The 57,671-nt window shown below is 61.5% G+C and carries 46 protein-coding genes (2 of these 46 cut by a window edge); 12 read left to right on the top strand and 34 right to left on the bottom strand.

Features of this window, described 5'->3' with window-relative positions:
• On the top strand, positions 1–686 hold the 3' portion of the coding sequence (locus Q1A44_RS11195; RefSeq protein WP_299624555.1) for an N-acyl homoserine lactonase family protein. Its footprint begins 112 nt before the window's first position; 686 of the gene's 798 nt are visible here — the last part of the coding sequence; its start codon lies beyond the left edge, outside the window; its stop codon occupies positions 684–686.
• A gap of 145 nt (positions 687–831) precedes the next feature.
• Positions 832–1,926 carry a patatin-like phospholipase family protein gene (locus tag Q1A44_RS11190; RefSeq protein ID WP_299624552.1) on the top strand — a complete coding sequence of 365 codons (1,095 nt, stop codon included), beginning with the start codon at positions 832–834 and terminating at the stop codon, positions 1,924–1,926.
• Between the two features lie 3 nt (positions 1,927–1,929).
• On the opposite strand, the gene Q1A44_RS11185 is transcribed toward Q1A44_RS11190, so the two are convergent.
• The 9 genes from Q1A44_RS11185 to Q1A44_RS11145 form a co-directional block, all read right to left on the bottom strand.
• Entirely contained in the window at positions 1,930–2,892 is a 963-nt protein-coding gene (locus Q1A44_RS11185; protein ID WP_299624549.1) for an oligopeptide/dipeptide ABC transporter ATP-binding protein, read from the bottom strand.
• Positions 2,892–3,872, bottom strand: a complete 981-nt coding sequence (locus tag Q1A44_RS11180; RefSeq protein WP_299624546.1) for an ABC transporter ATP-binding protein — start codon at positions 3,870–3,872, stop codon at positions 2,892–2,894. Before Q1A44_RS11180 ends, Q1A44_RS11185 begins: the two co-directional genes overlap by 1 nt.
• Positions 3,869–4,615: a hypothetical protein gene (locus Q1A44_RS11175; RefSeq protein WP_299624543.1), complete on the bottom strand. Its 747-nt coding sequence runs from the start codon at positions 4,613–4,615 to the stop codon at positions 3,869–3,871. The genes Q1A44_RS11180 and Q1A44_RS11175 overlap by 4 nt, the downstream gene beginning before the upstream one ends.
• On the bottom strand, positions 4,615–5,568 hold the full coding sequence (locus Q1A44_RS11170; protein WP_299624540.1) for an ABC transporter permease: 954 nt from the start codon (positions 5,566–5,568) through the stop codon (positions 4,615–4,617). Before Q1A44_RS11170 ends, Q1A44_RS11175 begins: the two co-directional genes overlap by 1 nt.
• A gap of 1 nt (position 5,569) precedes the next feature.
• Positions 5,570–6,550 (bottom strand): ABC transporter permease, encoded by a 981-nt coding sequence (locus Q1A44_RS11165; RefSeq protein ID WP_299624537.1) that lies wholly within the window; start codon positions 6,548–6,550, stop codon positions 5,570–5,572.
• A 1,075-nt stretch (positions 6,551–7,625) separates the two neighbouring features.
• Entirely contained in the window at positions 7,626–9,185 is a 1,560-nt protein-coding gene (locus tag Q1A44_RS11160) for an ABC transporter substrate-binding protein (protein ID WP_299624534.1), read from the bottom strand.
• A 102-nt stretch (positions 9,186–9,287) separates the two neighbouring features.
• On the bottom strand, positions 9,288–10,865 hold the full coding sequence (locus Q1A44_RS11155; protein WP_299624531.1) for an ABC transporter substrate-binding protein: 1,578 nt from the start codon (positions 10,863–10,865) through the stop codon (positions 9,288–9,290).
• A 130-nt stretch (positions 10,866–10,995) separates the two neighbouring features.
• On the bottom strand, positions 10,996–14,139 hold the full coding sequence (locus Q1A44_RS11150) for an efflux RND transporter permease subunit (protein ID WP_299624528.1): 3,144 nt from the start codon (positions 14,137–14,139) through the stop codon (positions 10,996–10,998).
• A complete protein-coding gene (locus Q1A44_RS11145) occupies positions 14,139–15,305 on the bottom strand; it encodes an efflux RND transporter periplasmic adaptor subunit (protein ID WP_299624525.1) in 1,167 nt (388 codons plus the stop codon). The genes Q1A44_RS11150 and Q1A44_RS11145 overlap by 1 nt, the downstream gene beginning before the upstream one ends.
• A 109-nt stretch (positions 15,306–15,414) precedes the next feature.
• Here Q1A44_RS11145 and Q1A44_RS11140 point away from each other — a divergent pair, with 109 nt between their 5' ends.
• Positions 15,415–16,023 (top strand): TetR/AcrR family transcriptional regulator, encoded by a 609-nt coding sequence (locus Q1A44_RS11140; protein ID WP_299624522.1) that lies wholly within the window; start codon positions 15,415–15,417, stop codon positions 16,021–16,023.
• On the opposite strand, the gene Q1A44_RS11135 is transcribed toward Q1A44_RS11140, so the two are convergent.
• The 5 genes from Q1A44_RS11135 to Q1A44_RS11115 all read right to left on the bottom strand — a co-directional run bounded on the left by Q1A44_RS11135 (position 16,020) and on the right by Q1A44_RS11115 (position 26,410).
• Positions 16,020–17,036, bottom strand: a complete 1,017-nt coding sequence (locus Q1A44_RS11135; protein WP_299624519.1) for an AbrB family transcriptional regulator — start codon at positions 17,034–17,036, stop codon at positions 16,020–16,022. The two genes, Q1A44_RS11140 and Q1A44_RS11135, sit on opposite strands and share 4 nt — an antisense overlap.
• Positions 17,033–17,668, bottom strand: coding sequence for a GntR family transcriptional regulator (locus tag Q1A44_RS11130; RefSeq protein WP_299624516.1), 636 nt, complete (start codon positions 17,666–17,668; stop codon positions 17,033–17,035). Before Q1A44_RS11130 ends, Q1A44_RS11135 begins: the two co-directional genes overlap by 4 nt.
• A gap of 94 nt (positions 17,669–17,762) precedes the next feature.
• A complete protein-coding gene (locus tag Q1A44_RS11125) occupies positions 17,763–21,521 on the bottom strand; it encodes a translocation/assembly module TamB domain-containing protein (protein WP_299624513.1) in 3,759 nt (1,252 codons plus the stop codon).
• Entirely contained in the window at positions 21,518–23,314 is a 1,797-nt protein-coding gene (locus Q1A44_RS11120) for a BamA/TamA family outer membrane protein (RefSeq protein ID WP_299624510.1), read from the bottom strand. Before Q1A44_RS11120 ends, Q1A44_RS11125 begins: the two co-directional genes overlap by 4 nt.
• A 147-nt stretch (positions 23,315–23,461) precedes the next feature.
• Entirely contained in the window at positions 23,462–26,410 is a 2,949-nt protein-coding gene (locus Q1A44_RS11115) for an ABC transporter transmembrane domain-containing protein (protein WP_299624507.1), read from the bottom strand.
• A gap of 200 nt (positions 26,411–26,610) precedes the next feature.
• Here Q1A44_RS11115 and Q1A44_RS11110 point away from each other — a divergent pair, with 200 nt between their 5' ends.
• Entirely contained in the window at positions 26,611–26,991 is a 381-nt protein-coding gene (locus Q1A44_RS11110; RefSeq protein ID WP_299624504.1) for a DUF3307 domain-containing protein, read from the top strand.
• Between the two features lie 3 nt (positions 26,992–26,994).
• Here Q1A44_RS11110 and Q1A44_RS11105 read toward each other — a convergent pair whose 3' ends face one another.
• From Q1A44_RS11105 to Q1A44_RS11090, 4 genes are all read right to left on the bottom strand, one after another.
• On the bottom strand, positions 26,995–28,713 hold the full coding sequence (locus tag Q1A44_RS11105; RefSeq protein ID WP_299624501.1) for an adenylate/guanylate cyclase domain-containing protein: 1,719 nt from the start codon (positions 28,711–28,713) through the stop codon (positions 26,995–26,997).
• Positions 28,714–28,764: 51 nt separating this feature from the next.
• Positions 28,765–33,618 (bottom strand): PKD domain-containing protein, encoded by a 4,854-nt coding sequence (locus Q1A44_RS11100; RefSeq protein WP_299624498.1) that lies wholly within the window; start codon positions 33,616–33,618, stop codon positions 28,765–28,767.
• Between the two features lie 46 nt (positions 33,619–33,664).
• A complete protein-coding gene (locus tag Q1A44_RS11095) occupies positions 33,665–35,947 on the bottom strand; it encodes a FecR domain-containing protein (protein ID WP_299624495.1) in 2,283 nt (760 codons plus the stop codon).
• A gap of 109 nt (positions 35,948–36,056) precedes the next feature.
• Entirely contained in the window at positions 36,057–36,200 is a 144-nt protein-coding gene (locus Q1A44_RS11090; RefSeq protein ID WP_299624492.1) for a hypothetical protein, read from the bottom strand.
• Positions 36,201–36,386: 186 nt separating this feature from the next.
• On the opposite strand from Q1A44_RS11090, the gene Q1A44_RS11085 reads away from it, so the two are divergent.
• The 7 genes from Q1A44_RS11085 to Q1A44_RS11055 all read left to right on the top strand — a co-directional run bounded on the left by Q1A44_RS11085 (position 36,387) and on the right by Q1A44_RS11055 (position 44,917).
• The gene (locus Q1A44_RS11085; protein WP_299625210.1) at positions 36,387–37,499 is read left to right on the top strand and encodes an S-(hydroxymethyl)glutathione dehydrogenase/class III alcohol dehydrogenase; all 1,113 of its coding nucleotides are present in this window, start codon (positions 36,387–36,389) and stop codon (positions 37,497–37,499) included.
• A 171-nt stretch (positions 37,500–37,670) separates the two neighbouring features.
• On the top strand, positions 37,671–38,129 hold the full coding sequence (locus tag Q1A44_RS11080; RefSeq protein ID WP_299624489.1) for a (2Fe-2S)-binding protein: 459 nt from the start codon (positions 37,671–37,673) through the stop codon (positions 38,127–38,129).
• A gap of 1 nt (position 38,130) precedes the next feature.
• Positions 38,131–40,371 carry a molybdopterin cofactor-binding domain-containing protein gene (locus Q1A44_RS11075; RefSeq protein WP_299624486.1) on the top strand — a complete coding sequence of 747 codons (2,241 nt, stop codon included), beginning with the start codon at positions 38,131–38,133 and terminating at the stop codon, positions 40,369–40,371.
• Positions 40,372–40,473: 102 nt separating this feature from the next.
• On the top strand, positions 40,474–41,160 hold the full coding sequence (locus Q1A44_RS11070) for a GntR family transcriptional regulator (protein WP_299624483.1): 687 nt from the start codon (positions 40,474–40,476) through the stop codon (positions 41,158–41,160).
• Between the two features lie 23 nt (positions 41,161–41,183).
• A complete protein-coding gene (locus Q1A44_RS11065; protein ID WP_299625208.1) occupies positions 41,184–42,089 on the top strand; it encodes a dihydrodipicolinate synthase family protein in 906 nt (301 codons plus the stop codon).
• Between the two features lie 3 nt (positions 42,090–42,092).
• Complete coding sequence (locus Q1A44_RS11060) at positions 42,093–43,586, top strand: aldehyde dehydrogenase (protein WP_299624480.1); 1,494 nt, start codon at positions 42,093–42,095, stop codon at positions 43,584–43,586.
• Positions 43,583–44,917 (top strand): FAD-binding oxidoreductase, encoded by a 1,335-nt coding sequence (locus tag Q1A44_RS11055; protein WP_299624477.1) that lies wholly within the window; start codon positions 43,583–43,585, stop codon positions 44,915–44,917. The genes Q1A44_RS11060 and Q1A44_RS11055 overlap by 4 nt, the downstream gene beginning before the upstream one ends.
• Before the next feature lie 113 nt (positions 44,918–45,030).
• On the opposite strand, the gene Q1A44_RS11050 is transcribed toward Q1A44_RS11055, so the two are convergent.
• From Q1A44_RS11050 to Q1A44_RS11030, 5 genes are all read right to left on the bottom strand, one after another.
• Positions 45,031–46,575 carry a trimethylamine methyltransferase family protein gene (locus Q1A44_RS11050; protein ID WP_299624474.1) on the bottom strand — a complete coding sequence of 515 codons (1,545 nt, stop codon included), beginning with the start codon at positions 46,573–46,575 and terminating at the stop codon, positions 45,031–45,033.
• 116 nt (positions 46,576–46,691) lie between these two features.
• Positions 46,692–47,330 carry an urease accessory protein UreG gene (ureG, locus tag Q1A44_RS11045; RefSeq protein WP_299624471.1) on the bottom strand — a complete coding sequence of 213 codons (639 nt, stop codon included), beginning with the start codon at positions 47,328–47,330 and terminating at the stop codon, positions 46,692–46,694.
• The gene (locus tag Q1A44_RS11040) at positions 47,327–47,956 is read right to left on the bottom strand and encodes an urease accessory protein UreF (RefSeq protein WP_299624468.1); all 630 of its coding nucleotides are present in this window, start codon (positions 47,954–47,956) and stop codon (positions 47,327–47,329) included. The genes ureG and Q1A44_RS11040 overlap by 4 nt, the downstream gene beginning before the upstream one ends.
• Complete coding sequence (locus Q1A44_RS11035) at positions 47,953–48,408, bottom strand: urease accessory protein UreE (RefSeq protein ID WP_299624465.1); 456 nt, start codon at positions 48,406–48,408, stop codon at positions 47,953–47,955. Before Q1A44_RS11035 ends, Q1A44_RS11040 begins: the two co-directional genes overlap by 4 nt.
• 16 nt (positions 48,409–48,424) lie before the next feature.
• Positions 48,425–48,595 carry a hypothetical protein gene (locus Q1A44_RS11030; RefSeq protein WP_299624462.1) on the bottom strand — a complete coding sequence of 57 codons (171 nt, stop codon included), beginning with the start codon at positions 48,593–48,595 and terminating at the stop codon, positions 48,425–48,427.
• Between the two features lie 141 nt (positions 48,596–48,736).
• Here Q1A44_RS11030 and Q1A44_RS11025 point away from each other — a divergent pair, with 141 nt between their 5' ends.
• Positions 48,737–49,057 (top strand): hypothetical protein, encoded by a 321-nt coding sequence (locus Q1A44_RS11025; protein ID WP_299624459.1) that lies wholly within the window; start codon positions 48,737–48,739, stop codon positions 49,055–49,057.
• A gap of 12 nt (positions 49,058–49,069) precedes the next feature.
• Here Q1A44_RS11025 and ureC read toward each other — a convergent pair whose 3' ends face one another.
• The 11 genes from ureC to cobM all read right to left on the bottom strand — a co-directional run.
• Entirely contained in the window at positions 49,070–50,830 is a 1,761-nt protein-coding gene (gene ureC / locus Q1A44_RS11020) for an urease subunit alpha (RefSeq protein WP_299624456.1), read from the bottom strand.
• 1 nt (position 50,831) lies between these two features.
• Positions 50,832–51,233 carry a hypothetical protein gene (locus Q1A44_RS11015; protein ID WP_299624453.1) on the bottom strand — a complete coding sequence of 134 codons (402 nt, stop codon included), beginning with the start codon at positions 51,231–51,233 and terminating at the stop codon, positions 50,832–50,834.
• Positions 51,233–51,628 (bottom strand): carboxymuconolactone decarboxylase family protein, encoded by a 396-nt coding sequence (locus Q1A44_RS11010; RefSeq protein WP_299624450.1) that lies wholly within the window; start codon positions 51,626–51,628, stop codon positions 51,233–51,235. The genes Q1A44_RS11015 and Q1A44_RS11010 overlap by 1 nt, the downstream gene beginning before the upstream one ends.
• Positions 51,628–52,452, bottom strand: a complete 825-nt coding sequence (locus Q1A44_RS11005) for a cyclase family protein (protein WP_299624447.1) — start codon at positions 52,450–52,452, stop codon at positions 51,628–51,630. The genes Q1A44_RS11010 and Q1A44_RS11005 overlap by 1 nt, the downstream gene beginning before the upstream one ends.
• A 31-nt stretch (positions 52,453–52,483) precedes the next feature.
• Positions 52,484–52,789 (bottom strand): urease subunit beta, encoded by a 306-nt coding sequence (locus Q1A44_RS11000; RefSeq protein WP_299624444.1) that lies wholly within the window; start codon positions 52,787–52,789, stop codon positions 52,484–52,486.
• Between the two features lie 54 nt (positions 52,790–52,843).
• Positions 52,844–53,146 carry an urease subunit gamma gene (locus Q1A44_RS10995; RefSeq protein ID WP_299624442.1) on the bottom strand — a complete coding sequence of 101 codons (303 nt, stop codon included), beginning with the start codon at positions 53,144–53,146 and terminating at the stop codon, positions 52,844–52,846.
• Between the two features lie 3 nt (positions 53,147–53,149).
• On the bottom strand, positions 53,150–53,980 hold the full coding sequence (locus tag Q1A44_RS10990) for an urease accessory protein UreD (RefSeq protein WP_299624439.1): 831 nt from the start codon (positions 53,978–53,980) through the stop codon (positions 53,150–53,152).
• A gap of 119 nt (positions 53,981–54,099) precedes the next feature.
• Positions 54,100–54,840 (bottom strand): precorrin-6A synthase (deacetylating), encoded by a 741-nt coding sequence (gene cobF, locus Q1A44_RS10985; protein WP_299624436.1) that lies wholly within the window; start codon positions 54,838–54,840, stop codon positions 54,100–54,102.
• 117 nt (positions 54,841–54,957) lie between these two features.
• Positions 54,958–55,677 carry a uroporphyrinogen-III C-methyltransferase gene (gene cobA, locus Q1A44_RS10980; protein ID WP_299624433.1) on the bottom strand — a complete coding sequence of 240 codons (720 nt, stop codon included), beginning with the start codon at positions 55,675–55,677 and terminating at the stop codon, positions 54,958–54,960.
• On the bottom strand, positions 55,674–56,987 hold the full coding sequence (locus Q1A44_RS10975; protein WP_299624430.1) for a cobyrinate a,c-diamide synthase: 1,314 nt from the start codon (positions 56,985–56,987) through the stop codon (positions 55,674–55,676). The genes cobA and Q1A44_RS10975 overlap by 4 nt, the downstream gene beginning before the upstream one ends.
• Positions 56,980–57,671: the 3' portion of a precorrin-4 C(11)-methyltransferase gene (gene cobM, locus Q1A44_RS10970; protein ID WP_299624427.1), read on the bottom strand. The gene runs 103 nt beyond the window's last position; only the last 692 of its 795 coding nucleotides appear in the window; its start codon lies off the right edge, out of view — the gene reads right to left on this strand; the stop codon is at positions 56,980–56,982. Before cobM ends, Q1A44_RS10975 begins: the two co-directional genes overlap by 8 nt.

Below are 57,671 nucleotides of genomic sequence, written 5' to 3'. Positions count from 1 at the left end.
TCATGTGGCTGATCCGCGGGGAGGGTCGTGTGATCCTCGTCGATACCGGCTATGACGGTGTAGAGGCCAGCTCGCGGGGCAGGCCCATTCGGCGTGACCCGGTCGAGGCGCTAAAGCCCTTTGATCTGGCACCCGAGGAGGTGACAGAGATCATTGTGACGCATCTGCACTATGATCACGCGGGCGGTCTGCACCTCTTTCCGAATGCCAAATTACACCTGCAAGCGGCCGAGATGGCCTATGCCACCGGCCCCTGCATGTGCCACGATACGCTGCGGATGCCCTTTACAGCGGGTCATGTCTGCGAAGCGATCAAGCGGCTTTATTCCGGCAAGGTCATTTTCCACGATGGGGATGCCGAGGTTGCCGACGGTGTCACTGTGCATTGCATCGGCGGGCACAGTCGCGGTTTGCAGGCCGTGCGGGTTCGGACACTGGCCGGGTGGATGGTGCTGGCGTCCGACGCGGCGCATTTCTATGAGAACTTCGTCGCGCAAAAGCCCTTTCCCATCGTGGTGGACATGCAAGACATGCTGGACGGTTTTGGCACGCTGCGTCGCCTCGCCAGCTCGCCCAAACTGGTCGTTCCGGGCCATGATCCCTTGGTGCGGCACTATTTCGACAGCACGATGGCCGACCATGTTTTTCGCCTCCACACTGGCCCCGTCCGCGACATCCCGATGTAAGTTCAGTTTTAAGGCAGATGGGTGGCGCCCCGGGCACCAATGTGTTTTGACGGGGCGAAACCGCTTGCCTGCAGGGATGGCACCTTGCACCAAGCGCGATCCGCCCCAACTGTAAATCAGAGCATACCCATGAGGAGGCCGAGACATGTCCAAGGATGAAGGTCGCGCCGCGCGCCATGAAAAGTCTGTGAACCTGGCCCTGCAGGGGGGCGGCTCGCACGGGGCGTTCACTTGGGGTGTATTGGATCGGATGTTCGAGGCGGACAACCTGTGGATCGAGGCAATCAGCGGCACGTCAGCGGGCGCGATGAATGCGGTGGTTGCCGCCCAAGGAATGTATGACGGCGGGGCGGAGGGGGCACGAGACGCGCTTGAAACCTTCTGGCGCGCCGTCAGTCGCGCAGGCCAGGCCAGCCCCATCAAACGCACGCCACTGGATGTGCTCTTTGGCTCCTGGTCGCTGGACAACTCACCGGGCTACGCGATGATGGACCTGATGAGCCGCATGGCCTCGCCCTATGATCTCAACCCGTTGGGGCTCAACCCGCTGCGCGATGTGGTTGAGGAGTATATCGACTTTGCCAAAGTGCAGCATTGCACAGATCTGGGCCTTTATGTTTCTGCCACCAATGTCGAAACCGGCCGTGCCCGGGTGTTTCACCGCGAAGAGATCACGCTTGATGTGGTCATGGCCTCGGCCTGCTTGCCAAGCCTCTTCAAAGCGGTCGAGATTGATGGTGTGCCCTATTGGGATGGCGGATACATGGGCAATCCAGTGCTATTCCCGTTCATCGACCACTCGCCTTCGTCGGATATCGTGATTGTACAGATCAACCCGCTGGAACGGCCCGGCACGCCAAAGACGGCACGCGATATCCAGAACCGGCTGGGCGAGATCACGTTCAACGCGTCGTTGTTCCGCGATTTGCGCACCATTGACCTGATCCACCGTCTGATCGAGGATGGCGCGCTGTCGGATCAGGATTACCGCGTGATGAACATGCACATGATCGACGGCTGCGACGACATGCTGGCGCTGGATGCCTCGTCCAAGGTGAACTCAGAATGGGCATTCTTGGAGCATCTGCGCGATCTTGGGCGCGAACATGCGACCCGCTGGTTGACCGCAAATTTCGACAAGATCGAACAGGAAAGCACTTTGGACCTGCGCGACCTCTTCGGCGAATTTGGCGCGCCGCACCGGACCAATACGGTCGAGCTGAAGTCCCGGAACGGCTAGGCTCTACTCGGCAAAATGGCAGGCCACACGTGCGTCACGCACCTCGCGCAACTCTGGCCGCTCTGTCCGACACAGATCTGTCGCCAGTGGACAGCGCGGATTATAGGCGCAGCCGGGCGGCGGATTGATCGGATCAGGGATCTCGCCGGTGGGGGGCGGCACATCGCGGCCAAAGGCACCCAATTGTGGGGCGGCCGCCAGCAACATCTGAGTATAGGGATGTTTGGGATCGTCAAATAGGGCGTCAGGTGACGCTTCTTCGACCAACCGACCGAGATAGAGCACGCCAATGCGGTCGGCCATGTGCTGCACGACGGTCAGGTCGTGACTGATAAAAAGATAGGTGAGCCCAAACTCATCCTTGAGATCGCTCATCAGGTTCAGAACCTGCGCCTGCACAGACACGTCCAGCGCGCTGGTGGGCTCGTCGCAGACGATCAGCTTGGGCTCGGACGCCAGTGCGCGAGCGATGCAAATCCGCTGACGCTGGCCGCCCGAAAACTCGTGCGGGAATTTGCCGGCATCGCGGGCTGACAGCCCCACCTGCTCCAACAGTTTTTCGGCCAGTCCGCCAGTCTCTCCACCACGTGCCGCGACAGGCTCTGCGATTATATCCCGCACCCGCCAGCGCGGGTTTAGAGAAGCAAAAGGGTCCTGAAAGATCATCTGAATATCGGCACGCACGTCATCGACTTTTTGCGCGTCAGTCTCCCGTGCCAGATCAACACCGCGAATTTCGACAGCACCAGAGGACGGGCCAAGCAAGCCCACCAACATCTTGCCGATGGTCGATTTCCCCGAGCCGGATTCCCCCACGAGGGCATAGACGGTCTTTTCCTCGATCTCGAAACTCACGTCGGACACAGCCGTCAACAGCGCTTTGGGTTTGCGTTCGATCAGCCGGTTCAGCCAGGGCTTGGAGACGTCGAAGATGCGGGTGAGGCTGCGGATGGAAACGAGGCTCATCAGGCGACTTCCTCGCGGGCAAGCGGGAAGAAACAGGCGGCCCGCCCGGCCCCGTCTTCGATCCGGGGCGCGGGGTCATGGCGACACTGGTCCTGCGCCTTGGGGCAACGCGGATGGAACGCGCAACCTTGCGGCAGCGCGTCAAGGCGGGGCATCGCACCCGGGATCTGGTGCAGCCGATCCTTGCCGCGCGAGGCCAGCGGGGTCGAGCCCATCAGCCCGTCCGTATAGGGGTGCAACGGGGTCGTCAGCACATCGCGCACCGGGCCAAGTTCGACCAGCTTGCCCGCATACATGACCGCCACGCGGTCGGCGGCCTCGGCAATCACCCCCATGTCATGGGTGATCAGCATGACGGCGGTACCACGCTCGCGGCAAAGCTTTTTCAGGAGCGCAATGATCTGGGCCTGCACCGACACATCAAGGGCCGTAGTGGGCTCATCGGCAATGACGAGACTGGGTTCGGCGCACAGGGCGAGGGCTATGACGACCCTCTGGCGCATCCCGCCAGAGAATTCGTGGGGATAGCTGTCGACCCGTTCTGCGGCGCCGGGAATGCCAACCTCTTCGAGGGCGGCAATGGCGCGCTTGCGGGCCTCTTGGGCCGTGATGTCGAGATGGGCCAGCATGGTTTCGGTCAATTGGTCGCCGATCTTGAGGAGCGGGTTGAGGGAGGTCAGGGGGTCTTGGAAAACCATCCCGATCTCTTTGCCCCGAAGGCGGCGCATCTGGTCCCTTTGCAGGTGGTCGATGCGCTTGCCGTTCAGGTGGATTTCGCCAGCAGAGATATGCGCAGGCGGGTTCAAAAGGCCAATGACAGCATTGCCCGCCATGGACTTGCCAGCCCCAGATTCCCCAACAACGCCCAGGATTTCGCCCGCCGCGATGTCGTAAGAGACCCCACTGACGGGCCGCAGGATGCCGTGCCGCGTGGGGATGTCGACTGTGAGGTCGCGGATGGAGAGGATGGGAGTGGTCATTTTGGTTGTGTTTCGCGTCGTTTTTTCTGCATTTCGTCGCGCCAGGCATCCAATTCGGCTTTCTTTGTGTCGCGGTCTTGCTGAGAATAAACATCCACATCCAGCCGTCTGTTTCCGCTTGCGACGGGTTTCCAATCATCTCTGATCTTTTTCAGCTCTTCAGCGACCTGGATCAAGGCAGATGGCTTTCCAAGGAAACTGACGCCATCTACGGAGTTCATGTCTAGTTGATAGCTCAGGCTATCGCGGGTGGGCGCGTCAGGTTTGGCCTTCCAAGAGACGTTTACAATGTAGCTTTCATCTTTGAGATTTTGAAAATCGGCAAGGTAGCTTGTGACGTTCTGTCCGGGTCTCAGAAGGCTGATCCTCGAAAAGGGGAAGGGAACTTCTCCCTTTGCTTTGGACAGTTTTGGCGGGTTGGCAAAATCCACCTTGATGTCAAAAGCCGGCGCATTCCCGGTATTTTCCACAACTAAGTCAAAGTGAATGACGGACCACTGGTTCACCTCAATGGATGCGACAACTTGTGGCGAAGAAGAGGCTGCCGCCATATTTGTTGTTGCCTTTGCCAGGAAAAATGTCAGGACGGCGAGTACGGCAGTCGACAAACTCGTCACCCAGGCAACGGTGGTGGACGAGGTGATGGGGGTTTGGTTCTCCTCGAGCCATGTGCCAACACCAAGATGCTCGGCTATAACGATGAGCAGTACAAAAAACCCAAACCCGGCGAGGTATTTTTCCATCACCGCAGCCTCGGGTTTAACGCATCACGCAGCCAGTCGCCCAGCAGGTTCACGCTCAGCGCCAATGCCAGCAGCGTCACGGCGGGGAAAAGCAAAATCCACCATTCGCCGGAGAAGAGGAAGCCTTGGCCGATGCGGATCAGGGTACCGAGGCTTGGTTGCGTTGGGGGGGCGCCGACGCCGAGAAAGCTTAGCGTCGCCTCGGCGATGATGGCCAGCGCCAGCGAAATCGTGGCGATGACCAGCACCGGTGACAGCACATTGGGCAGGATGTGGCGCAGCATGATGGCGGGGCTGGTGCGGCCGATCAGGCGGGCGGCTTGCACGTATTCTTTGTTCTTCTCGACCAACGTGGCCCCACGCACGACCCGTGCAAACTGCACCCAGTCCGAAAGGCCAATGGCGATGATCAGGACCCAGATCGCCATCTGGTCGCGGTATTCGACGGGCGTCACCCCCTTGGCCACGCCAAAAATCAGCATCGCCACCAGGATCGCGGGAAAGGTCAGCTGCACGTCCGCCACGCGCATGATGATCGTCTCGGTCCAGCCGCCGACATAGCCTGCCAGCAGGCCCAGCGTGATGCCGAGGACCATGGCAAAGGCCACGGCGGCAGCGCCTACAAAAAGCGAAATCCGCATGCCGTAAAGGATCGTGGAAAACACGTCGCGGCCTTGATCGTCAGTGCCCAGCCAGAATGTCTCGCCCGTGAAGGCGTTGGGCGTCATGGGGGCGGAAAACCCGTTCATCAGGTTCAGCGAGGCGGGGTCGAACGGATCATAGGGCGCGATGAGCGGGGCAAAGACTGCGCCGAGTACGAGGATCATGGTGACCGCAAAGCTGACCACCGCCACGGGCGAGCGTTTGAACTGGTAGAAGAAGTCGCTTTGCAGAGCGAGCGACAGGCGGGACGGGTCCTTGACCGGAACGTCGTGCAGAGGGGTATCAACCATCTTAGTGCCCTCCGGTCCGGTCCACGCGCAGGCGCGGGTCGATGGCGAAATACAACAGGTCCACGATCAGGTTGATGCCCACAAACATGACCGAGATCAACATGAGGTAGGCGGCCATGACTGGGATGTCCACGAACTGGATCGCGTTGATAAAGAGGAGCCCCACGCCCGGCCATTGAAAGACCGTCTCGGTGATGATGGCAAAGGCGATGATGGAGCCGAGTTGGAGCCCCGTGACCGTGATCACCGGCACCAGCGTGTTTTTCAGCGCATGACGGAAATTGACGGCCCGCTCGCGCAGGCCGCGGGCGCGGGCAAAACGTATATAGTCCTGTCGCAGGACCTCCAGCATCTCCGAGCGAACCAGCCGCATGATCAGCGTCATCTGGTAGAGGCCGAGGGTAATGGATGGCAAGATCAGCGCCTTAAGCCCGGTCTCCGTCAGGAAACCGGTGGACCAGCCGCCAATGTTGACGGTTTCCCCCCTCCCGAAACTGGGCAGCCACCCAAGCTCCACCGAGAAGAGGTATATGAGCAATATCCCGATGAGAAAGGTGGGCAGCGAAACCCCGATGAGGGACACAGACATGATCGCATTAGCGGCAAATCCGTTGCGCCGGATGGCTGTGAATACGCCCAAGCCTATTCCGATGGAAATCGCGAGGAATCCGCTGACGGCGGCCAGTTCCAGCGTGGCGGGTGCCCGCTCCATCAAGATGTCGGAGACGGGACGGCCCTGGCGGTAGCTGACGCCAAAATTGCCTTGGACCGCGCCGTTGAGGAACTTGTAATACTGCACAACAAAGGGCTGATCGAGGCCCAGCACGACGCGCAGCCGCTCAATGTCTGCTTGGGTCCGTTCCTGGCCCAGCATGTTGTCGATGGGGTCACCCACAAAGCGGAACATGGAGAATGCCACAAGCCCCACGACCAACAGGACAAGGGCGGATTGGGCAACGCGTTGAATGATGTATGCCAGCATCACTCGAGCAGATAACGTTGGCCGAGTGGGGTCAAGCGGAAAGCGCGCCTGCGCCCATCATACGCCGCGGGGCGGGCGGCCAAGCCCCTTCCCGCAGCACCGCAGGCGTAACAGTTAGCGGCGCAAAAGACGCAGGATCGACTGCTTGCGCGTGAACTCCTGTTTAACTGCCAAAAGCGGATGCCAACGTTTGTGTGCCACCTGTGCAACCCCTTTAAACCGGCGTTTACACCTTGGTGGCAAATGTGATGCGTAAATCGGGCGTGCGGTGAGGTTTGTTAGGGTAAGGTAAATGTCAGCAGGGCGGAGAGAGCCAACCTTCGAACTGACTCCGCTAAAGGTAGCTTTGCCAATTGGGGTGGAAAGAAAGTAGAGTGTACTAGGTTTACGTCTGGTCCTTGCGCTCGTTGTACCATTTAAAACTGAAGAATAATGCTTGTAGCGGAAAACCTATAAAGCAAATGGCGAGGAATATGGGGCCTCTGCCTCTAGGCCATTGGAGAATGTCATCGTACCAAATCACACACGAACAAATTGCCAAAACGCCTACGACAACCGTCCGCCTCGCTTTCCGCATATTGGACAATCGCTTCCAGCTAGACACTATGTTTGCTCCCTGCCACCGACCCGTTAGGCTGTCACTCTCGGAAGCAGACTTTGGTGCAATGCGCAAAACTTTACAAGAATGGCTCAGGGCTTGCATGCGCCAGCGCGGCGCGCGCGAAACGGCTAATACGGGGTTTTGAATTCTGCTGTCCAGCCTCTAAGGTCAATCGAGCAGAGCGCTGGTCAGCCCGGTCTCATGCCGAAGGCTCTGGGCCATCGCTGGCCCGCCCCTCGGGGTGGCGATGTGGCTGCTGGAGCAAACATCTAAACTGTAAGATGTGTGTGGCTGGCAAAAAGCGCAGCAGAAAGAGTGTCAGTTCGCCTCCTCCCGTTTCAGCGATAGCCCGGCTTGGGTTATTCAGGTGCCAAGATGGGTTCGTGTCAGGCGATCGATCCATCCGGGCTTGTCCCAAAAAACAGGCCAATGCCACGCACTGGCCTGTTCCGTTTCATTCCGCAAGTTGGTCCCTCAGTTGACGGTCACCCAGCGCAGGATAAAGAAGTTGTCTGGCCGTTGCGTCAGCTCGACATTCGCCTTGGCGCCCCAGACCAGCGGCTGGACATAAAGCGGCACATAAGCCACTTCATCTTGCAGGATCTGCGTCACCTCATCGAGCATGGCCTGACGCGTGCTGTCCTCAATCTCGGACTGGATCAACGGTAGCAATTCGTCCACCCGCGCGTTCGAAAATCCGCCAAAATTCCACGAGCCCAGCTTTTTCTCTTCGTTTGGCGTCGATGCGAGGAAGCGGATGGGGTGCTCGGCGTCAAACGTGCCGGGCGACCAGCCCAGAAGGTACATGTCGTAGTTGTCGGCGCGCAGTTCGGGCCAGTAGTTCTGGACCGGCATCGCATCCAGCACTGCCGTGATCCCCACTTGGGCCAACATGCCGGTGACGGCCTGGCACACGGCCTCGTCATTCAGGTAGCGGTCGTTGGGGCACTTGAGGCCAAAGGAAAACCCGTCGGCATAGCCTGCTTCGGCCAAGAGCGCGCGAGCCGCATCGGGGTCAAATGCAGGACGATCGGCAAGCGCCGTAGAATAGCCGCGCATTGCGGGGCTGACCAATTGGCTGGCGGGTTCCGCATTGCCCCGCATAATCGTTTGCAGGATTGCGGGCACGTTGACCGCATGAGCCACGGCCTGACGTACGCGCACATCCGCAAATGGGTTGGCGTCGGTGGTTTCGGCCGAGTATTTCAGCGCGTCCGCCTCATGTGGGAAGCCCAGCATGATAACCCGCGCCTCGATCCCTTGGATCACCTTGACCTCACCGTTGCCGGACAAGCGGGCGGCGTCCTGGATCGGGACGGGGTTGATCAGGTCGACGTCGCCCGACAGCAGCGCCGCCACAGCCGTCGCAGGGTTCTGGATCGGCGTCAGTTCAGCGCTGGTGATGTTATGCTCGGCTGTGTCCCACCAGCCGTCAAAAGGTTCAAGCACGGTGCGCAACCCAGGCTCGCGCGTGGTGACGCGAAACGCGCCTGTGCCATTGGTGTTCAAAGTGGCGTAGTTGCCCGCCTCTTTGTCGGGAAGGGCGGCGCCATTGGCCTCGGCCCAGCCGCTGTCCATCATCATCCAGTTGGCGATGCTGTCGGGAAAGATCGGATTAGGTGCGGTTGTCATGATGTCGACGGTGTAATCGTCCACAACCACCACATCAGAGACGGGTGCAAACCAGCTGCGCGTGTCGGACGCCTCGTCGCTGGCCCGCTGGTAAGAAAAGAGAACATCGGCGGCATCAAAAGCGCTGCCATCATGGAACGTCACGCCCTGGCGAAGTGTGAACCGCCAACCTTCACCGGCGCCGATGGGCTCCCATCCGGTCGCCAGCGCAGGCTCAATCGCCATATCCTTGCCGCGGCGTACCAGCCCCTCGTAGACGTTGTTGAGAAAGCCCAGAACGGGGGCCGAGTTCACCGCATGCGGATCCATCGTCTGAGGGTCGGTTGTTTCCGCCCATTTGAAGGTTTCGGCAAAGGCAGGGGCAGCCAAAACGGTGCTGGCCAGCAGAAAGGCGCGTATCATGAGAGCGGTCCTTGAGCAGTTTCGATATGTGTGAATGGTAAGAAGAACGCCCCGGCGCGCATACGGGGGTAAATGGGGACCGCCGCGCGGCCCCCATCACGTTTAGTTCATTTCAAAGTACTTGATCTTGGGCGAATCCTCGGGCTCGACCACGGTGCCGACCGACGCCTTCATCCCCCAGTTCAGCACCTGGTGGTGCAGCGGGATGTAGATGGCTTCGTCCTGCACCACTTCCCAGATCGCAGCGATATCCGCGTTGCGGGCTTCAAGGTCGGTGTTGGACGCAAGGCTCACGATCTTTTCGTTCAGCGCATCGTTGTTGTAGCGCGTCGCGTTCCACGAGCCGTATTTGTCGTCGCGACCGTGCACGAGGAAGTTAAAGATGTACTCGCTGTCGTAAGTTGGAACGCCCCAGCCCAGCATGTAGAAATCCGTTTCCAGATTGCTGAGCAGTGGGAAGTGCTGTGCCTTGGGCTTGGCATCGAGGTTCACGGTGATCCCGATCTGCGCCAGCATGCCAACGGCTGCCTGGCAGATGCCTTCGTCGTTGATGTAACGGTCGTTGGGGCAATCAAGCTGGATTGCAAAACCGTCGCTGTAACCGGCCTCGGCCATCAGCGCCTTGGCCCCTTCAATGTCAGTCACCGACGAGGCGTCCATGTCCGCATCCCAACCGTTCACGAATGGCGGGGCAATCATGCCCGCCGGATCAGACTGGCCACGCATCACGACCTGTTGGATCGCATCGCGGTTGATCGCCATGGACATCGCCTTGCGCACACGCACATCGGCCAGAGGGTTGGCCCCCTCGACATTGTCATTGGCCAGATCCGAGTCGCCGGCGTTCAGACCGAAGAAAATCACCCGGTTCTGGGCCGTGGTCCGCACGTCCAGACCATCAGTGCCTGCCACACGGGCCAAATCCTGGACCGGCACATCCTGAATAAAGTCCACCTCACCTGAAAGCAGGGCTGCGACCCGCGTTGCGGGGTTCTGGATCGGGGTGTATTCGATGCGGGTTACTTGCAGTGGGAACTCATCCGCACCCCAATAGCCGTCATAGGCCTCAAGCACGGTGCGCACGTCAGGCTCGCGGCTTACAAGGCGGTAAGCACCGGTGCCATTGGCATTCTTGGCCGCAAATGTGTCTTCGCCACCCTCATAGTCCTGCACTTTGACAGCACCATTGGCTTCGGCCCAGTCCTTGTCCATGATGAACATGTTGGTCAGGTTATTGGGCATGATCGGGTTGGGGCCATCGGTCTCGATCTCGATGGTGTAGTCGCCCACAGCACGGACCTCTTTGACCGAGGCCAACAGCTCTTTGTAGTCACTGTCTGGCGTCATCGCACGGTTGAGCGAGAACACCACATCTTCGGCGGTAAAGGCCGCGCCGTCATGATACGTCACGCCTTCGCGCAGTGTGAATGTCCAGATATTCGGGTTGTCCGTCGATGGCGCCCATTCAGTGGCCAACGCAGGCACAATCGCGCCCGAATGGTCACGCATGACCAGCGGTTCCATGATCTGGTGTGCCAGCGTGCTGGTGGGCCCTTCGTTCTGGGCATGTGGGTCAAGCGTGAGCGAGTCGCCCGCGCGCGCCCATTTCAGCGTCTCGGCGCTGACAAGGGCCGTGCTGGACAGCAATACAGCCGCCGACAGGAGTGTCGTGAATTTCATAGGTCGTCTCCCCATTGTTTTTCTGAGGAGAGTGTTGGTCACTCTGCGACGATTGGCAAGCAGGTTGCAGGCTTCGACCTGATACGATTTTGACGGGACGCATCAATTTCGATCAGTTTTGTCTCGGTTTTTACTCTGCCGCTTGTTGGAAAGGGGGGTGCAGCAGGAAGGGCGCGTCAAACTCGTCATCCGTTTCAGGATGTTTCGGGGCCGCTTTGCGCACCCGGTGGATCAGGGCGAACATCGGCGGGGTGAAGTAGAACGACACCACCGTGGACAGCAGCACACCGCCTGCCACCGACATTGCAAAGGGCGGCCAGAATCCGCCGCCTGCAAGGATCAGGGGCAGGAACCCCCCGAAGGTGGTGATCGTGGTTGACACGATATGGCGGCTTGATCCCATGACAACATCGACCATCGCCTGTTTGTCGCCGCTGGCGGCGGCCTCGTCTTCTTGCAGGCCCGACAGGATAATAATGGCGGCATTGATCGACACCCCAATTGATCCGATAACCCCAATGATCGCGTTGATCCCGAACGGATATTGGAAAATGGCCAGCGCCAACATGCTGAGCCCGGCGCTGAGGCCAGAGACAATCAGCGTCACGACCGTCAACCGGAAAGAGTTGAAGGTAAGCGCAATCGCCGCGATAGACAGGGTGACGATCAAGCCGAGCGAGGCCAAAAGATCGCTAAGCGTGTCGGCGCGCGCGTCGCTGTCGCCGCCCAATTCCAGGCGGTAGCCTTGGGGCAGTTCAAACCCGGCCGTGTCCAAAGCCGTTTGGACTTGGGTCAACGCCTCTTGAGGCAGCACATCACGCAGGATGAAGCCCTGCACCGTGTTCACACGCTCGCCATTGCGCCGGGTGATGGTGCTGGCAGCGGGAGTGAGTTCAATGGTGGAAATGGCCGAAAGGGGCAGGGCGGGCCAGCGCCCTTGGGCCGCAAGGGCTGTGGCGTCGGGCCTCAGGATCGGCAAGTCATGGATCGCCTGCATGGAACCGCGCGTGGCCTCGCCCAGACGCACCCGGATCGGCAACTCCTCGGCCCCTTCGACCATGGACCCGCCGGTGATCCCCTCAAGCCCCGCCTGCATTTGTCCGGCAATCTGGCGCAGGTCGAGGCCCATCAGTTGGGCTTGGGCCTCGTCCACAGTCACAACTGCCTTGGGCGCGCCGCCGCCGATGGTGCTGCGGGCCACGACAACGCTGTCGACCGATGCCACGATACGCCGCGCCTCATCGCCCAGGGCACGCAGGGTTTGGGTGTCGGGGCCGACGAACCGCAGTTCGACTGGGGCCGAGACGGGTGGGCCCTGAACCAGACCGCGCACCAGGATTTCTGCCTCGGGTGCCGTCAGGGCAAGCGTTGCCTGCAGATCGCGCAGCACCTCTTCGGTTGCTTGGGGGGATTGGGTCGTCAAAAGGGCCTGCGCGTGGCCAGGCGCGTTCTCACGGTCGCCCACGATGTTGTAGTAAAAGGCGGGGGCCGACCGGCCGACGACCCACATGACCTGTTCGATCCGGTCGTCGCTGGTCAGACGCGTGCTCAGGCGATCCACCACGTCCCGGGTCGCTGCAATGCCGGTGCCAGGCGCGAGGTTCACCTCGATATAGAACTGGTCGCGGTCCACGCCGGGAAAGAACTGCGCCGTGAGAGTGGGCAGGCTGAGAAAACCCATGAGCGGCAAGACCAGCGCCAGCGCAATGGAGCGCAACGGATTGTACACCGCCCACCGCAGGCTGGCGGCAAAGGCACGGGCGACAAAGCCGCCTTTGATCCCGCCGCGTGATCCGGACGCAGGCAACAGGTGCCCGGCAATGGCGGGGGTCAGAGTAATCGCCACGACAAAGGACCAGCCCAGCATAATCACCACAGCAATCGCGATGGAGCCCACGAAATCACCCGCAGGCCCTGGCAGCAGGATCAGGGGTGTGAAGGACAGCGCCGTCGTGATCGTCGAGGCCAGAAGCGGTGCAAAGAGCCGTTTGACCGAGCCGCTGACGGCCTTGATCCGGGCCACGCCCCGTTCCAGCCTTTGGCCGACCTCATCCGTCATCACGATGCCCGCATCCACCAGCAGGCCCAGCGCCACAATAAGGCCGGTGACGGACATCTGGTGGATCGCAAGACCGATAAAGTTCATGGTGAACAACGTGGCCAGCGTCACCACCGGAAGGATCAGTGCTACGATCATGGCTGAGCGCAGGCCAAGCGTTAGCAGCAGCACGGCGACGACAAGGCCCACCCCGATGGCCATGTTCTGGCCCACTTCTGCCAGCCGGTCGGCGGTGTATCCGCTTTGGTCAAAGGCCAGATCAAGTGAGACGCCCACAGGCACATCACGCTGATAGTCTGCGATCACATCGCGCACAAAGCCTGCCCAGACATCGACCTGAAGGCCCGACTCCAGCTTGGCGCCCAGCAATACGGCGGGTTTGCCATTGTAAATCGCAAGCTCGGATTGGGGCAGGCGCGGGCCGCGCGTGATCTCTGCCACCTGGCTCAGGTAAGTGACGGCCCCGGTGTCGGACTGGCGGATCACGATCTCGCCCAATCGATCCAGTGCCTTTACCTCACCTGCAATGGACACCAACAGGTCGGAACCGGTCGGGCGCACGCGGCCTGCTGGGCCTTTGGCGTCGGCCTGCGCGATGGCGCGGGATATATCGCTCGCCGTCAGGCCGAGTGCGGCGGTGGCCACCGGATCAAGGGTGACCAGCACTTCATCCTCGGGCGCGCCAAATACCTCGACCAGTTCGGTTCCGGGGATATTTCGCAAATCTTGCGCCAAATCGCGGGCATAGCGGCCCAGAACGGTGCTTGGCACGCCCTCGGGTGCGCTGAAGGCGGCGATGGCGGCAAAAGCGCCTGCGCCGTCGGTGTCGAACTCAGGCTCCAATGCGTCGGCGGGAAGGGTAGGGGCCAGCGCGCTCAGGTCATCGCGAATTTCGGCCCAGACCTCTTCGATCCGGTCGTTGGGGACGGTCACACTCAATTCGACCGACACGATGGAAATGCCGGTGGACGAGGCGGACGAGATCACATCGACTTCGGCCACCTCGCGCAGCACATCCTCGATTTCTGAGGTGACCAGAGCCTCGACCCGCGCGGGATCCGCGCCCGGCACAACCGTTGTGACGGTGCCAAAGATGTTGGTGATTGTCGGGTCTTCCTGCCGCCCGATCGCCAAGAGCGAGGACAAGCCCGCGGCGATGATGACCAGCAGGGCCAGTGCCACGATGCGGGGTTGACGGAAGGTGAGGCTTTCCATCACTCCGCTCCCGCGATGCGCACAACGTCACCGGGTACCAAACGGTGTGTCCCACCGGGCAGGATCAGCGCGTCGCCTTGCAGCGTGCCGCGCACATAGGCTGTGTCGCCGTTGATCTGCATGACTTCGACGGCGGCGGCCTGGGCCACATGGGTGCCGTCACGGTCGGGCGTCAGCACCATAACCGTCCAAAGGCCCCGTACCCCGTCGCGCAAGGCGCTCAGGGGTACGGAGTAGCCGGCAACAGCTTGGGAGGTTTGAACCGTGAGGGTGCCTGCCGCCAGATAAACGGGATCGTCGGTGTCGATTTCAAAAAGGGCAGTGCGGGTGCGTGTCTGGGCGTCCAGATCAGAGCGGAAGCCGACAAAGCGCGCGTCATATTCAGTATCCCCCACCGCGATGGTTGCAGGGGCATCCGCCACGAGGGGGGCGACTTTGGGGTCGAGGCCCACGCGGAAAATGGCGGCGGTGTCTTTGCGGACGTCGATAATAGGGGTGCCCACACTTACGATGGCACCGGGATCCGCAAGCCGCGCGCCGACCACGCCGTCGAAGGGGGCCAGCAATTCGGTTTGCGACAGGCGCACATCGACCTGGGTGATTGCTGCGTCGATCTCGGCCATTTGCGCCTCGATGGCGACAAGGCCAAGGGCCACATTGTCCACCGCCTGATCAGAGGCAAAACCGCGATTGCGCAGCTCGGTCTGGCGGGCCGTGGTGCGACGCGACAACTCGGCTTGCGCCTCCAGCGCTGCATGAGACGCGACAAGCCGGGCGCGTTCGGTCATCAGGATGCGCGTATCCAGCTGCGCCAGCACCTGACCGCGTGTGACGCGGTCGCCTTCGTCCACGTTCAGGACGTTGAGGCGACCGCTCTGCTCGAAGCCAAGGTTGACGGTTTCGGCGGCCTCGATCTGGCCATGGAACGTGCGAATGGTGGTCATCTGGTCAGATGGCGAGACGCGCAGCGGTGCGACAGAGGTGATGGGGGCCGCAGGCGGCGCGTCAACGGCAGCGGCCCGTGTTGCCAGTGTCGCACTGCCCAACCACAGGGCACCGCCGGCCAGCGCCAGCACCGAAACTGTGCCCGTCAGGGTCACAAATCCACGCAGCGCACGTTTCCACAAAGAGGCCTTTACAGAGGCGGTTTGAGTGGGTTGCGCCATGGGCTGCTCCTTGACATCCTGAAAGAAGATATGAAGTTAGTTGTACTTACTCTTGTCGAAAGACATATGTAATAGCCACTTACTTTGGCAAGGCATTCGGGCAAAAAAAATGGAAAAAACGGAAAAGCAAAGCGGTAAGACGCCGTACCATCACGGGGATTTGCGCGCGCATCTTGTTGAAACTGTTCGACTTTTGGTTGAAGAGAAAGGCGCCGACGGGTTTTCAATTTCTGAGGCAGCGCGGCGGGCCGGGGTTAGTTCGGCAGCCCCGTACAAGCATTTTGGCGACCGAAACGAGATTGTGCGCGCCGTCGCCTTGGGTGGCATTGAACGTATGCGCGCCGAAATGGACGCCGCTGCCCAGGGGGCCAAAGGCGACCCGATCGCCCCGATTGCGGCTCTTGGCATGTGTTACGCCGCGTTCGCGCGCCGCGAAACCGGTGTGTTTCGCCTGATGTTTGGCCTGACCAAAGGTCATGACGAGGATCCCGAGTTGCAGGCTTTGGGCGATGCTTGTTTCGACGTGGTCAAACGCGAGGTCCGCGCCTTTATGCCCGAAGGCACGCCCGAGGCCGAAATCGAACGCCGCAGTTATATGCTGCACATGTTTGTGCATGGCCATGCGTTTCTTGAGATCGACGCCAAACATGATCTGGACCTGAGCCCGGATCAGGAGGCGCTGCTGATGCTGGACGTTGCGCAGCGGGTGATGCGCTAGCCTTTGAAGAGCCGCGCAAAAAGCGGCGCGCCCAGGATCACCACGAAAATGCGCAAGACATGATGCGCGATGACAAAGGCCACATCGGCCCCCACAATCAGTGCCAGCACCGTCAATTCTGCTTGCCCGCCGGGGGCGAAGGCCAACAGCGCCTCCATCCCCGGGGCGAGGCCAAGGCCGTAAACCGCCTCGACAAAGATCAGGGTGAGAAGGATCAGGATCACGCAGAACCCGAGACCTGCGGCCAGATCGCGCCGCACTTCGGCCATGGTGATCCCGGTGTATTTGACCCCCACCGTCATCCCGATAAAGAACTGCGCAACCCAGATCGCCTCGGCCGGGGGCCGATGCTGCAACAGCCCTGCAAGGGCGCAAGCGGCCGCCACGATCAATGGCCCGAGGATCGAGGCCCCGAACATGCCGATGGCCTTTGCCCCCTGCCAACCGATCAGCGCACAAGCCACCATCAACAGCAATTGCGCGGGGGCAATCGACGTTGCAGGCGCACCGGGTGGGTTGCTGAGGTCCGCGTTCCAAACCCCTTGCAGGATAAAGGGCAGGGCGACCACGATCACCAGCACCCGCGTCGCATGGATCAACGACAGGCTTCGCGGATTGCCCCCTGCCTCTTCTCCGAACACCAACATGTCCTGCAAGCCGCCCGGCATGGTCGAATAGTAACTGGTGGCAAAATCAAAGCCCCAAAGCCGTTGGAAATAGGGCACCCCGATCAATCCGATGGATAACACCATGACCGGGATAAGCATCAGGGTCGGCCACATTCCGATCATGGACATCAGGAGTGGCGGCGTGAACGTGGCCCCCACGGCCACCCCCAGAATGGTGCGCATCCCGTCGTTCACCGGTTTGATCCCGCGCATCCTGACCCCGGCCAGAGCGGCCAGTAAGCAGGCGATGATCGGGCCCAAAAGCCACGGCAGGGGCAAGGCCAGGGCGTGGAAAATTGCGACCCCGATGCCTGCGATGACAAAGGTGATCACGATGGGGATCATCGTTGCAGCACTTTCAGACGGTGGCGCAACGAGGTCTGCAAATGCGCCTCGGCGGCGGCCCCGGCGGTGGCGGCATCCCCGGCGGCGATGGCGTCGATGATGTGCTGATGCTGCGCTGTGACCACTTTGATCCGCTCTGCATCATCTAGGGTCGTGGGCCCCAAGAGCATCAGCGCGTTGTTCAGCGCACGGGCTGCATCCATAAGGAAGCGGTTGCGGGTGGCCAGGTAAATCCCGCGATGAAAATCCTGGTTGAGGGCGGCCGCCACGTCGGGTGTGCTGGCTGCGATGGTTTCGTTCAGTTCTGACAAGGCGTCCACTTCGGCGGGGGCCGCGTGTTTGGCGGCCATCTCGGCAGCGGTCCGCTCCAGCACAGCGCGCATCTCGTAAAGCTCGACAAGCTCCGTGTGGCTGAGTTGGCGGATCACGGCGCCAAGGCGGGGCCGATGCTCGACAATGCAATCGGCCTCCAGGCGTCGCAGCGCCTCGCGAACCGGAGTACGTGACAGGGACAGTCGCGCGGCCACATCAGTTTCGCGCAGCCGGTCGCCAGGTTGAAATTCGCCGCCGCGAATGGCGCCGAGCAGGCGGGCATAGGCTACCTCGCCCTGGCTCATATCAGGATCAGACATCGCAGGCCCTCGCTAAAATGTATCCGCTGGGATACATCTCTTGCCTATCGAAGCGCAGCTGTTCTGTCAAAGGGCATGACGGCCAGCGCCTCGCTCAATAATCCTTTTCGATGAAAATCCCGATACTGGTGTTGCTATCGGCCCCAAGGCTGCCGCGCGCCGTGATGTTGGGCGTGAGGTCAATGTTCAAGGACACCTCAGGCCCTTCAGCGCCGCCGACCGTGACGTCGGTATAGACGTTGTCCGAGATGTATTTGCCAGCCCGCACAGATGTGTTGCCTTCGTCATCCGTGCCTACGTCCAGGTCATCAAGGCCAAAGGACCCGCGCAACCGCGACACAATCCCCTCGCCGCCACGCCCGGCCAGTTGGGCCACGGCATTGGCCAGTTGCAGCGCCTGAAAGGCGGAGAGCTGAGTGATGTCGCGTCCAAAGAAGATCTGCGCCAGTACCTGATCCTGCGGGGCCTCAGGTGTGGCTTCAAAGGTGACTTCGGGGGCATCTGCCGGCCCTTCGATAATGATCCGGGCAGTGCCGGTGTTGGTTGTCGTTGCCGCGATAAAGCGTAGGAACGGTTCAAATCGGCCGCGCAGTTGCACAAGCCCCTCATCAAGGTCGAACCGCTTGGTCAGGACGCTCATCCTCCCCCGTATCAGGTTGAATTGCCCGGTCGAAATCGTATCGCGCGTGCTGCCCGTCAAATGCAACGATCCGCCCACTTCTGCGCCAATCCCCCGCCCGCGCACAAAGATGCGCGAGGGCGCATTCACGGTGATGTCCAAGGGATAGGCGGGGCCTGCGGCAGTGGCGTCAGATGATTGGCTCAACCCGGCACGATCGCGGGTCCGCATAACGGGACGGGTGGCGCCGACGTGGTTGATGTCGGGCACCGCGCCAAAAGTGGAAATTCCACTTGAAGGCACCTGCACCGTCGTTTCCCCCACATTGATCGTGCCATCGATCCGCGCCCCGCCTTGCAGAGCGCCATCAATCCGCACAGCCCCGTCAACGGTGCTGGAATAGAGCTTGGCATCCGACACATTCACCGCTGCCAAGGCGATGTCGATATTGGCGGGATAGCCGCCTGTCAGCCCAATGGGGCCGGTGATCCGGATCGTGCCGCCCTGGGTCACTCCAGCGCGCAGGTCTAGTACCCCTTGGGTGCCGTTCAGGGTCACGGCCCCGCTGATATCGTCGAACGACAGCGGCAGGTTGGGGGCCGCCAACCGCGCACCTTGCGTCGTGATCTGACCCCGGACCGACGACAGGGCGGGCGGGCCGTTCACCGTCAGATCAAAGTTGGCAACGCCCAGGACATTGCGGGGCCGCAAAAGCCTGTTTGCCAACCCCAACTGGGCCTGACCTTGCGCGCTCAATGCCAGATTGCCGTTGTTCGCCACGCGCCCTGCCACGCGGGCCTGTATGCCTGCGGGGCCGTCGATATTGGCGTCAATCTCGTAACCCGTGGCCACCTGTTGCGCTGTGCCGCGCAGCGCGACAGCGCCCGCGATGCCGGGAACAAGGCTGCCCACATTGGGCAGCCCCAGCACATAGCGTGCGGCGGCTCGGCCATCCGTCAGTGTCAGCGTCACGTCGCCCGTGCTGGCATAGGGGCCCTTGATCTTCGACGTCACGCGCCAGCCGCGCGCCACCTGTTGTACCGTGCCGTCCGCTGCCAGTGTGCCGCTCACCTGCGGGACCAGAGGGGCCAGGTTTGGAACACTCAAGGCGTATTCGGCCGCCAGAGTTTCTTGGGCAAAGGTCCCTTCAACGGTCGCAGTGCTGTTCTCCGGGCCGTCGACTTCCGCGTCGAAGCGCCATGCCCCGTCCATCTGAACCGCCTTTGCCACAACCCGCGCCGCGCCGCTGATCTGTGGGACAAGGGGGGTGACATCAGGTATTTCGGCCGTCAGATCAACCTCTGTGCGCGCCGGGTTGATGATGGCCGCCACTTCCGCCACCGCATCCAGCGGGCCGGTGGCAGTTGTCTGGATCGTCCAGGTATCGCCGCGTTGCGTGGCCGAGCCGTTCAGGGTCAGCGGGCCGTTGACGGCCTCGGTCACCAGCCCCACATCGGTCAATCCGAGGTCAAACAGGGCCTGCGTGCCCTGGCTGGTTAATGTGGCACTTGCGTCCGCGCGCAAGGCCGGATTGCGCAGCGACAGCGCATCGACAAAAGTGCCAGCTTGGTCCCGCCGCGCCGTCAGATCCACCCGTGTTGTCCCCGTCAAGAGCGCATCGGCCTGTGCAATCCCGACGCCCAGATCACGGGTCTCGCCCTTGATCTCGACGTCAAAGAAACCGCCCAACGCGGCAGAGCCGGAGGCGGCGAGTGTACCTTCGCCGCGCAGTGCCACACCTGCCAACCCGGCAAAAGCAGACAGATCGCTGGCGGTCAGTTCGATGTCAAAATCCGTGTCAAACCCTGCGTCGAAACCGTCAATCTCGGCCAAGCCGCGCAGCGCCCAGTCTGCGCCGGACAAGGCCATGTTGCTCAGGCGCAGCGGCGCGTCCTCGGTATAAGCCACGTCCAATCCGCCCCGGACCACGCGGCCGATGGCGCGGGCCACGTCCGCGTCGTCAAAGTCAAAGCCTTCGCCATCCAAGTTCACCCGTGCACGTATCGCACCAATCGCATTCACGTCGCCGCTCAGCGTGCCATTGATGCCAAGCGCGAGGCTGTCGGCGGCCACGCCCTGCGTGTCCAACCCCGTAACCGCAACTTTCGCAGTCAGGGCATCACCATCTTCAGCGTCAAAGCTGATGGCAAGGTCTGCCCGGTCAATGCGCAGTGGTGCGCCGGTGCCGGGCAAAAGCACGGGGGTGCCGTTGGGATCAGCAATTTCGCCCTCAAGATCAAGCAGGATGGGCCAGGCATCCGCGTTCAACGCCACCTCACCGCGCAGCGCCAGCGCTCGGGTGCGCAGGTCGAGCACGTCGAGGGCAATCGCACCCGTCCCGTCGCGCGCACCTTTGGCGCTTAGCCTCACATCAGTGCCAAAAAAGGCGGCGTATTCTGGTAGAAACAGGGCCGTCACATCACCCGCCAGATCGGCCTCAAAGGTCGTCGCATCCTGTGCCCCGGTGCCGAGGCGCAATTCACCCTCAAGCCTGGGCGCGTCATCGGTGCGCAGGGCCAAAGTGGCGGCCAAGTCGTTCAGGGTGCCGTCGCCAGCGATCTTGAGGTCCAGGCTGGGCCGGTCAGGCACATTCAACAGACCGGAGATCAGGCCCCCCGCTGGTTCGGTCAGATCCAAGTCAAGCATGAGCGCGCGGGTGTCATTCGCAAAACTGCCTGCAACATTGAACTGCCCGCCGGGTCCGTCAAGGCGGGTCGCCTTGAGTGCGACATCAGCCGCTCCGCCCGCCAATTCCGCCGCCCCCGACAGCGACAGGACAACAGCCTCGCCCAGCAACGGCGCGCCGATGGCAACCCGGCGGATATCCATCGTTTCAATTCTTACAGAGGCGGGTAATTCCGGCAGGGCAAAGGGCTGCGCCTCGGGCGCGGGGCCTGCATCTGGTGCAGGCAACGGCGCGCGCGCAACCTCGATCTGTTCGGCGGTCAGCGTCTTGATTTCAATGGCGCCGCGCAGCAGCGCAGACCGGTTCCAATTGATTTCGACACCGCTCAGCGATAACCAGACACCATCCGCGTCCGCCACTGTGATCTGATTGATGGTTGCGGTGCTGCTGAACGCGCCCGCGAACCCGTCAATACGCACTGCGCGGCCCTCGCCGCCCAAGGCTCCCTCAAGCAGGCCGGTGAGGTATCCGCGATCTTCGTCCGCATCCTGGGCGATCAGGGCAAAAGGCCAGAAGAGACAGAGCAAAAGGACCAGAACGCGGGTCAAAACGATTGTCCAATCCCGATGTAGATCTCAAGTCCCGAGCCGTCATCGGGGCCAGAGGCCGGGACCGCCATGTCAAAGCGGATCGGGCCAATTCCGGTGTCGTAGCGGATGCCCGCGCCTACACCGCTGTGCCATTCGCCGTCTTGTCCGTCAAAAAAGCTCTCGGGCCCGATATAGCCTGCGTCATAAAAGCCGACGACCGACAGATTGCGACCGGTTTTCACCCGCACCTCGCCCGACAGGCCAACGAAGGACCGTCCGCCAACCGTGACCGTTGGGCTCAGATCGACACCAAGTGATTGATACCCCTGGCCGCGCACCGTGCCGCCGCCGCCTGAATAGAACAGGAAGTCAGCGGGGGCGTCGGCAAGCGATGGCCCGGCAACAGAGCCAAGCAAACCGCGAAACGCCAGTGTCACCCGGCTGCCCACTTGGCGATAGGTGCGCAGATCAAGGGTCGTCAACAACCCATCATCCGTGCCCCCCAGACTGACAAATGGGGTAAGCCCGATTTCGGCGTAATAGCCTGATGTGGCATCCAGCGCATTGTCGCGACGGTCAAATGTCGCACGGAAAGACAGAGTGGCGATGGTGTATGTCCGCTCGCCCAGATCGTCGCGGGTCTTGGCGGTTTGCAGGCCCACGCCATAGCTGTATTCCCGGTCGTCGCTCGCAAAATAGAGCGTGCCCACCTCGATACTGGCGGTGCGCGCAAAATAGTTGACCTCATCCTCCTGCTCAAAGGCGACAAGGCCAAAGGCCTCAAGGTCGGTGCGAAACGTGGCGGGGCGCGACAGCTTGGCCGAGATGGCATAGTCAATGCCGCCGGTGTCACCTGCGATGCCTGCCACCTCACCCTCAACCAAGAGCCGTTCGGCCCCGCCAAAGATGTTGCGGTGCAACCAGCTGCCGCTCAGCGTCAGGCCGTCCAGCGTGCCAAACTCGGCGCCAAAGCTGTAACGGCGCGGCAATTGGTCGTTGATCGTGGCAGTGACGTCCAGGGTGCCATCGGGGTTGGGTGTTTCCGCCTCGGTCAGGTTGGCGGTGCCAAAGGTGCCGGTGCGCCGCAACCTCTTTTGCACAAGCGCCAGATCGTCAGGGTCGAATACCGCGCCACTGGGCCATCCCGCGATTTCGCGCAGGCGAGCCTCGCGCACAGCGCTTTCGCCAGTGATGGTCAATTTGCCTAAGCGTAGGCGTGGACCGGGGTCGAGGGTGACGGCGGCATCAATGACACGGTCCGGATGCCGAGCTGTGATGGATTGCCCTGCCACTCGCGCTTTGGCATGGCCCTGTTTTCGCCAGCCCTCGATATGGGCCGCGGTCGCGCTGCGCAGCACCGAAACACGAGCCGTCTCGCCGGGTGCAAATCCGTCTGTCCCCTCGGTCCCTTCGGCCTTTGGGCTGATGCCGATACGACCAAAGCGGAAAACCGGTCCGGCATCGACCGATAGAACTACGGAATTGACCCGTGCGGGAGGCTGCACCGGCGAGATTGCAGCGGCCTCGCGCCCATCCACGAGGATGTTGATGGTCGGTCCGAAATAGCCCGCATCATAGAGCAGTGCGATGATGCGCCCATAATCGGCCTGAGCCGCACTCAGGATGTCGATGGGGGTGGCAGGCTCTGCCTCGGTGTCGTCCTTGATCGCTGCCACAAGAGAGGCTGCGCGGATCTCACTGGCCAATGTGCCATCTTCGGATTGAACAGAAACGTCAAAGGCCGCGGCCCGGTCGGGGCCGACAGTCACGGCAATCAAGGTTGCCGTGGCAAGGCAGAGCAATCGTTTCATCTGGCAGCTCTCCGGCGCTCGCAGCGGCGCGGTATCCCTCCACATCGCAAATTCACGGGCCAGGTTCCAGCCCATAGAAGGCGCTTCGCGAAAAAGTGCAGTTTGAGCGATCAAGTGCTCAGTTTTTGGCGGGTCTTGAGTGTCGTCTCAGGTGCTGACGTAACCCGCCACCACCTGAAGCAAGCGGAAGGCGGTTGCAGCATCGTTTTCAACCACGGCCATGAAGTCTTCTTCGCTGATGCGAAGGCAGGTCAGTTCGGATTTGGCGCGCATATCGAGGGCGCGCGGTTCGCCGCGGATCAGACCCAATTCGCCCACTAGCGCGCCACTGCCTACGGTGGCAATCAGGCGCGGGTCGGCCCCCTCTTGCGGCAAAAGCAGATCGGCCTCGCCGTCGATCACCATATAGGCCCCGTCGCGTGGGGCGTCATTCTTGTGAAACACGTAGTCGCCCTGCTGCGCCGTGTACCAGCGCGCGCCAAAGGCCAAGAGGCGCAATTGTTTGCGCTTGAGGCCCGAGAACATGGGCGTGGCGCTGAGCGCATCGACCTTGCGGGCCAGATCGGCACCGACATCACTGTCGGCTGCGGCCCGTGCGCCCTCTGCCCCCACAAGGCGGCCCTGTTGAATCTCGAAATGCATGTCAAAGGCGCTTTCGTCCTCGAACGCCTCATTGAGAAAGATCAGCGTGGCTTCGGGCAACAGGCGACGCAGGTTGGAGAAAAGCGCCTCTTGCGCCTCGGTGTCATAGCTGGCCATCACCCGGTCAAGGATCAGAATATCGGGCCGTTTGATCGTGGCGCGGCTGATCGACAAAGGCTCTGCAAAAAGTGCAGGCAGGTTCGCACCACCCAGCGCAATAGGCACGTCAAATACGAGTTCGAGAACCAGTGGATTGACCCCTTCGGCCTGCAACACATCCGACACGACGCGGCGCAGATCTTCGGCCTTGGTCCCGGCACTTTCCGACACTTTGCCATAGATCACGTTTTCCAACACGCTCAGACCCACGAGCGGGCCGTCGGGCGTGATGGGCGCAAACAGGTCCTCCATCTGGGCGCGCAGGGCGTCGGCGTGGCCCTGGCGCATGTCCAGCACCTTGGCGCGGACTTCGTCCGGAAAGGCGGGGCCGATCTGTTCTGCGGTGATGCGCGAAGGCACACTCAACAGCAGCGCCAGTTCTTCGTCTGTGATCGTGGTGCCGGGAGACTTCCGCGTCACCAGATCAAGGGCGGCCTCATAGACGGCCACATCAAGGCCCACCTTGCGAAAGAGCGGATGATCAGTGCCGTTCGCGCCAAAGATCTGGCGCAAGAGGTCGATGATGTTGCGCGCCAGCTCTTCCAGATCGCCCGCAAGCTTCAGCTTGTTCAGCAGGCGCAGGAAATCGATGCGGGCGGCCAGCACCTCGGGCGTAATGTCGATGCGCGGGGTCGCGAATAACAGGTTTTCAGCCACGGGCAGAGCGGGGTTGTAGGCGTCCGGCTCGAACCGATGCACGAATTTGTCCAGACCGGCATCAGCCAGCGCCTGCGCCACTTTGGGCCGCAGCGCGATCAACGCTTCGCTCAGCTTTGGATGGGCTTCTGCGTCGCATTGCTGATCCATGGCACGTCGGGTCAGGGCGGCGCCGCTGCCCATCCCTTCGATCAGTTTCGTCCACCAGGCGCGCAGATCATCGGGGCTGTCGACGCCGGCAATGGCCGGGTCCAGCCACTGCGCGCCCAGCATGTCGGCGGTGTTGCCTGCGCGCACAGCCTCGCGGGCGAAATCATCGGCCTCGACCCCATCCACAGGTGCAAAACGCACGGGCATCAAAACGTTATCGCCAAAGCTGCCCTGGAACATGATCGGACGGGAGGTGGCGTGACCGACGCGCTTGGCAATCACCGACTGGTGCAGCGTCTTGATGTCGTGACCTGCAAGGGTCACGGTGCCGCTGGTGGTCAGTGTCTCACGGGTCAGCACCTCGGCGAGGGCGCGCCGGTCTTCATCATTGGTGGCTGAAATGCCGATCACGGCACCGGCGGGCAGGGTGACAGTGATATCCTCCAGCACCGGGTTTCCGTCGCCGTCTCGCACTGTGACCTGATCCAGCACGATGTCGCCCGTCAGGCGGGGCACATCCTCGACGGGGCCATAGACCAGCGCGTCATCCACCATGCCTTCGGGCGCGAAACGTTCCGTGATCGTCTCCCACCGCAGGGACATGTCGGCGGACTGGTTGTAATAGGCCAGCAACTCTTTCCAAGGGGAAGACAGATCCTTGTAGGCGGCGAGGGCGGCGACCAGTGCACCGATGGTCACATCGCCCCGGATCACCAGATAACCACCAATGGAGAAAAAGAAGAACGGGGTCAGCTGGGTAATGAAGTTATTGATAAACTTCATAAAGAATTTCTTCTGGTAGATCTGAAAACGGATGTCGAACAGACGGCCCAATCGGTCCCCGATCATCGCCATCCGGTAGCGCCAGCCGCCATTCACTCGCAAGGTCGAGGCGCCCGCAGCCCCCTCGCCAATTTCGGCGGCCAAGGCACGCACCTGGATCACGCGTTTCTTGTTCAGCTTGTTGATCTGTTTTTGCAGCCGCGGGATCAGCCAGGCCTGAAGCGGGATCAGCGCACAAGCCGCCAGCCCAAAGGCCACCGACTGAAAGAACAGGAACCCGAGGATCGTGAGCATCTGACCCGCCTGCAACACAGGCTGCGCCACCGCATCGCCCATGAGGCCGCCCATGGGTTCGCTTTCGGCGGTGACCATGCTGACCAGTTCACCTTGGCTGGTGCGCTCAAAGTAAGGCTGGGGAAAGCGCAGAATGCGTGCAATCAGCGTATAGCGGAACCGGCGCAATAGCCGTTCGGCCAGCACGCCCTTCATGGTGTTGATGCGCATTTTCATGATGCCATGCAGCAGCACCGCCACCAGAAACGCGCCACAAAGCAGCAGCAGATACTGCACCTGCGTGAACTCAAACCCATAGGCAGAGATCGAGGCAGAGCCGGAGCCGATGGCATCGTTGATGATCCGTTTGGGGAGTTCCAGCGTCAGATAGAGCAATGGAAACAGCGTCAGCGTCACCGCCAACAGGATCAACTGGTCCCGCTTTGAATAGGCCCAGATAAAGGCAAAGAGCGAACGTTCTATGAGACTATTTCCAAATCTGACGCCATCGGCGGATGGCTTGGGCGGCAGCCTAGCAAGTCCGAGCCCGACAAATCAATGCTTTGCGCTGGATGATTGCAGCACAGGCGCAGGCAGCCTAGGGTATGGGCAAACCATGACAAGGATATGCCTTGGCCGACCCTGTGATCTTTGCGCTCGCGCTGTTGTTTTTGTTGCAAACCAAGCATCTGTTTGCCGATTTCTACCTGCAAACGCCCCGGATGCTGGCCGATCGGGGGCGGTATATCCATTTTGGGCGGCTGCAACATGCAGGCCTGCACGCAGTAGGATCGCTGATTGCGATGGTGTTGCTGGGTGTGCCGATTGTCTTGGCACTGGTGGTGGCACTGGTGGAATGGGTGGTCCATTTCCATGTGGATTGGGGCAAGGGGCGCTGGTCTGATCACACGGGCCACGGGCCGACCCAAGCGGGCTATTGGCGCGCCTTTGGCGTTGATCAGGCAATCCATCAGTGGACCTATCTGGTGATGGTCTGGGCGGTGCTGCCTTAGGCCCTAGTCAGGCGCGCTGCTTTTGGCGGCAAAGGTCGGGACCGGTTCGGCATAGCCCTTAAGCGGGATCGCCTCCAGCGTTTCAAATTGTACATCCGCCAGCCCGTCACCCGCATCCCGCGTGGCGCGGTCGATCAGCACCTGTCCTGGATCAGCCTTGGAGCACAGCCGCGCCGACAGGTTCACGGTCGATCCGAGCACGGTGTAATCCATCCGGCTTTTGGCCCCCATGGCGCCCATGACCACCTCACCGGATGCGACGCCGATGCCCACATGCAGATTATATTCGGGAAACTTTTCAAGCAGATCAGCCATCGCGTCGATGATCTTGACAGAGCAGCAAATCGCGCGCTGCTCCATCGCGTCGCCTTCAAAGACAGCGACCAGCGCGTCACCGATGAATTTGTCCACGTCGCCCTGATGGGCCTCGACGATGCGGGTCTGGACCTCAAAGTATTCGTTCAGCGCCTCGATCACGACTTCGGGTGCGACCCGTTCGGAAAACTCGGTATAGCCACGAATATCAGTAAAAATGACTGACACCTTTTTGCGAATACCGCCGCGCGACATGCCTTCATCGGCGCTCTGGATCGCTTCCATCGTGCCGTGGCTCACGAATTTCATCAGCTCCAGCCGTTCGCCCAACTCGGCGATCATGGTGTTCACCCGCTGTGACAACTGGCCGATCTCGTCGCGGACCTTTACGTTGGCGACACGGGCCGAGAAATCACCGGCGCCCACCTTTTCAACCACATTGCCGATCTTGAGGATCGGGCTGGTCAACCGGCGCGCAAAGATCAATGCGCCGATGCTGGCCAGCGCAAAGCCAAGCGCGCCGATGATCAGAATCTGCCGAGTGATGGCGTTGACCACCGCATAGGCGCTGTCTTCGGACAATTCGGTCACAACGGCCCAGGGGAACCAGTCGGGAAAGGCATAGGCTCCCAGCATCTGGGTGCCATCCGGGCGCGTATAGTTTTGCAGCGCATTGGCTCGTGCCCCCGCCACGATCAAAGGCAGGGCCGATTGCACAATGTCACGCTCAATCAACTGGACCTGCGTTGTGCCCAACACGGTGCGGCCCGCCTGGTCGATGATCGTGATCTCGCCGCGTTGGGCAAAGGGGTGACGGTCAACCAGCTGGGTCAGGGTCGTGAGCCTGATCCGCGCGGCCAAGGTGACCTGACGACCCGCAATCCTGGTGTTCAGAGGCAAGGCGAGGGTTGCGATCCAATCGCCTGTCGCTTCAATCCGCGAAATCAGCGGACGACCATATTGTCCTGTCGCCTCGATATTCTGGATCAGATCGGAAGACACCGTCATCAGTGCAACAGGGTCCAGACCTTGCGCCTCCAGCCTTTGCGAGAACGCCTGATCGGTCGCCATGATCGGCAGGTTCGACCCGGCGACCGCCAATTGCAACGACACCACATCGGGCAGCTCTTGCAGGCCCAGCGTCAGCAAAGATACTTTTTGCGGCACGTCCAACTCGTCACTGTCGATGCCGTTGCGAATAACCATAAGCGGGGACAGCCACCGGCCCTGAAATGTTGTGTCGAACTGGTTTTGCAGTTGGGCCGCAACGGTTGTCAGGTCTTCGTTCGCGGCTGATTTCAGCTCGTCCCGGGTCAGCGTCGTCAGGTTCTGGCCCACAATGGCTAGTGGGACCACGGCCAGCAGCGTGGCAAAGAAAAAGAACTTGAGGCGTAGAGGGAACCACATGGCCTGTCTCTATCCGATCCGGCAGCGTCTGGATATGGCGTTTTGTTTGCCTCACTGGCTGCGGGGCAGGGCCGTGATGATCGCCGTGTCGGTGGACACACCGCAGGCCAGACCCGTGGTGTCGCGCGCCGTCACCGTGACCGTATAGCTGCCCGGTGCGGTAAAGCGGTGGGTGTTCAACGCCCCCGATGCCGTCACGCCACCCCCGAAATCCCAATTTATACCAACGCCTTGACCGTCTGCATCCCGTGCGGCACTCGCGTCGAAACGTACCACATCATGGGCGGCGCCGACGGGCACGCTTTGGTCTGGCCCGGCGTCCACAACCGGGGGCGTGTTGACCAGCACCCGGGCCATGTCGGTGCCCATATTGCACTGTGCGCCGCTGTCGTCGGTCACGCTCAGTTGCACGTCAATTGGGCCGGTTGCATCAAATGTGCGCGTCACTTGCGCCCCTTCCAACGTCACTCCGTCGGAAAAGGTCCAGGTCCAGCCCGTGATTGACCCATCAAGATCATTCGAGGCCCCGGCATCAAAACTGACGGTATCGCCCGGGCACACGATCTGATCCGGGCCCGCCAATGCGGTGGGCGCACTGTTGACGCGGGCATAGACCTCTTCGGACCGGCGGCTGTTCAACAGCCCCTTGCCATCGTCAAGCGCCACGGTCACCGGATAAAGCCCGGGTCGCTCAAACCCATGGCTGGCTTGCGCGCCTTCGGCTGTTGTCCCATCGCCGAAACTCCAGGCGACGCTGGTGCCCTGGGGAACATCCACCGCCCAAGGCACAGCGACGCTGGGACACATCTGCCCGGCAACGGCCAGCCCAACCGATGGCGCGGGATTGACCGTTACAGATTGCTCAATCGTGGTGGCCGAATTTCCGACGCCAGCATCATCCATGACTGTAAGGCGCAACGGGTATTCACCCGGCTCTGCATAAGCGTGAGCGACGGCCACGCCGGTGGCGGTGTTGCCATCGCCAAAGTCCCAGGCAAAGCCTGTCAGCGCGCCGTCGGGATCGAAAGAGGCAGAGGCATCAAACACCGCTGCCGCCCCTGTTGCCACGGTGTCCGGCCCGTCGATATTGGCCGTGGGGGCCGCGTTGACCTGCACCTTGCGCTGCGTCTCGATCGTGGAGCATCCCACATTGCCGCCTGCCAGTTCTGTGGTAACGGTCGCGAAATACGCGCCCGGCTCGGCAAAGGTATGATTGACCTCTGCGCCTGTGGCGGTGCCGCCATCGCTGAAGGACCAGCTGTGCGAGATTACGGTCGCGCCGCCCAGATCATCAAGGGTCACGGCAAAGGGTGCGGGCTGGCCCGCCGCCGCTCTTTCAGAGCCTGCGATGGCCTGATCAGGCGCCGCCACGACCTGCACATTGACCGTGTCGGTGTCCAAGGGCGAACAGGCCCCGACCGCATCGCCGGTGATAGTCAGCGTCACGGGGTAGTTGCCGGGCTTGCGGAACCGGTATTCTGGCTTTTCACCGCTTGCGGTGCCACCATCGCCCATCGTCCATTGGAACGCGTTCACAGCGCCGTCGGCATCGGTCGAGCCCGATCCGTCAAAGCGGACGGCTTGGTTGGTACAGACAGTCATGTCCAGGCCCGCATCGGCGATGGGGCCTTCGCGCACGAGGGCGGCAATTCGGTCAATATCACTGCCCCATTCGGTGCCCTTGCCATTGCGCACGCGCAAGGTCACGGGATAGGCGCCCGGGCCTTCATAGATCTTGGTGGGGTTCACCAGATCCGACATCGTGCCGTCCCCGAAATCCCAGCTATAAAGCAGCAGACCCCCATCAGGGTCGAGGCTGTCAGAGGCGTCAAAAAGGATGCTCTCGCCCGAGCAGACATCGCGGTTGCCGCCAGCATCGGCCATGGGCCGCGCGTTGACCACAACTGTGGTCGCATCAATGGCGGTGGCATTGGACAGCCCCGTGCCATCATCCACCCGCAGGGTCACCGGGAAGGTTCCTGAGCGGGGATAAGTATGCGCCACTGTTTGTCCGTAAATGGGGGCAGACCCATCGCCAAAGTCCCATCGGTAGATCAGCGCGTCGCCATCCGCATCCGCCGAAGCCGAGCCGTCAAAGCGCACGCGCAGCACATCGGTCTCGATGTTCGCGCCCGCCTCGGCCACGGGGGCCGAATTGACCCGGATCGTCACATCGCCGCCCGCAGTTGAATTGCTAACGCCCGCATCATCCGTCACCACAAGCTGTGCCGACCATACCCCCGGCACATCAAAGCTGCGCGCGACGCGCGCCGTGGTCTGAGCGGCAAAGCCGTCGTCAAACTCCCACAGGTGGCTGACGATCTGGCCGTCGGGGTCAAAGCTTTGGCTGGCATCCAGTACGACCGGTTCACCCGGTGCAACCAAAAGATCGGCACCGGCTTGGGCCACGGGGGCCGCGTTCACGGTGATGGTGACCTCGCTGTCATCGCGGGCTTCACCACCTTGAAAGCTGTCAAAAACGCTCAGACCAATCCGGTAGGTGCCGGGGGTATCCAGCGCCGTGCTGATGCGTTCGCCGTTCTGGACGCTTCCATCAGGCAGTTGCCATTCATAGCGGCCCAAGCCACCGTCAGGATCAACAGAGGCACGCGCGCTCAGCACAAACTCCTCGCCCGGGGCGACCGTCAGATCGGGGCCGGCATCAGCAATCGGCAGGGCGTTCACCGTGACCCGCATCGTGTCGCGATCGGTGTTGAGGGGCGCACCGCTGGCGTCCCGCACAACCAAGGCCACTTCGTAAACACCTGCGCGTGCATAGGCATGGACAGGGCGCGGCCCGGTGGCCGTACCGCCATCGCCAAAGCGCCACTCATAGCTTGAGATCGTCCCATCGGCATCGGTGGACCCGGTGCCGTCAAACTGCACCTCAGAAGCGGTTACGAATTGATCGGGGCCTGCATTGGCCACGGGGGCCGCGTCCACCACAATCTGTGTTTCGGTCCGCTGGGTGGCAGAGGCCGTGCCGCTGTCATCGGTGACCGTCAGGGCGACGGTATAGACGCCGGGCGTTGTCCAGGCGTAGTTGACAATGGCCCCTTCGCCGATGGCCCCATCCCCGAAATCCCACAGATAGGACAGGATCGCACCGTCCGCATCGCTCGTTTGGCTGCCGTCCAGTTGAGCCGCTTCGCTGACCGATACAGGCCGGTCGGGGATGATGATCGAGGGGGCAGGGGGCGCGTTGATGTCCACACTAAGCGTATCCACCGATTGGCCATTGGCCACGCCACTGTCATCGGTAACGGTCAGGGCCACGTTGTAACGGCCCGGGGCCGTATAGGTGTGCGAGACCTCGGGGCCGGTCAAAACCGTGCCGTCCCCCATGTCCCAGGCATAACTGGCCACAGTGCCGTCCACATCATAGCTGGCAGCCCCACCAAAGCTGAGGGTTTCGCCCGCCTTGGCGGTCTGGTCCGTGCCCGCCTCGGCCACAGGGGCAAAGTTCACGTTTACATCGCGCGTCGCGACGCCAAAGTTGCAGGGATGCAGGCTGTCGTCATTGACGCGCAGCACGACGCGGTACGCGCCAGGGCTGTCATAGGCCTTTTCGGCCCGTGGCCCCTCGACCTGTTCGCCATCGCCAAAGGACCAGACATAGCGGGTGATCGGACTGTCGGATGGTTCAGACCCGGTGCCGTCAAAGGGGATCACCTCGCCCGGTGCTACGGTGATCGCGTCCCCCGGTTGCGCGACCGGAGCGCGGCGCACATGCACAGACACCAGCGTTTCGGCTCCGGCACCGGGGCGTCCGCCATCCTCAAGCACCCGCAGGCGCGCGGCGTAGCGGCCCGGCTCGGCATACATATGCGCAATCACCGGCGCGTCAGAGCTTTGCCCGTCACCAAACTCCCATAGGTAGCGCAGCGGGGCGCGTCCCAGCGACGGGCTGCCATCAAAGGCGACCGAGGAACAGTTGGCCAAGGGCCGCCCGGTGCCAATGGCCTCGGGGCGGGCGGGATCAAGGCTGCGCCGGGGCGGCATCTGCAAGGCCACGGGCGCGCCTGCACCGTCAAAGACGGCGATTGTCACGTCATTGGGGCTCTCGAACCCGCCAGACAGACTGAGGGCGAGGTTGGTATCATCCGTCTCGACGCGGTCCACGGTCCAGAAATCCTGGCCCGAAACGGCAACGGGCAGATCGGCATAGTCGGTCACAACAGACAGATCGCCATTGGCCGCGTCAAAGCTTTGGACGGTGTACGGCCCGCCGATTCCCGTGAATCCGACGCGTGTCGCGGTACCCGCAGCGGTCCATCGGATCGTGGGTTGATAGGCGAATATCTCAAGCCCCTCCGGCGCGCGGTCCCGATCACGGGCGCGACTGACGCCGATGGAAAAGCCGTTGCCGTCGTTGCCCTTAGTGCCTTCCACATCAATGCGGAAATGAGCACGGTCGCCCACCTGTTCGCCTTGCCGCGCGCGCACAGCTCCCAAGGTGACCCATCGGCCATCACTGGACCGGTCGCTGCCATAGGCGCGTTCAATCAAAACCTGACCGGGGCCAGTGACAGGAAATGCGGGCCGTTCGCGCGGGGCGCGTGCGCGGTCGGCGACAATTTCTGGGCGATCAGCGGCGGTAAATGCGCCCTCGCCCCCAAAGACCCGGAACGTGGTTTCAGAGTCGGCAGGCCCGCCATAGGTAAAATCGTCCTGCCCAAAGATTTCAGGATCAAAAAGCCGGACAAAGACGCGGCCGGCCGTATCGGCGGGGATCGAGAAATAGATTTGCTCACGCCGGTCCACATCGCCCTCGCGGGTGGGGGATAGTGCGCCGTAAACCACGATCAGGCCTTCGGGCACGGCCTGTGCGCGGACCGCCCCGGGCGAGGCCAAGACCATAGCTGCACACAAGGCCGCCATCACGCGCTGAAAAACCAAACTCATCCCAATTCCTCCACTGCCTGCCCATCCCCGGACAGACGGTTATTCCTCACCGAAACGCGGCGTTTCCGGCGTAATCCTCGACAATCACTTCGACCAGTTGCAGCGCGCCCGGCTGGGCAGGCAGTGCGGCGCGGCACAGCCCTGCGGCACTGTCGCAGCGCAAGAAACCTTCAAGCTCCTCCGCGCCGACTTGCAAGATGTAGGGAGCCGCTTGACGCAGGCCGCTTTCGTCCGACGCCACCACGACAATCTCGATCGGGCCACTTGCCCCCTGGGGTCGGTTCACCCGGATATCGCCCACGGAAGGCGGCTCGATATCATAGAGTGTTTGCAGCCGCGTTGCAGCTACATTGCCTACCGGGTCGGTTGCCACCAGATCAAAGACGTTTAGACCGGGCGCAAGGCTCAGCACCAGTTCGAACTCGCCTGCATCCAGCGGCACGTCAATGCCGTTCACGGTCATCTGAGCCGCGTCCCCCGCGCTGCCCGTGATGTCGATGTCAGGCAGATCGGTGGCATTGGGCGGTGGGGCGTCAAGGACAATCTCGGGGGCGATCTGGTCTCGGATAACCTCGAATTCCAACGCACCTTCGACAAGGCCGGTGGGCCCAAGAACACCGATTTCATAAGCCGTTGGCGCGACCTCCGCAGGGACAGAGAAACTGATCGCGCCTGCGGTTCCCACAACGGTGCGCAACACATCGCGGCTGCCGGATGTCACAATGACTTCAGCACCTTGGGCGGCAGTCGAGGCGGCAAAGACCGACAATTCGTCTGACCGCGTTGCCAACGCACCGTTCACCCGGGGTAAAGTAGGCGACAGGCTGATGCTGACTTGCGCCGCGGGGCGGTAAATCACTGTTTGGGCCGTCGTGCTTTCGTTGCCTGCAGGGTCCACCGCGCGCAAGGTCAGGATGTTGGGGCCAGGCACGAGGTCAGTGTTCAGGATAAAACTGCCATCGCTGCCCATGGCCACGCGCGCGCCGTTCAATTGAACCAAGGCTTCGGGTTCGGACGCGCCAAGGATTTCGACTGAAGGCTCGGTCACGATCTGCCCGTCGGCAGGCAAAAGCAGGGTCAGGAAGGGCGGCGTGTCATCGACCCGCAGGGTAAAGGATTGCGGCTTGCTCCATTGTCCAGGCAGGCCAAGGCGGTCAAGGGCCGCCACACGCCAATGATAGGTGCGTGGGGGCAGAGGGGCGGTGGCCAGCGCCGTGCCCCGCACGCCCCATTCCGACACTTGCATCTGGTTGAAACCTGGGTCGATGGCCACCTCGACCCAGTACCCTTCGGCCCCGTCAAATTCGGACCATTCCAGTGGCGCAAACCCATCATAAAGCAGCGCTTCGGCAGCCGGGGACCGCAACAGCGGGGCATCCAGTACATCCGCACGCTGGGCGCCTGCATTGGACAGCACAAGCCCCTCATTCTCGCCGATCTGAATGGTCTCTGCGCCAGAGACGACTTCAAGCTGTTCCTGATCATAGTTCACAAAGCGCGCGCCTGAGGCATCATTCTTGATCCAGAAATCACCGGACTTCGTTGTGGTCTCTACGCCGGGGATATCGACCTCAAAGGCGGTCTTGTCCGACAACTGGTTGAGCAGCGCGTAAAAGTCGCCATTCACAAGGCTCACCTTGGTCACTTCGGTGCCGGTCAGCGGGTCCGAACGCATCCGTTGAATTGTGGCATTGGAATTGGCGTTCAGGCGCAAGCGGCTGAGATCGCGAAAAGTTACTTGCGTGGTGCTGTCGGACAAGGTGCGAACCCGTTCAAATTCGACCAGCACGTCGTTCAGATCGCGATCTGACCACCTGGGGTCCTGAGGGGCGCGGCCTTCGACGCTGCCTTGAACGTCGGACACCACAGCCTCGGCAGATTGGTCGCGTTGGGCGACAGAGATGTCGAGCGCTTCGATGGCCAGTGCCGTGGCGATGTCGGAAAAGGACACGACTTCGACCCACTGACCGCTGACGCGCAGACCCACTGCGGTCTCGCGGCTTTGCAAGGCTTCGCCGATTTCCTGCGGGGCAAAAACCTGCGCGCCTTCGGCATTTGCGCGTTGAATGGCGTCCAGCGATTGGGCCAATGCGGCATCGGCGGCACGCACCTGCCGTACGGGCAGTTTCAGCGCAGTGCCCGGCACCACGGCGGCGGGCGTGCTGATCGCGTTCAGTTCAAGGACATAAGGCCACAGATCTGGGTCGTTGAGGTGGCGATCCACGACCCCGCGCAACGTATCGTCCGAGCCGAAAACCACGGTCTCCAACGGTGCGTTCAAATCCGCGGATTGCGCCCAAAGCGGGGCCGAGCAAAGCGACAGGCACATGGCCGTCAGGCCGCGCGCAAACGAGTGTTTATAAAACTTCAAATTGACCACTTGAGATCCCCCAGGATTGGCCAAACCAAAAAAATTGTATGGTTAATGGGACAAGTTTTTAGGCGTCTCGGACAATACGCAAGTCATATTTACCTGACTTGCGTGTTGGGTCGCGCATCGGCGCAAAGTCTTGTGCCAACTGGTGAATTGTTTCGCGAAACGCGACGATCATGGCGATGTGCATCGTGAAAAAGCGAATCACTGCACGCGGGAAGCGTCTGTTTTTTCGAATAAATTTTCAATTTATACGCGTATTTCCGTATGGCTGTCCGAGTCACGCACCCGTTCGGCCGGGCTCTTTCGCCGGGCTGTTGACCGCCTTTGCCATTGACAGGATGGGCCATGGTCGCGTTCATGATCTGAACTTTCAGGGAGGACCAAAACCATGATGAAAACCCGCGCCGCCGTCGCCGTTGCCGCTGGCAAACCGCTTGAAATCATGGAGGTCAATCTGGACGGTCCCCGCAAGGGCGAAGTGCTGGTCGAGATCAAGGCCACGGGCCTGTGCCATACAGACGAATTCACCCGCTCCGGCGACGATCCCGAGGGCATCTTTCCCGCTATTCTGGGCCATGAGGGCGCGGGCGTGGTGCTGGAAGTGGGCGAGGGCGTCACCACCCTCGAAGTGGGCGATCACGTGATCCCCCTCTACACCCCCGAATGCCGTGAATGCGAATATTGCCTGTCGGGCAAAACCAACCTTTGTCAGAAAATCCGGGTGACCCAGGGCCAGGGCCTTTTGCCCGATGGCACGACCCGTTTTTCAATGCTGGATGGCACGCCGATCCACCACTACATGGGTTGTTCAACCTTCGCCAATCACACGGTTGTGCCCGAGATTGCGCTGGCCAAGGTCCGCAAGGACGCACCCTTTGACAAAATCTGCTATATCGGGTGCGGCGTGACCACAGGCATCGGTGCCGTCATCAATACCGCCAAGGTCGAGATCGGCGCGCGCTGCGTTGTCTTTGGTCTGGGTGGCATCGGCCTGAACGTGATCCAGGGCCTGCGCCTTGCCGGGGCGGATCAGATCGTGGGCGTGGACCTGAACGACGACAAGGAAGAAACCGGCCGCTATTTCGGCATGACCGATTTCGTAAACCCCAAGAATGTTGACGGCGACATGGTCGCCCATCTGGTCGAGCTGACGGGCGGTGGTGCAGACTATTCGTTCGACGCGACGGGCAACACGACCGTGATGCGTCAAGCGCTCGAGGCCGCGCACAAAGGCTGGGGTGAAAGCATCATCATCGGCGTGGCACCGGCGGGGGCGGAAATTTCGACCCGCCCCTTCCAGTTGGTGACGGGCCGCGTCTGGCGCGGAACCGCCTTTGGCGGGGCCAAAGGGCGCACCGACGTGCCCAAGATCGTGGACTGGTACATGGACGGCAAGATCGAGATCGACCCGATGATCACGCACAAGCTGACCCTGGACGAGATCAACCACGGTTTCGATCTGATGCACGAGGGCAAATCGATCCGGGCCGTCGTCGAGTTCTGAGACACCCCCGTTTCTGAAAACAAACCACTGAGCGTTTCGGCGGTCAGTGGCCCACGCACTGGCGGGCTATCGCCCAATCGGCTGCGCCGCGCGGTGTTTACGCAACGTGCATGTTTCCCCCGCTATTATTTCGCTTAAATTTGCAGCAACGCAGAGCGGTGAAGGCAGGGCATGAAACTATCGGTGAATGGCACAGATCACGAGGTGGATGTCGAGGATGACATGCCTCTGTTGTGGGTCCTGCGGGATGAGCTGAACATCAAGGGTGTAAAATATGGCTGTGGGGTTGCAGCCTGCGGGGCCTGCACCGTGCATATCGACGGGGTTGCGGTACGCTCTTGTCAGGTGTCGGCGGCGGATGTCGATGGCCGCGTTACAACCATCGAAGGGTTGGGCACGCCCGAGGCACTGCACGCGATTCAGGCGGCATGGATCGCGCATCAGGTGGCCCAATGCGGTTATTGTCAGTCTGGCCAGATGATGCAGGCCGCGGCACTTTTGTCCGAAATCCCTGACCCCAGCGATACCGATATTGATGAGGCGTTGCGCGGCAACCTGTGCCGATGCGGCACCTATCTGCGCATTCACGCAGCCATCAAAACCGCCGCTGCCGCATTGAGGACCAACTGAGATGGGCCGCGCCCGTACGATCGCCCGCCGCAGTTTTCTCGTCGGCTCTGCCGCAATCGCGGGGGGCGTGGCCTTTGGCTACTATGCCTACAAACGTCCAGCAGAGAACCCGCTGTTGGATGGGTTAGCCGAGGGCGCGGCGGCCTTGACCCCCTATGTCAAAATCGACGGCTCTGGCATCACCTTGATTACGCCGCGCGCAGATAGCGGGCAGGGGGCCTATTCGGTTCAAGCGGCCCTGATCGCCGAAGAACTGGATGTGACCCTCGATCAGGTCACGGTTGATCCCGGTACGCCAAGCCCCGCCTACTACAACACAGCGCTTGCCGCCGACGCCGCCCCGTTTCGGCCCACGGACGAAAGGTTCGTGGCCGAAAGCGCCCGCAATGTGATCGATGTGATGATGAAATTCCTCGGCATGCAGATTACTGGCGGGTCAACCACGGTCCCCGACAGCTATGAAAAGCTGCGCATGGCCGGTGCCGTGGCCCGCGAAACCCTCAAACGCGCAGCGGCGCAGCAAACGGGGCTGGATGTTGCACAGCTGAAAACGGCGCAAGGTCAGGTGGAACTGCCGGATGGTCGTGTGATCCCCTATACTGACTTGGCGCCTATGGCCGCAAAGCTGACTCCGGTGACGGGGGTCGCTTTGCGCGACCCAAGCACCTGGCGGCTCGTTGGAAAATCGATGCAGCGCACTGACATCATTGCGAAATCCACTGGCACACAGGCCTATGGGATCGACTTTGAGATGGCCGGGATGTTACACGCCAGCGTGCGTACCAATCCACGGCGCGGCGGGGTGATGAACGGTTTTGACGCCTCTGCCGTTCAGAACATGCGCGGTGTGGTGGATGTGGTTCAGATCACTGGCGGTGTGGCCGTTTTGGCCGACAACACGTGGCGGGCGATCCAGGCGGTTGAAGCAATCGAGATTGATTGGGGGCCGGCCCCCTATCCCGCCGAGATCGCCGGGCACTGGCAAGCGCTTTCAGACAGCTTTGACGCGGCACTTCGTGACAGCAGACGGCGCGATACAGGCGACGTTGACGCGGCACTTTCCGGGGCGAACCTGATCGAGGCAGAATACCGCGCCCCCTATCTGGCCCATGCCCCGCTTGAACCGACCTCGGCCACCGTTCTGGTTGGCGAGGACCGGATCGATATTTGGGCGGGTACGCAAATTCCGCGCCTTGTGCAACGCAACGTGGCGGCCTTGACGGGGCTCGACATGGAAAACGTACATGTCCACGGTCAGGTGATGGGCGGCAGCTTTGGCCTCCGGCTTGAGGATCGCGCCATTCGCGAAGCCACGGAAATCGCGCTGCAAAGACCGGGTGTGCCGATCAAGCTGACCTATAGCCGCGAAGAGGACACGACCCATGACGATACGCGCCAGATCGCTATGGCGCGCGGGCGCGGTACTGTCCGCGACGGCCGGGTCGAGGCGTTTGATCTGGGCATCGCAATGCCCTCGATCATCGCCAGCCAGATGGGGCGACAGGGCCTGACCATGCCGGGCCCGGACATGCAAATCGTGGCGGGTGCGTGGGATCAACCCTTTGCAATCCCGAACTACCGCGTGTCGGGCTACCGCGCGCCAGAGCTTGCGCCGATCTCGTCCTGGCGGGCGGTTGGCGCATCAACCAACGGGTTTTTCCATGACGTGTTTCTCGACGAATTGATCCATGCAGCCGGGGCCGATCCCATGGCTGAACGGATACGCCTGTGCTGGCACGACCCATCGCGCAAAGCGCTTGAGGCCGTGGCCGAGATGTCGAATTGGGGCAGCGCGCTTGCGCCAAATACGGGGCGCGGGGTGGCGTTCTGCCTGTCTTTTGGCGTGCCGACGGCCGAAGTGATCGAGGTCACGGCCACCGATGACGGCATTCGCATCGACAAGGTCTGGGTCGCGGCCGAGGTTGGGCGGGTTGTCGACCCGGACATGTTCGAGAACGTGGTGCAGGGCGGAATAATCTGGGCATTGGGTCACGCCATGAACTCTGAAGTGACATATTTCGACGGCCAGATCGACCAACGAAATTACTATGATTTCGAAGGGATGCGACATGATCAGACACCGCTGATCGAAGTGCGCGGATTGGAAAACGGGGACGCTGTGCGCGGGATCGGTGAGCCGATGGTGCCGCCCGCCTCTGCGGCACTGTCCAACGCGATCTTTGCCGCAACCGGGCAGCGGATCCGTGAGATGCCGATGAACCGGTTCATCGATTTCGCCTAAAGGAATTAGCGCCGCCACAAGGCGCGGCTCTGCCTCGCCTCTTTTAGCTTGGACAGAGATGATGTCAGATTGTATACGATATGTATTCAATCCGAGTCGCACATGTCCGCCACCGCAAAAACAATCGCCTATGACACGCTGGCCTCCGGCATTCTGACGCTTGATCTCGTGCCGGGTGCGGATTTGGACGAGGCGCGGCTTTGCGCCGAGTACGGCCTATCGCGTACGCCCATGCGCGAGGTGTTGCGGCAATTGGCAGGCGAGGGCTATGTCACCCTGCGCCAGAACCGGGGCGCACAGGTGTCCGAGATGTCGCACACGTCACTCAGGGCGTTTTTCATGGCAGCCCCAATGGTTTACAGCGCGATCTTGCAGCTGGCGGCCACCCATCGCACAGCCTCGCAATTGACAGCATTGCAAACCGCTCAAGACGTGTTCTGCAACGCCCTGAACGGCGGAACAGCGGCAGACCGCGCCTTGGCCAACATCCAGTTTCACCGCGTCACCGGTGACATGGCCGATAACCCCTATCTCAGTCCCAGTTTCAACCGGCTGCTGCTGGATCATGCGCGGATTTCCATGACATTCTACCGGCCCGGCGATCCCGCACAGGCCGAAAACGTGGACCTCGCGCGCGCGCAACACGATGCCATCATCGCTGCCATCACCGACCGCGATGCTGCGCGCGCGGGCGCGATAGCTGAGGATCATTGGCAGCTCTCGCGCCACCAGATCGAACAATTTGTGATGCCCGGGGCGCTCGACGTGCCCTTGGGCACAGCCGTGTAAGGAGGGCCCATATGGCGCCGCGCATGACCTTCAACGGGATCTACACCCCCGTCGTCACCCCGTTCAACGCCGATTATTCGCTCAATGACAAGGCTTTGGAAGACGTTCTTGAACGGCTGATACAAGCGGGCGTTCATGGCGTGATCTCGGGCGGTTCCACAGGCGAAAACTATGCCATGACCGTGGCAGAACGTTTGGACGTGGCCCAAAAAACCGTACAGATCGTGGCGGGGCGCGTCCCGGTAATCATGGGCACCGGGGCCATGCTGCCCGCCGATTCCATAGCGCTTGCGACAGGCGCAGCCAAGATGGGCGCAGACGCGCTTTTGGTGGCGACCCCGCCCTATGCCGTCCCGACTGAGCGTGAGAATGCGCTCAACACCCTGGCCATTGACCGGGCCGCTGACCTGCCCGTGATGCTCTATAACTATCCCGGTCGCATGGGCGTGAACATGGGCGAGGAATTCCTCGACCGTGTGGGCCGCAGCCACAACATCTGCGCCATCAAGGAAAGTTCCGGCGATATCAACCGGGTACACCTCTTGGCCCGCGATTACCCACATATCCAGATGTGCTGCGGGATGGATGACCAGGCCCTCGAATTCTTTGCATGGGGCGCGCAAAGCTGGGTCTGCGGCGGCTCGAATTTCCTGCCGGAAGAACATATCGCGCTGTGGCGGGCCTGCGTGGTCGAAGGGGACTTTACCAAGGGCCGGCGCATCATGTCAGCCATGATGCCGCTGATGCGGGTGCTCGAGCAGGGCGGCAAATTTGTGCAATCCATCAAATACGGCGTCACCTTTCAGGGTATCGACACAGGCGCTATACGACCGCCGCTCAAGGCCTTGAACAAAGACGATAAACGCGGCCTCGAACAGGTGATCCGCGTGCTGAAAACCACCATCGCCGCCATTGAACAGGAGGGTTGAGCCATGACGCTGTTGACTGCCGAGGAATACCGAGCCATCGCTGCCGATCTGACCCCGCCCACCACCGCTTATATCGACGGCGGATACCGCCCAGCGATCTCTGGCAAGACCTTTGACAGTATCAATCCCGCCACGGGTGCCGTGATTGCCCAAGTCTCCGCCTGTGGACCCGAAGATGTGGATGTGGCTGTGGCCAAGGCGCGCGAGGCGTTCGATGACGGACGCTGGTCGCGCCTGCACCCGTCGGAGCGCAAGAACGTCCTGATCCGACTGGCCAAGTTGATGACGCGCAACGCCCGCGAACTCGCCGTGCTGGAAAGCATCGACAGCGGTAAGACTATCGTCGACTGCGAAACCGTCGACGTGCCCGAAACGATCCAATGCATCAAGTGGCACGCGGAAGCTATTGATAAGATATATGATTCCGTTTCACCAGCGTCCGACGACCACATCGCAATGGTGGTACGTGAACCCGTGGGCGTTGTGGGTCTTGTCCTGCCCTGGAACTTCCCCTTGTTGATGCTGGCCTGGAAGATCGGGCCCGCTCTTGCCTCCGGCTGTTCCGTTGTTCTGAAACCCGCAGAAGAGACATCGTTGACCGCATTGCGCGTGGCGGAACTGGCCACCGAAGCGGGCGTGCCCCGCGGTGTATTCAACGTGGTGCCGGGCCTTGGCCCCGAAGTGGGTGAACCGATGGGTCGCCACATGGATATCGACATGGTCAGCTTCACAGGTTCAACCCAAACGGGGATGAAGTTCCTGGGCTATGCCGCTGAATCCAATGCCAAAGAGGTTGTGCTTGAGATGGGAGGCAAGAACCCGTGCATCGTCATGGACGACGCCGAAAACATCGACCGTGTGGCCCAGCATGTCGTCAATGGGGCCTTCTGGAACATGGGCGAAAACTGCTCGGCCATTTCGCGTTTGATTGTGCATGAGGACGTGAAGGATGCGCTGTTGGACCGCATTACCACCCATTTGAAACATTGGCCCGTTGGCGATCCGCTGGACCCGGAAAGCCGTCAGGGCGCGTTGGTAAGCCGCGCGCATACTGCCAAAGTCTGTAGCTATCTCGATCAGATAGACACGGCGATTGTGGGTGGCACGGCGGATGGGTCATTTGTTTCGCCAACAATCGTGGAAACAACGCCGGATAACCCTTTGTCTCAGGACGAGATTTTCGGCCCTATCCTTGCTGTGATCCCGGTTCGTTCTTTTGATGAGGCGATTTCGGTGGCCAATGACACGGCGTATGGTTTGTGCGCCTCAATCTTTACCGCCAATGCAAAACGGGCCATCCGCGGCGCGCGGATGCTGCGCGCAGGCACTGTGACGGTCAACAGCTATGGTGAGGGCGATATTTCTACCCCGTTCGGCGGGATGAAGCAGTCGGGCTTTGGCGGGCGCGACAATGGGGTACAGGCCCATGACCAATATACCCAGATCAAAACCATCTGGATCGATTTGACGGATGATGCCGATGAGGCGGTGGAGTGAACTATACCGCGCGACGATTGCCGTCGCATCGCGGCCCTGCCGCTTGGGCAGAGTTGTTGAAGAATGCGCCGCAATATCCTCTTTTGGAGGATAAAATCACCGCTGATATTGCCGTCATTGGCGCGGGATTTGCGGGCCTCTCAGCGGTTCGCCGCATCCTGCAATTGGATCCTTCCGCGCGCGTTGTTCTGCTTGAGGCCGGGTGTATTGCTCAGGGGGCGGCAGGCCGGAATTCCGGCTTTATGATTGATCTGCCGCATGATCTGGCATCGGATGATTATGCAGGGTCTGGCGACGATGAAATGCTGGTCACGTTGAACAGGCACGCCATCCGCTTTGCCGCGCAAGCTGTTGAAGACTATCAGATCATTTCGGATTTCTTTGATCCTGTGGGCAAGGTGAACGGCGCTGCAACCCATCAAGGGGACGCACATAATCGCAGCTATGCGGCGCATCTGACGGCCCTTGGGGAGCGTTCGGAATGGCTCGATGCCCAAGCGATGCAGGATTTGACAGGGTCGAGGCACTACCGATCGGGCTTATACACGCCGGGTACCGTTATGCTGCAACCGGCGGGCTATGTGCGCGGGCTTGCGCAGGGCTTGAACAAGGCGGCACAAATACATGAAAACACGCCGGTTTTGTCGATACGGCGTGCAGGCGCCGGATGGCGGCTCAAAACGCCAAAGGGGCAGGTTGATGCGGGCCGGGTGATCACTGCTGTCAATGGGCATTTGGAAAGCTTTGGGATCGCAAAGGGGCGCTTGCTCCAACTGTTTTTGTTCGCATCCATGTCCGAGGAATTGGGGGCCGAGGCCCGTGCAGCCTTGGGCGGTGCGCCGCGCTGGGGTGTGACGCCCGCTGATCCCATGGGCACGACCATGCGTCGGATTGATCCCGGACAGGGTGGGCATCGGATCGTCACGCGCACAGCGGCGGTGGTGCGTCCTGGCCTTAAGCCGCATGAACGTGATCTCAAGCGCGCCGCGCACATGCATCGGCTGAAATTTGCAGAGCGTTTTCCGCAACTTGCATCCGTGCGCCAGGCTTATGTCTGGGGTGGCCATCTCTGCCTCAGCTTGAACAGCGTGGCCCACGCGCGTGAAGTTGAGGACGGTTTCTTTAGTGCTTGCGTTCAAAATGGGCTGGGCACCGCACGTGGCACACTCACCGGAATTGCCGCGGCAGAGCGCGCCTGTGGCGCAGCCTCTGACGTCACCGCGTTCTTTGATGCGGAGGCCGAATTGAAACGTTTGCCACCGCAGCCCTTCGCAACATTAGGCGCTAACGCCGTTCTCCGATGGAAAGAGTGGCGTGCGGGAGCAGAGTAATATTGATAAACACGCAATTTTATACCTTTTGCTCACAAGCCTTCGGCTCAAAATTCCATTTTCCTTTGATTATCTGAGGATATCCACAGCCCGCTTGGCTTTATCCACACCACTCAATAATCTTGGTTCAGAGCATCTTCAGCAGGGATTTCGCGTTCGCGTCGGTCGATATAGGCACGCAACTCTTCGTCCTTTGCCTGATCCAGTTTTGGCTCCTCATAAGCCTGCAAAAGCTTAACAGCGTGGTCCAAAGCGCGTTTTGTGATCTCGACCGAACCTTCGGCCTGCCATTGTTCGATGGAATTGTTGTCGAAAAGCTCGGGCATGAAAAACGCGGTCTGAAAGTTCTCTTGCGTGTGGGGATGGCCAAGGTAGTGCCCGCCTGGGCCAATGTCGGACACGGCTGAAAGGGCGGTGTCGAAATCCTCCCATTTCAACCCCTCGGCCATGCGGTAGGCCATCGCGCATTGCTCGGCGTCGACGATGAATTTGGCAACCGAACAGTGCATCCCCGCCTCGTTCCATCCCGCGGAATGCCAGATGTAATTGGCCCCCGCATGCATGACCGCCGACAGGGTCGTGGCGCTCTCATATCCCGCTTGCGCGTCAAAGGTTTTGGCCCCGCCAAGCGTATTCGACGTCCGCCAGGGCACATCATAGAACCGCGCCATCTGACCAATCATGAAGTTCATCATCGAAATCTCGGGTGTGCCTGCCATGGGCGCGCCGGACTTCATCGAAACAGTCGACAAATAGTGCCCATAGATCGCAGGCGCACCGCGTCGGATCACCTGGGTATAGGCCAGCGCGCTCAGCGCCTCGGCGTTCAGCTGCGCCACCGAGGCGGCCACTGACGCAGGCGTATTGGCCCCGCCCAGAACAAAGGGCGAGCACAGCACCGGCTGGTTCCGCCGACAAAAGGCCCGCATCGCGCCCAGCATCGTTTCATCCCAAACCAGCGGCGAATTTCCGTTGCAATTGCCGGTGGTTACCGGGTGATCCTCCATGAAGGCTTCACCAAAAAGAATGGCGCACATATCCATCACATCCTCGGCGTTTTTGGGGCTGGTCGTCATCCCCATGAAGGTTTTGTCAGAGTGTTTCATCGACGAATAAGTGATCCGCAGATGCCGGTGACTTATCGGGTGATCGTAAGGTTCCACGATGTGATGGGCCGAGGAATGCAGGGCGGGCATCACGTGGCTGAGCTTGTGAAACATGGCCAGGTCGGCCATCAGCGGATTGCGTCGTTTGTCCTCAAGATCACGCAAAAACGGCGCGCCGGTCATGGGCACAAAGATGCTGTGCCGCCCGCCAAGGCGGACGTTTTTGCGCGGGTCGCGGGCGTGGTAAGTAAAATCAGACGGAATCGTCGCGATGAGGTCACGCACAAGGCCGCGATCAAGGTAAACCGTCTCGCCCACGACCTTGGCACCGGCTGCTTTCCAGTCTGCCAGCGCAATGTCGTCGCGAAACACGACGCCTACATTTTCCAGAATATCCATGGAGGCTGCATCGATCCGCTCGACCTGTGACCCATCCATGATCTCGCACCAGGGCAGGGTGTTCTTCAGCCCCGGCAACATCGCCACATTCGGCGCGCTGCGCAGGGCACGGCGGCTGGCCCGCCCGCCGGAACGGCTGCGTGTTTCGGTCATGATGATCCCTCCCGCTTCTTGGTTGAGAGGGAGTGAACGGCATGTCAGAAAGATTAACGCGCCCGAGGGCGAAGCAAGTTGCCCCAGAGCGACCTGTCATGCGATTTGCGCTGTGGTCAGGCCCCCGCAGCGCTTGTGACTAGGCCCAGACCAGACAAAGCCCGAATATGCGCAATCACTTCATCCACGCCGGTGCCGTGCCGCAGCGCCGCAAACACAAAGGGTCTGTCGCCGCGCATCCGGGCCGCATCGCGCTGCATCACCTCAAGTGAGGCACCGACATGAGGCGCAAGATCGGTCTTGTTGATGACCAGCAGGTCGGATTTCGTGATCGCGGGGCCGCCCTTGCGCGGGATTTCCTCGCCTGCCGCCACGTCGATGACATAAAGAGTGATATCCGCCAGTTCGGGAGAGAAAGTGGCCGACAGGTTGTCGCCGCCAGACTCGATCAGAATCGCCTCGACCTCAGGGTGTCGCGCACGCATTTCTGCGACGGCCGCCAGGTTGATCGAGGCATCCTCGCGGATCGCGGTATGCGGGCAGCCACCCGTTTCGACCCCGATAATCCGGTCGCGCGGCAAAATCTGGCGACGCATTAGTTCCTCGGCATCTTCCTGGGTATAGATGTCGTTCGTGATCACCCCGATGGAGTGCTGGTCTTTCAACGCCTGCGCCAGGGCGGCCGTCAGCGTTGTCTTTCCGGCACCGACGGGTCCGCCGATACCGATGCGAAGGGGGCCATTTAACTGAGTCATGTGCGAAAGATCCTCGGTTGCAGGGTTTCGTGCCGCATTGCCGCAATATCGGCGGCAAAGCTGGTGGAGGTCAGGTCATCAAGCGTGCTGCTTTGCGCCATCGTTGCCGTGGCTGTCAGGTGCGGCGTCAGCGCGGCCAGCACCTTTTGTCCGTCTGTCTGGCCCAGTGGCAGGGCGCGTTGGGCCACAGACACAAGGTTGCCCGCAAAGGCCTGAAGGTAAAGCGGCAGCGTGTCAGGCAGGGGGATGTGCATCACGCGCGCGGCGGCCCCGACGGCCACCGGGTAGGTCAGCCGATCAAGGTCCAGTTCCCAGACTGCACGCGCCGCGTCGCAAAAGGCCGCCCCTTGCAGGTCGGTTTCCTTCAGCCGTTCGGCGCTGGCAGCAAAGGCGCGGGCGGTTGCGTCAACCGTGCCGGGCGCTTCCGCCCGGTACGCAGCCGCCAGCAGGATCGCATCAGCCCGACCCGACCCATGGGTGACAAGCGCCGTCAACCATGCCTCCAGCGTGTCTGCGCCCTTTACCGCCCCGTCCGCAATCGCCTGCTCAAGCCCATGGGAATAGGCAAAAGCCCCCACCGGAAAGGCGGGCGACAGCCATTGCATCAAAGTCAGCGCGTGGCTCATGTGTGAGAATGGCTGTGGTCGTGGCCATGGGTGCGTCCGTGCCCATATGCGCCGCCCTCGGGGGTAAAGGGTTCGATCACATCGCGCACATCGGCCCCGATTTTTGCCAGCATATCGGCCATCACATGATCCCGTTGGATCAAAAGACGCTCGTCTTCGATCTGACAGGGGGTATGCCGATTGCCGACATGCCAGGCGATGCGGTGCAGGGAAGGCCCGGTGACGGATAACAGCGGTTCGGGCGCGGCCTCGATCCGGATTTCGGTTTTGTGCGAGGTGATCAACACACCACCATGGTTCAGCGACGTGGTCTGCGGCAGGTCCACCAAAAGCGGCGTGCCAGAGGCCAGCGTCAGCACCTTGCGCCGCAAGAACCGGTCTTCATAGGTGAGCGAAACGTGGTCCGCGGGCGCGCCATGCCCGTGGTCGTGATAGTGCTGCGCGGTCAACATGGGCGCAGCCCCGTGCTCAGGACCAATCGCCGTTGATCATGATCTGCCGTGCGGCGTCGCGCCGCTTGAGCCCGCGGGCCTTCAGTTCGGCGTCGGTCAGCGCATAGACCGCTTGGGTCTGCGCCAATGCGCCATGGGGCAGGCTGATCTGTGTGAGGAGTGCAGCGATCCGCTGTACGAATGTCATGTGGCACCTTTTTCATGCGTGTACCCGATATATAAGCCGTCGCGGCCGCCGTGATCAGCCCTGCGGGCGCATGGCCGCTATCCAACGGTTGCATGGCTGGGTTTAACCTTGTGTTGACTATTGGGGGCGTAACGTGCCGCCATGTCCTATCATCCGTCAATTTCCGAAACCCTTGCCGAAGAGTTGATTGTGCTGCGCGCGACACTTGCGCGTCTAAAGCAGCGCGAGGGCGAAGTGCGCGACGCCTTGCTGTCCGTTGCAGGCCCGGGCCGTGTGGTGGCACCCAGCGCAGTGGTGCAGATTGAAAGCCGTGTATCGCGCCGCTTTGATCCACGGCGGTTGCCCGACCATGTGCGCCGCGACCCGCAATACCAGGTCGAGAAAGAGACGACATATGTCCGGGTTCTGGGGCCAAAACCGCAAGGACCCAAGGATGATTTTGACGTGATCGAGCGAGACTAGGCATTTCGGCCCTCAAAACATGAAATAGCGCTGCGCCATGGGCAGCACTTCGGCAGGCTGACAGGTCAGCAATTCGCCATCCGCACGCACCTCATAAGTTTCAGGGTGCACTTCGACCTTCGGCATGGCGTCGTTCAACTTCAGGTCTCGCTTGCCAATGCCCCGCGTGTTCTGGACGGCGACGGTGTCCTTGTGCAGGCCAAGCGACGCGCCAATCCCCTCGTTCTGCGCCGCCGCCGACACAAAGGTTACGGCAGAGCGTTCGACCGAACGGCCAAAGGCACCGAACATGGGACGGGTATAGACCGGCTGCGGCGTCGGGATGGACGCATTCGGATCGCCCATCTGCGCACAAGCAATGGTACCGCCCAGCAAGACCATCTCGGGTTTGACCCCGAAAAACGCGGTGTTCCACAGGCACAGATCGGCACGCTTGCCGACCTCAATCGAACCGATCTCGTGGCTGATCCCGTGCGCAATCGCCGGGTTGATCGTGTATTTCGCTATATAGCGGCGCACGCGCATGTTGTCGTTCTCGCCGGTCTCCTCGGGCAGACGGCCACGCTGTTTCTTCATCTTGTCAGCAGTTTGCCAGGTGCGGATCAGAACTTCGCCCACCCGGCCCATGGCCTGACTGTCCGACGCGATGATCGAAAAGGCCCCCATGTCATGCAGGATATCCTCGGCGGCGATGGTCTCGCGCCGGATGCGGGATTCCGCGAACGCCACATCCTCGGGGATCGATTTGTCGAGATGGTGACAGACCATGAGCATGTCGAGATGCTCTTCCAAAGTGTTGACCGTAAAGGGCCGCGTGGGGTTGGTCGACGATGGCAGAACATGCTCTTCCCCACAAATCTTGATGATGTCCGGCGCATGGCCACCGCCCGCGCCCTCAGTATGAAAGGCATGGATCGTGCGGCCCTTCATGGCGGCGACCGTGTTCTCGACAAAGCCGCTCTCGTTCAAAGTATCCGTGTGAATCATCACCTGCACATCCATGGCATCGGCCACAGACAAACAGCAATCAATGGCCCCCGGCGTCGTGCCCCAATCCTCGTGTAGCTTGAGCGAACACGCCCCCGCGCGCACCTGTTCCTCCAACGCCGCGGGCAGCGACGCATTGCCCTTGCCCGCAAAGGCCAGGTTCATCGGAAAAGCGTCTGCGGCCTGCAACATCCGGCCAATGTGCCAAGGGCCGGGGGTGCAAGTGGTCGCCAGCGTGCCGTGGGCCGGGCCCGTGCCGCCGCCCAGCATGGTGGTCAGGCCCGAATGCAGCGCGTCCTCGATCTGTTGCGGGCAGATGAAATGGATATGGCTGTCAAAGCCCCCCGCCGTCAGAATGCGACCCTCGCCCGCGATGGCCTCTGTCCCCGGGCCGATGATGATGTTCACGCCCGGTTGCGTATCGGGGTTGCCCGCCTTGCCGATGGCCGCGATGCGCCCGTCCTTGAGGCCCACATCGGCCTTGTAGATGCCCGTCCAGTCCACGATCAGCGCGTTGGTGATGACGGTGTCCACGGCCCCCTCGGCCCGCGTGGCCTGAGACTGCCCCATCCCGTCGCGAATGACCTTGCCGCCGCCAAACTTAACTTCTTCGCCATATAACAGGGCGTTGCTGCCCGTCCCGCCGGTGGCCGCGGCGCCTGCGTTTTCGGCCGTTAGGTCACGTTCGACTTCGATGAAAAGCTCGGTGTCGGCCAAGCGCACCTTGTCGCCCACAGTGGGGCCAAACATGGCGGCATAATCGGCGCGGGGGATGGATGTGGGCATGTCAGGTCTCCGGGGTAGGGACGTGGGCATCAACGATGGCGTCGATATCCAGTGATTTGTTCGAGAATAAATTCGCGTTTGGTGACAAAGTGCCAACAGATGTTCCGTGCCTTTGCGCCGTCTCAACCTGCAAAGTTGCTGTTGGAACATCCGGGCAATAGATGTTCGCTGCAAATGGGCGGTCATATTCCAATTGAACTGTGAACCCACGACATGTCGTACCATCAGGTAAGCGTGCTTGGATGTTGCATCCAACGAAGCAAACTCCGCGCCGCACGTCCATCAATGCCATGCCATCTGGACTTTGAACTTCGATGCGTGGCCCGCAGCCTGTAAGTAGCACGAGCGCTGTCATGGCAGATACGCGGACCCAAAGCGATCCTTTGGACAGCGCAGTCTTCATCAAACCAAAAACGCCTCATCCACCGGCACCTGCATCGCCGTCACCAACCCATTGGTCTGCATGGCCATGCCAATCACTGACAAAAGCTCTCCATGCTGCTCCGCACTCATCCCCTTGGCCGTCGCCGCCGCCGTGTGGGAATGGATGCAATAGGAACACCCGTTTGCCACCGATACGGCGATATAGATCATCTCCTTGACCAGTGGGTCCAGATCGCCCGGGCCCATAACATCCTTCAACCGCGCCCAGGTCGCCGCCAACAACGCGGGATCATTCGCCAAAGCCCGCCAGAAATTGTTGATGAAATCGCCCCCGCGCGTCGCCCGAATGTCGTCAAAAACGGCCAGCACCTCTGCGCTGGCCGCCGCATCAGATATCAGCGGAACAGTCGCCATCAGACCATCGCAAAGATGCGGGCCGGGCCGCCTGTGCCGCCGACGTGGTTGGGGGCGCCCACGACCAGTGTGGCCCCCGTGGCGGGCACGTTCCCCAATCCCGCGAGGTTTTCGATGCCATAGCGACCGTTGGGCAACCATGCATAGTGCGTCGCAAAGTCGGGCGAGGGGCCATAGTCCAGCGACAGGGTGTCCACGGCCATGGCCGCGGCCGTCGTTTCCTCAAGCAGCATCTGCGTGGCTTCGATATGGAAGCCGGGGAAGTGTTTGACCCCGTCACCACTGTCCCCGACATAGGCCGCCGCGTCGCCAGATTTGGCCGCCCAGCCCGAATGCATCGCCACACAGGCTTTGTCGGGAATCGGACCATTGGCCGCAATCCAGGCCTTCAGATCGTCCGGGGTTACCTGCGCGTCGGGGTTCTCGGCTGCCTTGGCGTGAATGTGGATCACGCAAAGCGGGATCACCAGGTCGGACACCGGGATTTCATCGACCGAATTGCCATCAGCGGAAAAGTGCAAAGGCGCGTCGATATGGGTCGCGGTGTGTTCATTGATGCTCAGGTTCATCAGGTTGAACCCATGTTCCGCAAAGTTGAACGGCTGTTCCATCGAAATGCCGGGCACCCCGAAGAACGTGGGAAAGTCCGGGCTGAGCTTGTGGGTCATATCGACCACACCGCCATGGCCCGCGGCCATCGCTGCCGGGGCAGCGGCCATGCCACCCAGCGTTGCGGCTGCCCCGACGGCAGCGGTTTTCTTGAAAAAATCGCGGCGCGAAAGCATCCGCTCCTTCACCGAATTCATGACGCAAACATCACACATGATCTCAATCTCCCTTAGGGTTTCAAACTGCTCAAAGGTCGCCCATCACCTGTTGGTTGAACCCGTATACCCTGCGCGCGCCAGAGATCGGGATCAAGTGCACGTCGCGTTCCTGACCCGGCTCGAACCGCACGGCAGTGCCCGCTGCGATGTCCAACCGCATGCCCCGCGCCGCATCGCGGTCAAAGGTCAGGGCGGCATTGGTCTCGCCAAAATGATAATGCGAGCCGACTTGCACAGGGCGATCCCCGGTATTGGCCACACGCAAGGTAATGCTCTGCGCGCCGCCATTCAGGGTGATATTGCCCTCTGCCACAATCACTTCGCCCGGGATCATCGCGCGTCCTCCTGCTTCATTGTTCCAAAAATATGCATGTTCAACGGCCCCGACCTAGCGAATAGGATTGTGGACAGTCACCAGCTTGGTCCCATCCGGAAAGGTCGCCTCGACCTGCACGTCATGGATCATCTCTGCGATGCCCTCCATGCACTGGTCGCGGGTGATGATGTGGGCCCCGGCCTCCATCATGTCGGCCACGCTGCGCCCGTCGCGGGCCCCCTCGACCACCGCATCTGTGATCAGGGCAATGGCCTCCGGGTAGTTCAGCTTGACGCCCCGCGCGAGGCGTTTGCGTGCCACCTCTGCGGCCATGGCGATCAGCAATTTGTCTTTTTCACGAGGGGTCAGTTGCACGGGTCAAAGTCTCCAGCAAAGGGGCAGATGGCCACCGGTCAGGTGGTCCAGAATGGGCAAAAGCGAGCGGCGCAGCTCAAAACCGGTGGGGGCCAAAAGGCGCATCACAAGGGTGTTTTCTGCCAAAAGGCTGGCACCGCCGGCAGGGGGCAAAAGATCGCGCAGCGGGTCAAGGTGACGCTCAGCATCCGGTGCGACATAGGTCAGGCTGACCATGGCCGCCGCCCCTGAACCGACCGCCTTGTGGGCCAGTTGAGCGGTCATATCGCCGGTCAGTTCCCAGCCATCCATGACCAGTGGCGCACCGCACTGGTTGATCGCGATCCGATCCGACACGCGGCCCGTCACTCGAGTCTCGCCCATGGCGATGCGGCCAAAACAGACAGGCTCGACAATCAAGGCGCGCGCCCCCGGTGCCAGATCGCAGCTCAGACGCCGATCCAGATCGCAGCCGTCAAATAACAGGGTTTCCTGGGGCAACCACCACAGGGTAGCGCCGTCTTCAACCCGCAGAACGGTCCGAATACGGCCCACCTGCCCCGGAAAAGCGCGATAGGCCCGTTCGCAGGCCTGCGTCGTCAGGCAAAGGTGGGTGCCAGCCCCCGCCACCGCCTCATTTTCAAAACGGTCACCCCCGGTCACCCCGCCAGAGGTGTTGAGCATAACGCCCGTGCAGCCCAGAGGACTGCGGGGAAAAACAACCTTGCTGGCCCCTTTTTGATAGAGCGTATCCAGCACCGTGCGCCCGGCATGACGCTTGGTCGACAGCCGCATCTGCCCGATAGCGCGGGGCGGCGCGTCAGCGTGGGGGGCAAAAGGGGTGAGGTCAGTCATTCAGTGCGCCGTTTTGTTGGCGCAATCTGAGCATGGCAGGCCCTCAACGGCCAGCCTTCTATGCGCTTGCGATGAAAAGAGCACGATGGTTGCCTATTTTTCGGGCACAACCGAAACGCTCAAGGGAGGCGCCTGCGCAAAAGATAGGTGTCCATGATCCACCCATGATCGGCCCGCGCCGCCGCACGCCGCGCCACAATGCGCGGCCCAGCCTCAGCGAGCGGGCCCGCCTCTAGGACCTCTTCGGCCATGCCCAGATAAGCACCCCACCAGATGTCGTAATCGGCACCGTCCAAATCCTGAAAGGCGCAAGCCCCGTCCAGCATCACCACCAAAGTCTCAACACCTTCAGGCCAACCATGATCCCGCAAGCGCCGCCCCGTCGAGATGGTCACAGGCGCGTTCAGCGTGTTGAGCGGGATCGCATGGGCCGCCGTCAGTGCCTGGACCGAGGTGATGCCCGCCACAACGGTCAATCGCGGCTGCGGGTCCAGTCGGGCAGCAATGCGCAACGTGCTGTCATAAAGCGACGGATCGCCCCAAACGAGCAGGGCCACGCGGCGTGCCTCTGGCTGCGTGGCCATCGCCGCTGTCCAGATGTCAGCGATGGCATCATGCCAGGCCTCAACCCGGTCGATATAGGGCATAGCCTCGTCGCGCACCGGCATGTCAAAGGGCACAACAAGCGCATCATTGCGCACATCCTCGATGATCTGGGTGCGCAGATCCGCCAGATCTGATTTGCCCACCCCTTTTTGCGGGATCAAAAACAAGTCGGCCTGCGCAATCGCGCGCCGCGCCTCGCCCGTCAGGTGATCCGGGTTGCCAGTACCGATGCCGATCAGGGATAGCTTAATCATGTTGTGCCACGTCGGAAATCGGGCGCATTTGAGTATTTAAAGAACAATGAAGAACAGGCGCATCCCCCACCCTTCATTGTTCCAAAAATACTCAAATTCCCACAAAAGGCCCGCGCGCTACCCATCGGCCAATGCCCCATACAGGATCAGGGCGGGCGCGTCGCTGACCCCGGCGCGCAACCGCTCGGCAAGCTCTGCCACGCTCATGCGGTGCAGCGCCTCGGCGGGGGTCGACACACCTTCGGCCAAAAGTGCGGGCGTGTCCGCAGGCAGCCCTGCATCCATCAGCATCTCGGCCAGCACCGGAAAGGTTCGTTGCCCCATGAACACCACCGTCGTCGCCTGCGCGTCGGCCAGTGCGGCAAGGTTGAGGTCTTCGGGCAAAGCGCCCCGCACATCATGGCCCGTGATAAACTGTACCCGTCGGGCCGTCAGTCGGCGTGTCAACGGAATGCCCGCCGCCGCCGCCGCCGCACAAGCCGAAGGCACGCCGGGGATGATTTCAAATGGAATATCAGCCGCTTGCAGGGCCGTGGTCTCCTCCTCCAGCCGCCCGAATGTCCCGCCATCACCGGATTTCAGGCGCACAATCCGTTGTCCCGCCTGGGCATAGTCCACCAGCAACCGGCTCACATGATCCTGCTTGGGCGAGGGGCGACCGGCCCGTTTGCCTACGCCCACCAGGTCCGCGCCCGCCCGCGCGTGGGTCAGGATCGGCCCCGCCGACAGATCGTCAAACAGCACCGCATCCGCCCGTTTGAGCCTGTCCACGGCCTTCAGCGTCAACAACTCCGGATCGCCAGGGCCAGAGCCTACAAAGCTGACGAAACCGGTCATGATGCCTCTCCGGTGATCAGGTGAAAGAACGTGCCGGTGACATGTCCGCGTCGCGACCCTGTTTGAGCCACCGGATTGCCATCGGCGTCAAAGACCTGGGCCAGGCCCGTATCCGGCTGCTCCACAATCGAGGAATAGTGGAATTCATGACCGCGCAGCGCCGCCCCGGCGGCAAATCCAGGCATTGGCCCATCCAGCACGGCGCGCCGGTAACCAAGGTTGAATTTGCGTTTCGCATAACTTGTCACAAGGCCCAAGAGGCCAGCCATTTCGTGCTGTACCCCGTCCTTGTCTACCAGCCCGGCCCCAAGTGCCATATAGCCACCGCACTCGCCATGCACGGGCTTGGTTTCGGCGTGTTTCCGTAGCCCCGCTTTGAACGTCGCCGCCGCCGCAAGGGTGCCCGCATGCAGTTCGGGATAGCCGCCGGGCAACCAAACGAGATCAGCGCCGGTATCCGGCGCCTCATCCGCCAGTGGAGAAAAAGGCAGGATTTCAGCGCCTTGCGCCCGCCAGCCGTCCAGCAGGTGCGGATAGGTGAAGGAAAACGCCGCGTCCCGCGCCAGAGCAATCCGTTGCGCGGGCGGCGCGGGCAGTGGATGCGCCTCCATCGCTGGTCCGGATCGGGCCGCCGCCCGTATCGCATCTAAATCAACGTTTTCGCGCAGGAAATCAGCATAGCCTGCGATGGCGGCTTCCAAGTCTGGATGCTCCACCGCCTGGATCAAGCCCAGATGCCGCTCGGGCAGTTTCAGGTCACCCCGCCGGGGCAGCGACCCGAGCACTTTGAGCCCCGCTTTGTCCATTCCGGCGCGGGTCAGCCGCTCGTGCCGGGGGCTTGCCACTCGGTTCAGGATCACGCCTGCAAAGGGCAGGTCGGGGTTGTACATTTTGAACCCCAAGGCGGTGGCCGCCGCCGATTGCGCCTGGCCGCCTACATCAATCACCAGCACGACGGGCCAGCCCATTTTGAGCGCGGTTTCCGCACTTGTGCCAAAGCCGGTTTGCCCGCGTGTCGCCACCCCGTCAAAGAGGCCCATGGACCCTTCGCCGACACAGATATCTGCGCCCTCGGCCTTGGCCGCGATCCCGCCCAAAAGCTGTGGATCCATCGCCCAGCTGTCAAAGTTGAACGAGGGTCGCCCGGCGGCCGCAAGGTGAAAGGCCGGGTCGATATAATCGGGACCGCTCTTGAACGGTTGAACCGTCAGTCCGTCATCGCGCAGCGCCCGCAACAGTCCCAGCATGACGGTGGTTTTGCCCGTGCCGGAAGCGGGGGCAGAGATCATGAGACCGGGGGGATTAATCATCGCCGTGGCTCCAGCTGGCCCAGGGGCTTTCGGCGCTCATGGGCCTGTATCTGCGGTCGTAATCAGGGGCGTAAAGACAGCTTTCGTCGAACTGTTCGGCCCCGATGACGTGCCCCACAAGGATCAGCGCGGTGCGGCTGATCTTTTCATCCATCGCCTCCCGCAGGGTGCCCAGCGTGGCGTGAATGACCTGCTGGTCGGGCCAACTGGCACGGTAGACAACGGCAACCGGACATTCGGACCCGTATGCCGGAGAAAGGTCCGTCACCACCTGATCCAGATTGCCGATGGACAGGTGGATGGCAAGCGTCGCCCCAGTGGCCGCGAAATTGGCAAGCGTTTCGCCCGCAGGCATGGTCGAGGCGCGCCCGGGTGTGCGCGTCAGCACGACCGACTGGGCAACGCCCGGCAGCGTCAGTTCCGCGCCCAAGGCGGCCGCGGCGGCGCTGAAGGATGGCACGCCGGGGGTCACGGTAAAGGGGATGCCTTCGGCCTTGAGCCTGCGCAACTGTTCGCCCATCGCCGACCAGACCGACAGGTCGCCGGAATGCAGCCGCGCCACGTCTTGGCCCTTGTCCTGCGCCGCTGAAATTTCAGCCATGATGTCGTCAAGGTCCATAGCCGCCGTGTTCACCACCCGCGCATCGGGTGGGCAGTGGCCCAGGATTGCCTCGGGCACGAGCG

Source organism: uncultured Tateyamaria sp. (assembly GCF_947503705.1).
Classification (GTDB): domain Bacteria; phylum Pseudomonadota; class Alphaproteobacteria; order Rhodobacterales; family Rhodobacteraceae; genus Tateyamaria.
This window is presented reverse-complemented; position numbering and strand designations above follow the sequence as displayed.

Excerpts from the sequence above, each read along its gene's own strand:
- Q1A44_RS11190 (WP_299624552.1), top strand. The coding sequence starts at position 832 with ATGTCCAAGGATGAAGGTCGCGCCGCGCGCCATGAAAAGTCTGTGAAC.
- Q1A44_RS11185 (WP_299624549.1), bottom strand. The coding sequence starts at position 2,892 with ATGAGCCTCGTTTCCATCCGCAGCCTCACCCGCATCTTCGACGTCTCC.
- Q1A44_RS11180 (WP_299624546.1), bottom strand. The coding sequence starts at position 3,872 with ATGACCACTCCCATCCTCTCCATCCGCGACCTCACAGTCGACATCCCC.
- Q1A44_RS11175 (WP_299624543.1), bottom strand. The coding sequence starts at position 4,615 with ATGGAAAAATACCTCGCCGGGTTTGGGTTTTTTGTACTGCTCATCGTT.
- Q1A44_RS11170 (WP_299624540.1), bottom strand. The coding sequence starts at position 5,568 with ATGGTTGATACCCCTCTGCACGACGTTCCGGTCAAGGACCCGTCCCGC.
- Q1A44_RS11165 (WP_299624537.1), bottom strand. The coding sequence starts at position 6,550 with ATGCTGGCATACATCATTCAACGCGTTGCCCAATCCGCCCTTGTCCTG.
- Q1A44_RS11160 (WP_299624534.1), bottom strand. The coding sequence starts at position 9,185 with ATGATACGCGCCTTTCTGCTGGCCAGCACCGTTTTGGCTGCCCCTGCC.
- Q1A44_RS11155 (WP_299624531.1), bottom strand. The coding sequence starts at position 10,865 with ATGAAATTCACGACACTCCTGTCGGCGGCTGTATTGCTGTCCAGCACG.
- Q1A44_RS11150 (WP_299624528.1), bottom strand. The coding sequence starts at position 14,139 with ATGGAAAGCCTCACCTTCCGTCAACCCCGCATCGTGGCACTGGCCCTG.
- Q1A44_RS11145 (WP_299624525.1), bottom strand. The coding sequence starts at position 15,305 with ATGGCGCAACCCACTCAAACCGCCTCTGTAAAGGCCTCTTTGTGGAAA.
- Q1A44_RS11140 (WP_299624522.1), top strand. The coding sequence starts at position 15,415 with ATGGAAAAAACGGAAAAGCAAAGCGGTAAGACGCCGTACCATCACGGG.
- Q1A44_RS11135 (WP_299624519.1), bottom strand. The coding sequence starts at position 17,036 with ATGATCCCCATCGTGATCACCTTTGTCATCGCAGGCATCGGGGTCGCA.
- Q1A44_RS11130 (WP_299624516.1), bottom strand. The coding sequence starts at position 17,668 with ATGTCTGATCCTGATATGAGCCAGGGCGAGGTAGCCTATGCCCGCCTG.
- Q1A44_RS11120 (WP_299624510.1), bottom strand. The coding sequence starts at position 23,314 with ATGAAACGATTGCTCTGCCTTGCCACGGCAACCTTGATTGCCGTGACT.
- Q1A44_RS11105 (WP_299624501.1), bottom strand. The coding sequence starts at position 28,713 with ATGTGGTTCCCTCTACGCCTCAAGTTCTTTTTCTTTGCCACGCTGCTG.
- Q1A44_RS11100 (WP_299624498.1), bottom strand. The coding sequence starts at position 33,618 with ATGAGTTTGGTTTTTCAGCGCGTGATGGCGGCCTTGTGTGCAGCTATG.
- Q1A44_RS11095 (WP_299624495.1), bottom strand. The coding sequence starts at position 35,947 with ATGTGCCTGTCGCTTTGCTCGGCCCCGCTTTGGGCGCAATCCGCGGAT.
- Q1A44_RS11085 (WP_299625210.1), top strand. The coding sequence starts at position 36,387 with ATGAAAACCCGCGCCGCCGTCGCCGTTGCCGCTGGCAAACCGCTTGAA.
- Q1A44_RS11080 (WP_299624489.1), top strand. The coding sequence starts at position 37,671 with ATGAAACTATCGGTGAATGGCACAGATCACGAGGTGGATGTCGAGGAT.
- Q1A44_RS11075 (WP_299624486.1), top strand. The coding sequence starts at position 38,131 with ATGGGCCGCGCCCGTACGATCGCCCGCCGCAGTTTTCTCGTCGGCTCT.
- Q1A44_RS11070 (WP_299624483.1), top strand. The coding sequence starts at position 40,474 with ATGTCCGCCACCGCAAAAACAATCGCCTATGACACGCTGGCCTCCGGC.
- Q1A44_RS11065 (WP_299625208.1), top strand. The coding sequence starts at position 41,184 with ATGACCTTCAACGGGATCTACACCCCCGTCGTCACCCCGTTCAACGCC.
- Q1A44_RS11060 (WP_299624480.1), top strand. The coding sequence starts at position 42,093 with ATGACGCTGTTGACTGCCGAGGAATACCGAGCCATCGCTGCCGATCTG.
- Q1A44_RS11050 (WP_299624474.1), bottom strand. The coding sequence starts at position 46,575 with ATGACCGAAACACGCAGCCGTTCCGGCGGGCGGGCCAGCCGCCGTGCC.
- ureG (WP_299624471.1), bottom strand. The coding sequence starts at position 47,330 with ATGACTCAGTTAAATGGCCCCCTTCGCATCGGTATCGGCGGACCCGTC.
- Q1A44_RS11040 (WP_299624468.1), bottom strand. The coding sequence starts at position 47,956 with ATGAGCCACGCGCTGACTTTGATGCAATGGCTGTCGCCCGCCTTTCCG.
- Q1A44_RS11035 (WP_299624465.1), bottom strand. The coding sequence starts at position 48,408 with ATGTTGACCGCGCAGCACTATCACGACCACGGGCATGGCGCGCCCGCG.
- Q1A44_RS11030 (WP_299624462.1), bottom strand. The coding sequence starts at position 48,595 with ATGACATTCGTACAGCGGATCGCTGCACTCCTCACACAGATCAGCCTG.
- Q1A44_RS11025 (WP_299624459.1), top strand. The coding sequence starts at position 48,737 with ATGTCCTATCATCCGTCAATTTCCGAAACCCTTGCCGAAGAGTTGATT.
- ureC (WP_299624456.1), bottom strand. The coding sequence starts at position 50,830 with ATGCCCACATCCATCCCCCGCGCCGATTATGCCGCCATGTTTGGCCCC.
- Q1A44_RS11015 (WP_299624453.1), bottom strand. The coding sequence starts at position 51,233 with ATGAAGACTGCGCTGTCCAAAGGATCGCTTTGGGTCCGCGTATCTGCC.
- Q1A44_RS11010 (WP_299624450.1), bottom strand. The coding sequence starts at position 51,628 with ATGGCGACTGTTCCGCTGATATCTGATGCGGCGGCCAGCGCAGAGGTG.
- Q1A44_RS11005 (WP_299624447.1), bottom strand. The coding sequence starts at position 52,452 with ATGTGTGATGTTTGCGTCATGAATTCGGTGAAGGAGCGGATGCTTTCG.
- Q1A44_RS11000 (WP_299624444.1), bottom strand. The coding sequence starts at position 52,789 with ATGATCCCGGGCGAAGTGATTGTGGCAGAGGGCAATATCACCCTGAAT.
- Q1A44_RS10990 (WP_299624439.1), bottom strand. The coding sequence starts at position 53,980 with ATGACTGACCTCACCCCTTTTGCCCCCCACGCTGACGCGCCGCCCCGC.
- cobF (WP_299624436.1), bottom strand. The coding sequence starts at position 54,840 with ATGATTAAGCTATCCCTGATCGGCATCGGTACTGGCAACCCGGATCAC.
- cobA (WP_299624433.1), bottom strand. The coding sequence starts at position 55,677 with ATGACCGGTTTCGTCAGCTTTGTAGGCTCTGGCCCTGGCGATCCGGAG.
- Q1A44_RS10975 (WP_299624430.1), bottom strand. The coding sequence starts at position 56,987 with ATGATTAATCCCCCCGGTCTCATGATCTCTGCCCCCGCTTCCGGCACG.